General features: G+C 69.7%; 36 protein-coding genes and 1 pseudogene (1 of these 37 running past the window's edge). 20 read left to right on the top strand and 17 right to left on the bottom strand.

What is annotated here, in order from left to right:
• The 7 genes and pseudogenes from D9R14_RS15255 to lpdA all read left to right on the top strand — a co-directional run.
• Positions 1–308, top strand: a pseudogene (locus D9R14_RS15255) (succinate--CoA ligase subunit alpha); the annotation flags it as partial.
• 432 nt (positions 309–740) lie between these two features.
• Positions 741–3,695: a 2-oxoglutarate dehydrogenase E1 component gene (locus tag D9R14_RS15250; protein ID WP_121624193.1), complete on the top strand. Its 2,955-nt coding sequence runs from the start codon at positions 741–743 to the stop codon at positions 3,693–3,695.
• Between the two features lie 47 nt (positions 3,696–3,742).
• Positions 3,743–4,069: a YciI family protein gene (locus D9R14_RS15245; protein ID WP_121624192.1), complete on the top strand. Its 327-nt coding sequence runs from the start codon at positions 3,743–3,745 to the stop codon at positions 4,067–4,069.
• Between the two features lie 28 nt (positions 4,070–4,097).
• Complete coding sequence (gene odhB, locus D9R14_RS15240; RefSeq protein WP_121624191.1) at positions 4,098–5,315, top strand: 2-oxoglutarate dehydrogenase complex dihydrolipoyllysine-residue succinyltransferase; 1,218 nt, start codon at positions 4,098–4,100, stop codon at positions 5,313–5,315.
• Between the two features lie 14 nt (positions 5,316–5,329).
• On the top strand, positions 5,330–5,581 hold the full coding sequence (locus D9R14_RS15235) for a DUF4160 domain-containing protein (RefSeq protein ID WP_121624190.1): 252 nt from the start codon (positions 5,330–5,332) through the stop codon (positions 5,579–5,581).
• Complete coding sequence (locus D9R14_RS15230; RefSeq protein WP_121624189.1) at positions 5,578–5,871, top strand: DUF2442 domain-containing protein; 294 nt, start codon at positions 5,578–5,580, stop codon at positions 5,869–5,871. Before D9R14_RS15235 ends, D9R14_RS15230 begins: the two co-directional genes overlap by 4 nt.
• Positions 5,872–5,893: 22 nt before the next feature.
• Positions 5,894–7,297: a dihydrolipoyl dehydrogenase gene (lpdA, locus tag D9R14_RS15225; protein WP_121624188.1), complete on the top strand. Its 1,404-nt coding sequence runs from the start codon at positions 5,894–5,896 to the stop codon at positions 7,295–7,297.
• Positions 7,298–7,518: 221 nt separating this feature from the next.
• Here lpdA and D9R14_RS23505 read toward each other — a convergent pair whose 3' ends face one another.
• The 3 genes from D9R14_RS23505 to D9R14_RS15215 form a co-directional block, all read right to left on the bottom strand.
• The gene (locus D9R14_RS23505; protein WP_281042012.1) at positions 7,519–7,653 is read right to left on the bottom strand and encodes a hypothetical protein; all 135 of its coding nucleotides are present in this window, start codon (positions 7,651–7,653) and stop codon (positions 7,519–7,521) included.
• 156 nt (positions 7,654–7,809) lie between these two features.
• Complete coding sequence (locus D9R14_RS15220; RefSeq protein WP_121624187.1) at positions 7,810–8,241, bottom strand: VOC family protein; 432 nt, start codon at positions 8,239–8,241, stop codon at positions 7,810–7,812.
• Between the two features lie 72 nt (positions 8,242–8,313).
• Positions 8,314–9,291, bottom strand: a complete 978-nt coding sequence (locus tag D9R14_RS15215; protein ID WP_121624186.1) for a tyrosine recombinase XerC — start codon at positions 9,289–9,291, stop codon at positions 8,314–8,316.
• Between the two features lie 208 nt (positions 9,292–9,499).
• Here D9R14_RS15215 and D9R14_RS15210 point away from each other — a divergent pair, with 208 nt between their 5' ends.
• The 4 genes from D9R14_RS15210 to D9R14_RS15195 all read left to right on the top strand — a co-directional run bounded on the left by D9R14_RS15210 (position 9,500) and on the right by D9R14_RS15195 (position 12,883).
• Positions 9,500–10,570: an efflux RND transporter periplasmic adaptor subunit gene (locus D9R14_RS15210; protein WP_121624185.1), complete on the top strand. Its 1,071-nt coding sequence runs from the start codon at positions 9,500–9,502 to the stop codon at positions 10,568–10,570.
• Complete coding sequence (locus D9R14_RS15205; protein ID WP_121624184.1) at positions 10,567–11,814, top strand: ABC transporter permease; 1,248 nt, start codon at positions 10,567–10,569, stop codon at positions 11,812–11,814. The genes D9R14_RS15210 and D9R14_RS15205 overlap by 4 nt, the downstream gene beginning before the upstream one ends.
• Positions 11,811–12,506, top strand: coding sequence for an ABC transporter ATP-binding protein (locus D9R14_RS15200; RefSeq protein WP_121624183.1), 696 nt, complete (start codon positions 11,811–11,813; stop codon positions 12,504–12,506). Before D9R14_RS15205 ends, D9R14_RS15200 begins: the two co-directional genes overlap by 4 nt.
• A gap of 158 nt (positions 12,507–12,664) precedes the next feature.
• Positions 12,665–12,883: a YdcH family protein gene (locus D9R14_RS15195; RefSeq protein WP_121624182.1), complete on the top strand. Its 219-nt coding sequence runs from the start codon at positions 12,665–12,667 to the stop codon at positions 12,881–12,883.
• 213 nt (positions 12,884–13,096) lie between these two features.
• Here D9R14_RS15195 and D9R14_RS15190 read toward each other — a convergent pair whose 3' ends face one another.
• Together D9R14_RS15190 and D9R14_RS15185 are read right to left on the bottom strand one after the other, a co-directional pair.
• Positions 13,097–13,582 (bottom strand): peroxiredoxin, encoded by a 486-nt coding sequence (locus D9R14_RS15190; protein WP_121624181.1) that lies wholly within the window; start codon positions 13,580–13,582, stop codon positions 13,097–13,099.
• Positions 13,583–13,681: 99 nt separating this feature from the next.
• Complete coding sequence (locus D9R14_RS15185; RefSeq protein ID WP_170168628.1) at positions 13,682–14,464, bottom strand: protein-disulfide reductase DsbD domain-containing protein; 783 nt, start codon at positions 14,462–14,464, stop codon at positions 13,682–13,684.
• Positions 14,465–14,704: 240 nt separating this feature from the next.
• Between D9R14_RS15185 and D9R14_RS15180 the strand changes: the two genes are divergently transcribed.
• Positions 14,705–15,322: a YqgE/AlgH family protein gene (locus tag D9R14_RS15180; protein WP_121624179.1), complete on the top strand. Its 618-nt coding sequence runs from the start codon at positions 14,705–14,707 to the stop codon at positions 15,320–15,322.
• A gap of 45 nt (positions 15,323–15,367) precedes the next feature.
• On the opposite strand, the gene D9R14_RS15175 is transcribed toward D9R14_RS15180, so the two are convergent.
• Together D9R14_RS15175 and D9R14_RS15170 are read right to left on the bottom strand one after the other, a co-directional pair.
• Entirely contained in the window at positions 15,368–16,600 is a 1,233-nt protein-coding gene (locus D9R14_RS15175) for an ABC transporter substrate-binding protein (protein ID WP_121624207.1), read from the bottom strand.
• A 169-nt stretch (positions 16,601–16,769) separates the two neighbouring features.
• A complete protein-coding gene (locus tag D9R14_RS15170; RefSeq protein WP_121624178.1) occupies positions 16,770–18,065 on the bottom strand; it encodes a lytic murein transglycosylase in 1,296 nt (431 codons plus the stop codon).
• Between the two features lie 425 nt (positions 18,066–18,490).
• Between D9R14_RS15170 and galU the strand changes: the two genes are divergently transcribed.
• The 7 genes from galU to D9R14_RS15135 all read left to right on the top strand — a co-directional run bounded on the left by galU (position 18,491) and on the right by D9R14_RS15135 (position 26,562).
• A complete protein-coding gene (galU, locus tag D9R14_RS15165; protein ID WP_121624177.1) occupies positions 18,491–19,390 on the top strand; it encodes a UTP--glucose-1-phosphate uridylyltransferase GalU in 900 nt (299 codons plus the stop codon).
• 99 nt (positions 19,391–19,489) lie between these two features.
• On the top strand, positions 19,490–20,122 hold the full coding sequence (locus tag D9R14_RS15160; protein WP_121624176.1) for a DUF1007 family protein: 633 nt from the start codon (positions 19,490–19,492) through the stop codon (positions 20,120–20,122).
• Complete coding sequence (locus D9R14_RS15155) at positions 20,119–21,126, top strand: nickel/cobalt transporter (RefSeq protein WP_121624175.1); 1,008 nt, start codon at positions 20,119–20,121, stop codon at positions 21,124–21,126. Before D9R14_RS15160 ends, D9R14_RS15155 begins: the two co-directional genes overlap by 4 nt.
• A gap of 54 nt (positions 21,127–21,180) precedes the next feature.
• Positions 21,181–21,450 carry a type II toxin-antitoxin system TacA family antitoxin gene (locus D9R14_RS15150; protein WP_121624174.1) on the top strand — a complete coding sequence of 90 codons (270 nt, stop codon included), beginning with the start codon at positions 21,181–21,183 and terminating at the stop codon, positions 21,448–21,450.
• Positions 21,447–21,938, top strand: a complete 492-nt coding sequence (locus D9R14_RS15145; protein WP_121624173.1) for a GNAT family N-acetyltransferase — start codon at positions 21,447–21,449, stop codon at positions 21,936–21,938. Before D9R14_RS15150 ends, D9R14_RS15145 begins: the two co-directional genes overlap by 4 nt.
• Before the next feature lie 198 nt (positions 21,939–22,136).
• Positions 22,137–25,613 (top strand): indolepyruvate ferredoxin oxidoreductase family protein, encoded by a 3,477-nt coding sequence (locus D9R14_RS15140; protein ID WP_121624172.1) that lies wholly within the window; start codon positions 22,137–22,139, stop codon positions 25,611–25,613.
• Positions 25,614–25,806: 193 nt separating this feature from the next.
• Positions 25,807–26,562: a sulfite exporter TauE/SafE family protein gene (locus D9R14_RS15135; protein WP_245420820.1), complete on the top strand. Its 756-nt coding sequence runs from the start codon at positions 25,807–25,809 to the stop codon at positions 26,560–26,562.
• Between the two features lie 9 nt (positions 26,563–26,571).
• On the opposite strand, the gene D9R14_RS15130 is transcribed toward D9R14_RS15135, so the two are convergent.
• The 4 genes from D9R14_RS15130 to D9R14_RS15115 form a co-directional block, all read right to left on the bottom strand.
• A complete protein-coding gene (locus D9R14_RS15130) occupies positions 26,572–27,723 on the bottom strand; it encodes a patatin-like phospholipase family protein (protein ID WP_121624170.1) in 1,152 nt (383 codons plus the stop codon).
• A 71-nt stretch (positions 27,724–27,794) separates the two neighbouring features.
• Positions 27,795–28,541: an acetoacetate decarboxylase gene (locus tag D9R14_RS15125; protein ID WP_121624169.1), complete on the bottom strand. Its 747-nt coding sequence runs from the start codon at positions 28,539–28,541 to the stop codon at positions 27,795–27,797.
• Positions 28,542–28,642: 101 nt separating this feature from the next.
• Positions 28,643–29,632, bottom strand: a complete 990-nt coding sequence (locus D9R14_RS15120) for a WD40 repeat domain-containing protein (RefSeq protein WP_121624168.1) — start codon at positions 29,630–29,632, stop codon at positions 28,643–28,645.
• 102 nt (positions 29,633–29,734) lie between these two features.
• The gene (locus tag D9R14_RS15115; RefSeq protein WP_121624167.1) at positions 29,735–30,940 is read right to left on the bottom strand and encodes an ABC transporter substrate-binding protein; all 1,206 of its coding nucleotides are present in this window, start codon (positions 30,938–30,940) and stop codon (positions 29,735–29,737) included.
• Between the two features lie 177 nt (positions 30,941–31,117).
• On the opposite strand from D9R14_RS15115, the gene hrpB reads away from it, so the two are divergent.
• Positions 31,118–33,601: an ATP-dependent helicase HrpB gene (gene hrpB, locus D9R14_RS15110; protein ID WP_121624206.1), complete on the top strand. Its 2,484-nt coding sequence runs from the start codon at positions 31,118–31,120 to the stop codon at positions 33,599–33,601.
• A 3-nt stretch (positions 33,602–33,604) separates the two neighbouring features.
• Here the strand turns inward: hrpB and D9R14_RS15105 are convergent, their stop codons facing one another.
• The 6 genes from D9R14_RS15105 to D9R14_RS15080 all read right to left on the bottom strand — a co-directional run.
• Positions 33,605–34,672: a heme-dependent oxidative N-demethylase family protein gene (locus D9R14_RS15105; protein ID WP_121624166.1), complete on the bottom strand. Its 1,068-nt coding sequence runs from the start codon at positions 34,670–34,672 to the stop codon at positions 33,605–33,607.
• A gap of 79 nt (positions 34,673–34,751) precedes the next feature.
• The gene (locus tag D9R14_RS15100; RefSeq protein WP_121624165.1) at positions 34,752–35,708 is read right to left on the bottom strand and encodes a PDR/VanB family oxidoreductase; all 957 of its coding nucleotides are present in this window, start codon (positions 35,706–35,708) and stop codon (positions 34,752–34,754) included.
• Complete coding sequence (locus D9R14_RS15095; protein WP_121624164.1) at positions 35,705–36,292, bottom strand: dimethylamine monooxygenase subunit DmmA family protein; 588 nt, start codon at positions 36,290–36,292, stop codon at positions 35,705–35,707. The genes D9R14_RS15100 and D9R14_RS15095 overlap by 4 nt, the downstream gene beginning before the upstream one ends.
• Before the next feature lie 208 nt (positions 36,293–36,500).
• On the bottom strand, positions 36,501–38,804 hold the full coding sequence (locus tag D9R14_RS15090) for a trimethylamine N-oxide demethylase (RefSeq protein WP_121624163.1): 2,304 nt from the start codon (positions 38,802–38,804) through the stop codon (positions 36,501–36,503).
• Between the two features lie 3 nt (positions 38,805–38,807).
• On the bottom strand, positions 38,808–39,314 hold the full coding sequence (locus D9R14_RS15085) for a flavin reductase family protein (protein WP_121624162.1): 507 nt from the start codon (positions 39,312–39,314) through the stop codon (positions 38,808–38,810).
• 470 nt (positions 39,315–39,784) lie between these two features.
• Positions 39,785–40,557, bottom strand: partial view of an acyl-CoA dehydrogenase family protein gene (locus D9R14_RS15080; RefSeq protein WP_121624161.1) — the 3' portion only. The gene runs 631 nt beyond the window's last position; the window shows 773 of its 1,404 coding nt (coding positions 632–1,404); its start codon lies off the right edge, out of view; the stop codon is at positions 39,785–39,787.

Genomic DNA, 40,557 nt, shown 5'->3' with positions numbered 1-40,557 from the left:
AGATGTTCCTGGCCGACCCCGAGACGAAGTCGATCGTGATGATCGGCGAGATCGGCGGCTCGGCGGAGGAGGAGGCGGCGCAGTTCCTCGCCGACGAGGCGAAGCGGGGCCGCAAGAAGCCGATGGTCGGCTTCATCGCCGGCCGCACGGCGCCTCCCGGCCGCCGCATGGGCCATGCGGGCGCGATCATCTCCGGCGGCAAGGGCGGCGCCGAGGACAAGATCGCCGCCATGGAGGCCGCAGGCATCCGCGTGTCGCCCTCCCCGGCGCGGCTCGGCAAGACCCTGGTCGAGGTGCTCAAGGGCTGAGCCGTCACGGGAAGGGGTTCTCCCCCTTCCCGCCCACCCTCCTCATACCTCCTGTGCGTCGCGCGCAGAGGTGTGACGGAAGGGAAGCAGGTATGAAGAAAGTGCGATGGCCGTTGCGTTTCGCCGGCCACGCACCCATTTTCGCCGCAAAGCTCGGCGACGGCGTGGCCGGCAGGCGATCGTCCGCGACAGCGTCGAATTGGACGGCCGCTTGATGCCGGCGCCGGCTCGGCGCCGCAGGCGAAGGTTTCAAGGCACCGCTGCCGCAGGCCGCCACGAGCCCAGCAGCGGTGAAAGGGGCGTCCGGCTCCGGCCGGGTGCTCGTATTGTGGCATATGACGAGGCCATGGGGCCGCGCATCCCTGCGCGCCCGCCGGCAGGCGGGTTTGCGCAAGACCGGCGCGGCATCCACGACCATCCGGGAAGAAGCCCATGTCGCGCGCGGATCAGAACGACATTTTCCTCAACACCTCCTTCCTCTATGGCGCCAATGCCGCCTGGATCGAGGACCTCTACGCCCGCTACGAGACCGACCCGAACGCGGTTCCGGCGGAGTGGCAGGCCTTCTTCGCCGCGCTCAAGGACGATCCCGCCCAGGTGATCGAGAACGCCCGCGGCGCCTCCTGGAAGAAGCCGCACTGGCCGGTTCACGCCAATGGCGAGCTGGTCTCGGCCATGGACGGCCAGTGGATCGAGGTGGAGAAGGCCATCTCCGAGAAGGTGAAGGCCAAGGCGCAGACGACCGGGGTGGAGTTCTCGCCCACCGAGGTGCAGCAGGCGACCCGGGACTCCGTGAAGGCGCTGATGATGATCCGCGCCTATCGCATGCGCGGCCACCTGCACGCCAATCTCGACCCGCTCGGCCTCACCCCGCCGCGCGAGGCGCCGGAGCTCGACCCCGCGTCCTACGGCTTCTACGAGGCCGACCTCGACCGCAAGATCTTCATCGACCACGTGCTGGGCCTGGAATTCGCCACCGTGCGCGAGATGGTGGCGATCCTGCGCCGCACCTACTGCTCGTCGGTCGGCGTCGAATTCATGCACATCTCCTCGCCCGAGGAGAAGGCCTGGATCCAGGAGCGCATCGAGGGCCCGGACAAGGAGGTGTCGTTCACCCGCGAGGGCAAGCGCGCCATCCTCAACAAGCTGGTGGAGGCCGAGGGCTTCGAGAAGTATCTCGACGTCAAGTATACCGGCACCAAGCGCTTCGGCCTCGACGGCGGCGAGAGCCTGATCCCGGCGCTGGAGCAGATCATCAAGCGCGGCGGCAATCTCGGCGTGAAGGAGATCGTGTTCGGCATGGCCCATCGCGGCCGCCTGAACGTGCTCACCCAGGTGATGGGCAAGCCGCACCGGGCGCTGTTCCACGAGTTCAAGGGCGGCTCCTGGGCCCCCGACGAGGTGGAAGGCTCGGGCGACGTGAAGTACCACCTCGGCGCCTCGTCCGACCGCGAGTTCGACAACAACAGGGTCCACCTGTCGCTGACCGCCAACCCCTCGCACCTGGAGATCGTCGATCCCGTGGTGCTCGGCAAGTCGCGCGCCAAGCAGGACCAGATGCAGGACGCCGAGCGCGTGAAGGTGCTGCCGCTGCTGCTGCACGGCGACGCCGCCTTTGCCGGCCAGGGCGTGGTGGCCGAGTGCCTCGGTCTCAGCGGCCTGAAGGGCCACCGCACCGGCGGCTCGATCCACTTCATCATCAACAACCAGATCGGCTTCACCACCAATCCGCGCTACTCGCGCTCCTCGCCCTATCCGTCCGACGTGGCGAAGATGATCGAGGCGCCGATCTTCCACTGCAACGGCGACGACCCCGAGTCCGTGGTGTTCTGCGCCAAGGTGGCGACCGAGTTCCGCCAGCGCTTCCACAAGCCGGTGGTCATCGACATGTTCTGCTACCGGCGCTTCGGCCACAATGAGGGCGACGAGCCGGCCTTCACCCAGCCGAAGATGTACAAGGTGATCCGCCAGCACCCGAGCGTGCTCGAGCTCTATTCCAAGAAGCTCGAGGCCGAGGGCGTGGTGACCGCCGGCGAACTGGACACCATGCGCGGCGCCTGGCGCGACCGGCTGGAGGCGGAATACGAGGCCGGCCAAGCCTACAAGCCCAACAAGGCGGACTGGCTGGACGGACGCTGGGCCGGCTTCAAGGCGATCCAGGAGGACGACGATCCGCGCCGCGGCGACACCGGCGTCGCCAGCGACACCCTGAAGGCCATCGGCGCGAAGATCACCACCGTGCCGGAGGGCTTCAAGGTCCACCGCACGATCCAGCGCTTCCTCGACAACCGCAAGAAGGCGATCGAGGATGGCCAGGGCATCGACTGGGCCACCGGCGAGGCGCTCGCCTTCTGCACCCTGCTGACCGAGGGCCACCCGGTGCGCCTTTCCGGCCAGGACGTGGAGCGCGGCACCTTCTCGCAGCGCCACTCTGTGCTGCTCGACCAGGACACCGAGGCCCGCTACAAGCCGTTCAACCACCTGTCCGAAACCCAGTCCAAGTACGAGGTCATCAACTCGATGCTCTCGGAGGAGGCGGTGCTCGGCTTCGAGTACGGCTACACCCTGTCCGAGCCCAACACATTGGTGCTCTGGGAGGCGCAGTTCGGCGACTTCGCCAACGGCGCCCAGGTGGTGTTCGACCAGTTCATCTCCTCGGGCGAGCGCAAGTGGCTGCGCATGTCCGGCCTCGTCTGCCTGCTGCCGCACGGCTATGAGGGCCAGGGGCCGGAGCATTCCTCCGCGCGCCTCGAGCGCTTCCTCCAGCTGTGCGCCGAGGACAACATGCAGGTGGCGAACGTCACCACCCCGGCGAACTACTTCCACATCCTGCGCCGGCAGATGAAGCGCGAGTTCAGGAAGCCGCTCATCCTGATGACGCCGAAGTCGCTCCTGCGCCACAAGCGGGCGGTCTCGGCGCTGTCCGAAATGGCGGCCGGCACCTCGTTCCACCGCGTCCTGTGGGACGACGCCCAGTCGCACCCGGCCCCGGACGGCATCAAGCTGGTGGCCGACGACAAGATCCGCCGCGTCGTGCTGTCCTCCGGCAAGGTCTATTACGACCTGTTCGAGGAGCGCGAGAAGCGCGGGGTGGACGACGTCTACCTAATGCGCGTGGAACAGCTCTATCCGTTCCCGCTCAAGACGCTGGTGCAGGAGCTTTCGCGCTTCAAGAACGCCGAGGTGGTCTGGTGCCAGGAAGAGCCGAAGAACCAGGGCTCCTGGTCCTTTGTCCAGCCCTATCTGGAATGGGTGCTGGAGCAGGCCGGCGGCGTGTCGAAGCGCCCGCGCTATGCAGGGCGCCCGGCGTCCGCCGCCACCGCCACCGGGCTGATGTCGAAGCACCTGGCCCAGCTCAAGGCGTTCCTGGACGAGGCCCTGGCCTGATCGGGCCGGGACCGCAAGGAGAGGCGAAGACGAGGACGGAGGCACCTTTGGCCCATTACCTGCTCCGGCTGCGGCCGCCGCGCGCAAGCTTCCCGGAGGATGCGAGCGGCGCCGAGATGGAGGCGATGGGCGCCCATGGGGCCTACTGGCACCGCCTGGCAGAAGGCGGACCCGCTCTGGCGGTGGGTCCGGTGGCCGATCCCGCAGGCATCTGGGGGATGGCGCTGGTGGACGTGGAGGACGAAGGTCACGCGCAGGCGCTCGCCGACGCGGACCCGATCATCGCGGCGGGACTGGGCTTCGCCTATGAGGTGATGCCGGTTCCGTCTCTCATCCTGAACCGGGGCGCGGCCCCGGCAGGCGACGAACGTTGAGGGAGGTCCCCAAAAGGGGGCGAACAGAATGGCGACCGAGATCCGCGTGCCCACTTTGGGCGAGTCCGTTACCGAGGCCACCATCGGCAAGTGGTTCAAGAAGCCCGGCGAGGCCGTGAAGGCCGACGAACCGCTGGTGGAGCTCGAGACCGACAAGGTCACGGTCGAGGTGCCGGCCCCCTCTTCGGGCGTGCTGGCCGAGATCGTCGCCAAGGACGGTGAGACGGTGGGCGTCGGCGCGCTGCTCGGCTCCATCGGCGAAGGCGCCGGCGCGGCCGCCGCCCCCGCTGCGGCGCCCAAGGCAGAGGCGCCGAAGCCCGCGGCAGCGCCCGCACCGGCTGCCGCTCCCGCGGCCTCCGGCGCCAACGGCCCGGCCGTGGCGCGCATCGCCGCCGAGAGCGGCGTCTCCCCCGACGCCGTGACCGGCAGCGGCAAGGACGGCCGCGTCACCAAGGGCGACATGCTGGCCGCCATCGCCGCCGGCGTTCCCGCCGCGCCCGCCCCGGCGCCGGCCGCCGCGCGCGCGCCGTCCAGCGCCGACGACGCTGCCCGCGAGGAGCGGGTGAAGATGACCAAGCTGCGCCAGACCATCGCGCGGCGCCTGAAGGATGCGCAGAACACCGCCGCCATGCTCACCACGTTCAACGACGTGGACATGAGCGCGGTGATGGCCCTGCGCGGCCAGTTCAAGGATGCGTTCGAGAAGAAGCACGGCGTGAAGCTCGGCTTCATGGGCTTCTTCACCAAGGCTGTGATCGCGGCGCTGAAGGACATCCCGGCGGTGAACGCCGAGATCGACGGCCAGGATCTCGTCTACAAGAACTACTACAATATCGGCATCGCGGTGGGCACCGAGAAGGGCCTCGTGGTGCCCGTGGTGCGCGACGCGGACCTCATGTCCGTCGCCGAGATCGAGAAGCAGATCGCCGGCTACGGCCGCAAGGCGCGCGACGGCAAGCTCGGCATCGAGGACATGCAGGGCGGCACCTTCACCATCACCAATGGCGGCATCTACGGCTCGCTGATGTCTACCCCGATCCTCAATGCGCCGCAGTCGGGCATCCTCGGCATGCACCGCATCGAGGAGCGCCCGGTGGCCATCAAGGGCCAGGTGGTGATCCGCCCGATGATGTACCTCGCGCTCTCCTACGACCACCGCATCGTCGACGGCCGCGAGGCCGTGACCTTCCTGGTGCGCGTGAAGGAGACCCTGGAGGACCCCGCGCGGCTCGTGCTGGACCTGTGAGATAGGCTGAGGCAATGCCCACGGTGGCGGTGGTCGATGGGGTCAAGATAAAGTTCTATCCTAACGATCACCCGCCGCCGCATTTCCACGCCGAGTTTGGCGAACACCGCGCCAGCATCCATATTCAGACCTTGAAGCTGCTGAGGGGGCGCCTGCCGGAAAACAAGCGGCGCGCCGTCGTGGAGTGGGCCTCCGAACGAAAGGACCTGCTGACCGATACATTCGTGCGTGCGATCGAAAAGCTACCGTTGGAGCCTCTGCGATGAGTGAGCTACCCAGGATCGTGTCGGCCTCGCCGGTCATCTATGGCGTATTGAAGCTCGTCTTCACCGATGGCTACGAAGGTGTGGTCGATGTGCGGCCGATCCTCACAGACGGTGAGGTCTTCGAATATTTGCGACGCAATCCGAAGAACTTCGACGCTGTTTCTGTTTCGGAATACGGGCATTCCATCTTCTGGCTCGACGACAATGGGTACGAAATCGACTTCGGTGCCGACAGCCTGCGTCGGGATTGCGAAAAGCAGGCCGAAGTGCATCGGCTGATGGCAAGCTGAACCGCCAAGGAAATTCCCTGATATGTCCTACGATCTCATCGTCATCGGCACCGGCCCGGGCGGCTATGTGTGCGCCATCCGTGCGGCCCAGCTCGGCCTCAAGGTCGCGGTGGTGGAGAAGCGCGGCACCCATGGCGGCACCTGCCTGAACGTGGGCTGCATCCCCTCCAAGGCGCTGCTCTATGCCTCCGAGCTGTTCGAGGAAGCCGGCCACAAGTTCGGCGAGATGGGCATCGGCGTCCCGGCTCCCAAGCTCGATTTGCCCGCCATGCTGGCCTTCAAGGACCGCGGCGTGGACGGCAACGTGAAGGGTGTCGAGTTCCTGCTGAAGAAGAACAAGGTCGATGTCTACATGGGCGCCGGCAAAATCCTCGGCCCCGGCAAGGTGGAAGTCACCCTCAATGCCGACGGCAAGGTCGAGGTGCTGGAGACGAAGAACATCGTCATCGCCACCGGCTCCGACGTCGCGCCGCTGCCGGGCGTCGCCATCGACGAGGAGCGCATCGTCTCCTCCACCGGTGCGCTGAAGCTGCCCAAGGTGCCCGGCAAGCTCGTCGTGGTGGGCGCGGGCGTCATCGGCCTGGAGCTGGGCTCCGTGTGGCGCCGCCTCGGTGCGCAGGTGACGGTGGTGGAATTCCTCGACCGCATCCTGCCCGGCATGGATTCGGACGTGGCCAAGTCCTTCCAGCGCATCCTTGACAAGCAGGGCTTCACCTTCAAGCTCGGCACCAAGGTCACCGGCGTCGACACCAAGGGCAAGACGCTGAAGGTCACGGTGGAGCCTGCCGCGGGCGGTGCCGCCGAGGTGATCGAGGCGGACGTGGTGCTGGTCGCCATCGGCCGCATTCCCTACACCGCCGGCCTCGGGCTGGAGGAGGCGGGCGTTGCCAAGGATGCGCGCGGCCGCGTGGTCACCGACCACCACTTCGCCACCAACGTGCCCGGCATCTACGCCATCGGCGACGTGATCGTCGGCCCCATGCTCGCCCACAAGGCCGAGGACGAGGGTGTGGCGCTGGCGGAGCAGCTGGCCGGCAAGGCGGGCCACGTGAACTATGACGTGATCCCCGGCGTGGTCTACACCTTCCCGGAGGTCGCCTCGGTCGGCAAGACCGAGGACGAGCTGAAGGCCGCGGGCGTCGCCTACAAGGTCGGCAAGTTCCCCTTCACCGCCAATGGCCGCACCAAGGTGAACAACACCACGGACGGCTTCGTGAAGATCATCGCCGACGCCGCCACCGACAAGGTACTCGGCGCCCACATCATCGGCCCCGAGGCCGGCGAGATGATCCACGAATGCGCGGTGCTGATGGAGTTCGGCGGCTCGTCGGAAGACCTCGCCCGCACCTGCCATGCCCACCCGACCCGCTCGGAAGCGGTGAAGGAGGCGGCCATGGCGGTGGAGAAGCGCGCCATCCACATGTGAGCACGGCTCGGCTTCGGGCCGGGTCGAGGTGAAGAAGGACCTCCGGCCGCGGCCGTCGGAGCATGAGGTCAAAAAAAACCCTCCGGCGGAGGCCGGAGGGTATGGAGGTCAGATGAAGGTGCGCCTCGCCCCCGGGGGGCAGTACCTTCGGGGCGAAGGCGCGCCGTGATCCCAAAACGCGCGAGCGCCCCGGCGGTTCCCGCCGATCGCGCCGGCGTCGTTCAGCTGCCCTTGTGGGTGCTCTCGGCCTGGGCGCTCTTGTCCTGGGCGCTGGCACAGCCCGAGCCGCCTGCGAAGGCGGGGGCAGAGACGGAGACGGCGGCGAGGGCGCAAAGGGCAAAGGCAAGGCGCTTCATCGGCAGGTCCTCCTGTAACGGAAGGGCAAGCCTAACCCCGCCTGGCCGCCCCTGCGAAGCGTGCGGGACGCCGCGAGCGCCTCAATTCCAGGCATTCGGCGGCATTCTCACGCGGACGTGTAGCGATGCAGCGGGAGCGTGGCCATTGGCGCGCCCTCAGGCGCCGTAGGTGACGGCCTCGACGCGCCAGCCGTCCGGGTCCATCAGGAAGGCGGCGTAATAGCCCGGCCCGTAATGGGGCCTCAGGCCCGGCGCGCCATAGTCGGTACCGCCAGCGGCGAGCCCCGCGGCGTGGAACGCGTGCACCGCGGCCCGGTCGGGCGCGCAGAAGCAGACATGGGTGCCCGGCGGCGGCGCGAACACCGCATCGCGATACTGCACCCAGAACGGCGCCGCGCCCGGCACGCCCTCCGGCGCCGGCAGCGTGCCCGGCGGCCCCCAGCAGGCGGATGCGCCCTCCTCCTCGTCATAGTCCGCGACCCGCACGAGGCCGAGCGGCGCCAGCACGGCATCGTAGAACCGCACTGCGCGGCCAAGGTCGGCGCAGGTGAGCGACATGTGCTCGATGACGGGGCGGATGGCGCTCATGGTGTGTCCGCATGGATTGGAGGTTCAGTTTGCGGCGGCCGTCCCGGCGGAAGCAAGAGGCCTGCGTCCGCCTCACGCCCGCGGGTGCGCGGCCCTGTAGGCGGCCATGAGCGCCGCCTGGTCCACCTGGGTGTAGATCTGGGTGGTGGAGAGCGAGGCGTGGCCCAGCAATTCCTGGATCGAGCGCAGGTCGCCGCCGCGCGCCAGAAGGTGGGTCGCGAAGGAGTGGCGCAAGGCGTGGGGCGTCGCGCTCGCCGGCAGGCCGAGGGCACCGCGCATGCGCTCCACCGCGCCCTGGACGATGCGCGGCGACAGCTTGGCACCCTTGGCGCCGCGGAACAGCGGGCCCTCCGCCTCGAGCGCATAGGGGCAGAGCGCCACATAGTCCGCGATCGCCGCCCGCACCGGCGCGATCAACGGCACCATGCGCGCCTTGCCGCCCTTGCCGAGGATCGTGACCTGGTCCGCGCCGCCCGCGACCATCACTGGGGTGAGCGACAGCGCCTCGGAGATGCGCAGCCCCGCGCCGTAGAGCAGCGCGAGAACGGCGGCGTCGCGGGCGAGGACCCAGGGCTCGCGGTCCTCCCCCGCGCGGGTGGCCGGGTCGGCGAGCGCGCGGGCGGCGTCCACGCTCACGGGCTTCGGCAGGCTCTTGCCCACCTTGGGCGCGCGCACGGCCGCCAGCGCGCCGACCTTCCCCTCCCCTTCCCGCTCCAGATGCCGGGCGAAGGAGCGGGCGGCGGCGAGCAGGCGCACCAGGGTTCGCGGCGCCACCCCGTCGGCCCGGCGCGCCGCCAGGACCGCGCGCACATCGGCGGGCCTCAGCGCGGCCAGATCGCCAAGGCGCGGCGGCGCCCCGAGATGGTCCTTCAGGCGCAGCAGGACCAGGGAAAGGTCGCGGGCATAGGCCTCGCGCGTCTTGGGCGAAAGGCGCCGCTCGTGCGCCAGCCGGTCGAGCCAGGCGCGGGCGGCCCGCGCCACGTCCGGCGCAGCGGCCGCCATGAGCGCACCCTCCGCGCGGGCGGCCTTGTCCTGGTCGCTCATGGCCATGGTCCGCCTCCCGCACGTTACATCTCGTTGCAAACCGAAACATGCCTTCGCCGCCCTCTTCGATTAGCAAGCAAAGGCCTTCACAATCCCTGAAGGAGAATGCGGCCGAATTCCTCCATTGCGGGAGCGCAAGGACAGGACCCAGGTTCGGGCCACTCTCTGGCCGCCCGACCTAAGGACGGAACGCAATGCGGAGCCTCGCCACCCCATGAAATCCCGGACCTGGCTGCGCATCCTGCTGGTCCTTCTGCTCGCCGCGGCGGGCGTCGCGGCCTGGCGCTTCACGCATCTCGCCGAGGTGAAAGCGGTGGCGGTGCGCCGGGGGACGGCGGCGGAGATCGTCTATGCCACCGGCGTGGTGGAGCCGCGCCGCTGGGCCAAGGTGTCGACGCTGCAGCGCCAGCGCATCGTCTCGATCTGCGATTGCGAGGGGCAAAGGGTGAAGCAGGGCGACCTGCTGGCGCAGCTGGACGATTCGGTGGAGCAGGCGACGCTCGCCGAGATGGAGGCGCGCCGGGCGCGCCTCGAAGGCGACGTGGCCCGTGCAAAGAGCCTCATGGAGCGGCAGGTGGCGAGCCAGACCACCTATGAGCAGGTGCTCACGCAACTGCGCGAGTATGAGGCGCGGGTGGAGGCGCAGAAGCAGCGCATCGAGGAGCTGAAGCTGCGCGCGCCCATGGACGGCGTAATCCTGCGCAAGGACGGCGAAGTGGGCGAGGTGCTCGCCACCACCGGCGACACCACCCTGTTCTGGATCGGCGAGCCGCGGCCCCTGCGCATCGTCGCCGACGTGAACGAGGACGACATTCCGCGCGTGAAGGTGGGCCAGAAGGTGCTGCTGCGCAATGACGGCTACCCGGACCAATTGCTGGAGGGAACCGTCGCCGAGATCACCCCCAAGGGCGATCCGGTGAACAAGACCTTCCGCGTCTATCTTTCGCTGCCCGACGACACGCCCCTCGCCATCGGCATGAGCGTCGAGGCGAACATCGTCGTCGCCGAGCGCGACAACGTGCTGCTGGTGCCCGGCGAGGCGCTGATCGGCGATGCCGCCTTCCGCATCGAGGGGCGGCGCCTGGTCCGCACCGAGCTGAAGCTCGGCCTGCGCGGGACGCGCATGAGCGAGGTTCTGTCGGGCCTCAAGGAAGGCGACCTCGTGGCGAGCCCCGCCACCAGCGCCATGCGGAACGGCGAGCGCGTGCGCGTTCTCGGCGCGACGCTGCTCGACAAAGGCGCGGCCACCGGATCTGAGGGCGCACCGAAGGGGGCGGCGCCGTGAGCGCGCGCCTCGGCCTCGCCGTTTCCATCGCGCTCACCCATGTGCGCAGCCGGGCGCGGCAGACGCTGGTGGGCGTGCTCGGCGTCGCCACCGGCGTCGGCTTCTCGGTGATGATGGCGGCGCTGATGGAGGGCTCCCAGCGCGACTTCATCACCCAGCTCGTCGACGCGCTGCCGCATATCCTGGTGAGCGACGAGCGGCGCCATCCCTCGCCGCAGCCGGCCGAGGAGGCCTATGACGCGGCCGCCATCCAGGGCCTCACGACCAAGGCGATCCGGCCCGGCATCAAGAACCCGTTCGCCATGATGTCCGCCATATCGGGCTGGGTGGACGGGGCGGTGGCGCCCTCGGTGCAGGCCAAGGCGGTGGTGCGCTTCGCCGGGCGCGACCGCACCGCGAGCGTGATCGGCATCGATCCCAAGCGCGAGGGCGAGGTCTCCAAGCTGCCGACGCAGATCCGCCAGGGCACGCTCGCCGATCTCTACCGCGCCTCCAACGCCATCATCCTGGGCGACGGGCTGGCAGGCAAGATCGGCGCGCGGGTGGGCAACGTGGTGTCTGTGACGGGGGGCACCGGGCAGGTGCTTCTATGCACCGTCGTGGCCTTCTCCCACACCGGCGTCGCCTCCGCCGACGACAGCCAGGCCTATGTGCTGGTGAAGACGGCGCAGATTCTCGCCGGCCAGACCGGCCTCGTGAACGAGATCCGCGTGAAGGCGCAGGACGTGATGGCGGCGCGCGAGATCGCCGCCCGCATCGAGGCCGAGACCGGCTACAAGTCCGTGTCGTGGCAGGAGGCGCACGAGGACCTGCTCTCCGCCTTCGAGATCCGCAACCTCATCATGTACATGGTGGTAGGCGCGATCCTGCTGGTGGCCTCGTTCGGCACCTACAACATCATCTCCACCATCACCCACGAGAAGACGCGCGACATCGCCATCATGAAGTCTCTCGGCCTCACCGAGCGGCTGGTGCGCACCATCTTCGTGCTGGAGGGCCTGGTGATCGGGCTGATCGGCACCGCGCTCGGCTTCGCGCTCGGCCTCGGCCTCTCGCTCGCCATGGGCCAGGTGGCGATCAAGAGCCCGTTCATGGATGCGACCCACCTTCCCATCTATTATTCGCCGCTGCACTACGCGCTTGCCGGGGCGGTGGCCCTGAGCGCGTCCCTGGTCGCGGCCTATCTGCCGGCACGAAAGGCCGCCTCGCTCCAGCCGGTGGACATCATCCGGGGCGCCTCGTGAACGGCACGCCCCTGATCCGCGCGGAAAACCTCGGCCGCGTCATCACCGGCGAGGTGCCAGCGACTCTCATCACCGGCGCCGATCTTGCCGTTGCGCCAGGCACATTCCTGGCCATCACGGGACCGTCCGGGTCCGGCAAGTCGTCGCTGCTCTATCTGCTCGGCCTGCTGGACCTGCCCACCACCGGAGAGGTCTATGTGGAGGGCCGCGCCACCAGCCGCCTGCCGGAGGACGCGCGCGCGGCGATCCGCCTGGAAAAGCTGGGCTTCGTGTTCCAGTTCCACTTTCTCCTGCCGGAGTTCACGGCGCTGGAGAACGTGCTGCTGCCCATGCGCGCGCTTGGCCGGCTGACGGGCGCGGCCATGGAGGCGCGCGGGCTGGCGCTGCTCGGCTCGCTCGGCCTGGAGGCCCATGCGCGCAAGCGCCCGGACCAGCTCTCCGGCGGGCAGCGCCAGCGCGTCGCCATCGCCCGCGCACTCGCCAACGACCCTGCGGTGCTGCTCGCCGACGAGCCCACCGGCAATCTCGACACCCATTCCACCGAGCAGGTGTTCGCCATCCTGCGCCGGCTGGTGGACGCGGAGAAGCGGGCGGTGGTGATCGTCACCCACGACCTTGCTCTGGCGGCGCGGGCCGACCGCCAGGTGCGGGTGGTGGACGGACGCATCGTCGACGAGGCCGGCCAGGCCTGACCGACCCCGGACGAAGCGCCACCTTGCGGTGCGGCACGCCCGTGCCATAGTCAGGAAGACTTCCAGGCTAGGGCGCCGACCCGGCAGGCAAGGCCGGCGCGACGCATCGCCGATGGCAACAGGATGCGTCAAGGCGCCGCAGGGTGACGGATGGGGGCATGACGAGCCAGGACGATCGTGAGCAGGAGCGGGACCTCAAGGCCCTGCTGGAACGCCTCAGACAGGAGCATCGCGATCTCGACGCGGCGATCGAGGCCTTGACCGCGGTGGCGGGCTCGGACGTGCTCCAAGTGCAGCGGCTGAAGAAGCGCAAGCTGCAGCTCAAGGATCGCATCGGCCAGGTGGAGGACGAACTCTTCCCCGACATCATCGCCTGAGGATCGGCGCGCCAGCGCACCCTCTCCCGCGACCGCGCTCCCCCCGCGACGTCATGCCCCGGCTCGTCCGGGGCATCCACGCCAGCCCCATCCCGGGCGCCCGAGGGCCGCAACCGCGCTCCCCGCCGCTGGGTGGATCCCCCGGACAAGCCGGGGGATGACGGCGGGATGATAAGGCGTCTCGCGCAACCCGCCCCTGACGCGGAGCGCGCCTCAGAGCGCGCCGAGCATGGCGGCGGCGCTGGAGACGTCGGCCTTGGAGGGCACGTCCTCCACGTTCAGCACCTTCACCACGCCGTCCTCCACCAGCATGGAGAAGCGCTTGGAGCGCAGGCCGAGGCCGGCGGCCGAGCCGTCGAAGGTGAGGTCGAGGGCCTTGGCGAAGGTGGCATCGGCATCGGCGAGGAAGACGATCTTGCCGTCCGCCCCGCTCGCCTTCTCCCAGGCGCCCATGACGAAGGGATCGTTGACCGAAACCACGGCGATGGTGTCCACGCCCTTCGCCTTGATGGCCTCCGCCTCGGCGAGATAGCCCGGCAGGTGGTTCTTGTGGCAGGTGGGCGTGAAGGCGCCGGGCACCGCGAACAGCACGACCTTCTTGCCCTTGAAGACCTCGTCGCTGCTCTTCGGCACCGGGCCATCGGCCGTCATCAGGCGAAAGGTAGCGGAGGGAAGGGTATCACCGACCGAGATGGGCATGGAGCGCTCCGATGGATTGCGGCCCAGGTTCAGCCGCTGCGCGACAATACGTAGTTTTCCGGAGGAGGAAAGCGTCGACATCCGTTGCGTCAGTGACGCTCATCGGGTCGGGATCGTGTGCTCGACAGCGACCGCACGGGGCGCATCCACCAGCGTGAAGGTGAGCCGTGCGCCCTCGATGTCCGTGTTCGGGGGCAGACCGTCCACCGCGAGCACGAAGCGCGCCTTGCCGTCGGGCAGCGCGGTCTTCTGCGGCAGCGGCAGCGCCCAGCGCGGGTCCGGCCCTTCCACGAACAGGTCGGCCTTGGGGTTCTGGACGCGGGCCTCCACCACGAGTTCCGCCGGCGACTTGGACCGGTCGATGGAAACGGATGTCACCGCCGGCGCATCGGCGCCGGCCAGCGGCGCCGCCTGCGGCACCAGAGCGCGCGCCTGGGCGATGCGCGCGTCGGCGGCCGCCGCATCCTTGCCGTCGATCACCAGCGAGAATTCCGCCTGCGCCGGCAGGCACAGCGCCTCGCAGACGGCAAAGTCGAGCTTGAGGTGGAGCCGCGCCGGCGCCTTGGGATCGGCCAGCGTGACCGCCAGCGGGAACAGCACATTGCCCTTGTAGCCGATGGAATAGACGCCGGCCCCGTCGGCGAAGCGCCGCGGCGCGGGCCACGCCATCTCCACCCCGAGCACGTTATGGGACCCCGCCCACTCGATCTGAGGCGGCACGCCGGCATCGCCCGGATAGCGCCAATAGGTCTTCCAGTGTGGCGCCAGCCTGATCTCCAGGCCCGCCTGGGCGACGTCCCCGGTGATCGATCCCGAGATCAGCCGCACCTCTGCGCCCTGCACCGAAACCGGTGCGCTCTCGCCCGCTGCGGCCGAACGCACCAGCGCCGCCGCAAGCGCAAAGGCGAGCGCGGAAAGCCCGAAGCGGAGGGGACGAACGGCTGCCGACATCATGGCCAAGCGGGGTAGCGCCTTCCGGGGCCGCGTGCAAAGGGCCCGCGAGCACAAGGGCGTGACGGTGCGGGAAAAATCCCGTGCCGGAGCGGGTGCGCCCAGCCTCACGCGCGGTCGTGGCCGACGTGGCGCATTCCCAAATCGGGCGCGGCGCGGTAGCCTTCTGCGATGATCGATATCTCCAGGCTCGGACCGCCGGAAGGGGATCCGGACTTCCTCGACGGCCAGATGCTCATCGCCATGCCGGCCATGCGCGACGAGCAGTTCGCCCGCACGCTCATCTATCTGTGCGCCCACTCTGCGGAAGGGGCGATGGGGATCGTCGTCAATCAGCCGGCGAGCCACATCGACTTCGCCGAACTGCTGGTCCAGCTCGACGTGGTGCCCGCCTCCGACCGCATCCTGCTGCCGAAGCGCGCCGAGGGCATCAAGGTGCTGCGCGGCGGCCCGGTGGAGACCGGGCGCGGCTTCGTGCTGCATTCGGCGGACTATTTCATCGAGAATTCCACGCTGCCGATCGACGACGACATCTGCCTGACGGCCACGCTCGACATCCTCAAAGCCATCGCCGGCGGACACGGCCCGAAGAGCGCGGTCCTCGCGCTCGGCTATGCCGGCTGGGCGCCGGGCCAATTGGAGATGGAGATCCAGGCCAATGGCTGGCTCCATTGCGCCGCCGATTTCGACCTCGTGTTCGGCGGCGGCACGGATGCGAAATACGATCTCGCCCTGCGCAAGCTCGGCATCGACCCCGGCATGCTCTCGTCCGAGGCCGGACACGCCTGACGACGCACGGCGCGGGCTTGGCGGCCCGCGCCGTGGGGCGCCCGCTCAGTCGGCCGGGCGCAGCTTCGCGGCGTCGGCCTCCGGCGGCAGATAGAGCGCGCCGTCGCGGTACACCACGCCCTCCATGACACCCTTGCCGTCCTTCACCGCGATGGTGCCGACGAAGGCGCCGAGCGTCGACTGGTGGTCGCCGGCGCGGAAGGTGACGGTGCCGAACGGCGTGTCGACCCTAATCCCCTTGGCCGCCGCGACCAGCTTGTCGGTGTCGGTGGAGCCGGCCTTGGCGATGATCGCCGCCGCCGCCTTCATGGCCGAGTAGCCGACGATGGAGCCGAGGCGCGGATAGTCGGCGAACTTGGCCTGGTACGCCTTCAGGAACGTCTGGTGCGCGGGCGTGTCGATGACCTGCCAGGGATAGCCGGTGACGATCCAGCCCACCGGCGCCTCGTCCTTCATCGGGTCGAGATATTCCGGCTCGCCGGTGAGGAAGCTCACCACCGCGCGGTCCTTGAACAGGCCGCGCGTGGTGCCCTCGCGCACCAGCTTCGCGAGGTCGGGGCCGAACGTGACGTTGAGGATCGCGTCGGGCTTCGCCGCGGCGATGGCCTGCACCACCGGCCCGGCGTCGATCTTGCCCTGGGGCGGCCACTGCTCGGCCACCCACTCGATGTCCGGGCGCTTCTCGGAGAGCAGCTTCTTGAACACCGCCACCGCCGACTGGCCGTATTCGTAGTTCGGCGCGATAGAGGCCCAGCGCTTGGCCGGGAGCTTGGCCGCCTCCTCCGCCAGCATGGCCGCCTGCATGTAGTTGGAGGGGCGCAGGCGGAAGGTGTAGGCGTTGCCCTTGTCCCAGACGATGGCGTCGGTGAGCGGCTCGGCGGCGAGGAAGAAGACCTTCCTCTGCTTGGCGAAGTCGGAAACCGCGAGGCCCACATGCGAGAAGAAGGTGCCCATCAGCATGGCCACCTTGTCGGAGGCGACGAGCTCGTTGGCTGCGGTGATGGCATCGGCCGGCTTGCCGGCGTCGTCCTTGGAGATTACCTCCACCTTGCGGCCGAGCAGGCCGCCGGCGGCGTTCACCTCCTCCAGCGCCAGCTGCCAGCCCTTGCGGTAGGGCTCGGTGAAGGCGGGGATGGTGGAATAGGAATTGATCTCGCCAATGCGGATCGGCTCCTGCGCCGTCGCCGCGCCGGGCGCCAGCGCGGCGAGGAGGCCGAGCGCCCCGGCGGCGAGCAGCGCGCGGCGGGAGCGCGGGAACGGGGCAAGCGGAGCGGGCATCGGCATCTCTCCTTCGCGTCGCGGGCGCGGCTCGCCCCGCTGGGGTTTCCGAGACGCTAGAGAGAGGTGCCGGGCCGGGGTGTCAACGGGTTTCGCGCCGCCGGCGCCGCGCCCGCAACGGGGAGGCGCTGCCCGCCCGGCCCGTCAACCGCGCCTGCGCAGGGTGCGCTCAGCGCCGCAGGGCGTCGAGCAGCCTGGTGTTGGGATAGCCGTCCGCCCGCAGGCCGGCGCGCGCCTGGAACTGCTGGATCGCCACGCGGGTCTGGGTGCCGATGATGCCGTCGGGATTGCCGACGTCATAGCCCTTCTGGGTGAGGCGCTGCTGGATCTCCACCCGCTCGCCGCGCGAGAGGCCGCGGGCCTCCTTCGGCCAGGCCTGCGCGAAGCTGCCGCCGCCGCGCAGCCGGTCGGCCAGATGGCCGATGGCGAGGGCGTAGGCGTCGGCCGGGTTGTACTTGCGGATGACGTCGAAGTTCTCGACCATCAGGAAGCCGGGCCCGTCGCCGCCCGCCGGCAGCAGCAGGTAGGCCTCGTCGGCGCCGCGCGGGAAGGCCCGTCCGCCCGGGCGGGTGATGCCGAGGGACGCCCATTTCGCGATCGGCTGCTTCAGCTCGCGCCGCGCCAGGCGGTAGTCGAAGCCGTTCGGCAGCACCACCTCGTAGCCCCAGGTCTTGCCGAACTGCCAGCCATCCAGCTTCAGGTTGTTGGCGGTGGAGGCGATGATGTCGGGGATCGAGGTCACCACGTCGCGCTTGCCGTCGCCGTCGAAGTCGACCGCGAACTGCTGGAACGAGGTGGGCATGAACTGGGTCGGCCCGAACGCGCCGGCCCAGGAGCCGGTCAGGTGGTCGTTCGGCACGTCGCCGCTCTGAAGAATCTGGAGCGTCGCCAGGAACTCGCCGCGGAAATAGTCCTGCCGCCGGCCGATGCAGGCGAGCGTGGCGGTGGAGGTCAGCACCGAGCGCGAGCCGGTGCCCTTGGGATCGCCATAGGTGGATTCGATGCCCCAGATGGCCGCCACCGCATAGCGGTCGACGCCATAGGCCTTCTCCACCTGGTCGAAGATCGGCTTGTAGCGCTCCAGCACCTCCCGGCCCTTCTTCACCCGGAACTCGGTGACCAGCATGTTCACGTAGTCGCCGACGGGCTTGGAGAATTCCGGCTGGCTGTCGAGGAAGGTCATGATGCGCATGTCCGGCTGGAGCCGGCTGGTATAGCGCTCGAAGGTCTGGCGGCTGACGCCGCGCGCCTGCGCCTCCGGCCACATGCCGCGGATGCAGTTCGGGAAGTTCGCCTCGGCGCGGGCGATCACCTCCGGCGCCATGTCCGGATGCACGAAGCGGGTCTGGCCCGAGGGGTCGATGGAACCCGTGGTCTGCGCCTGGGCGGCGGCGGGTGTGATGAGGCAGGCTGCCGCGAGCGCCAGCATCACGCCGGTGGCGTTCAGGGGTGTTCTCGAAGCCATGGCTCTCTTCCTCTTCCGGCGCTCCGGCCGTCCCGAAGTCTCCCTGCGCGGACCGGCGGCGGCAATGCGCGCAACGGCCCAGCGGGACCTATGGGGGCGCAATATGGTTGCGCCGCGGTTAACGTAAGGCAAGATTTTGGGAGCCGCCGGCCCGACCCGCCCGGAGCGCGATCCGCTCAATGTTCGGCAGCGCGACGGCGTTCCCTCGCTGGCCGTAGGGCGACACCGCCCCTCCGACTCATCCACCACAGACACGTGCGCGGCTCGTCTTCGGCGTTGCGCCGACGCATAGAACGTGCTGCGCTGCACATAGACGCGCCCCCCCGGGGAACCTGCCTCGTCCCCAAGGCATTCCTTGCGGAACCCTCACGGTTTCGTGCTAGGCAATCGCCGCGCTCCGGAAAGAACAGGACGGACCCTCATACATGGCCAAGCCCATCCGCAAAGCGATCCTGCCCGTCGCCGGCCTCGGCACGCGCTTCCTGCCCGCCACCAAGGCGGTGCCGAAGGAGATGCTGACCGTCGTCGACCGCCCCGTGGTGCAGCACGTGGTGGACGAGGCGCGGGCGGCGGGCATCGAGCACATCGTGTTCGTCACGGGCCGCAACAAGGCTGTCATCGAGGACCATTTCGACCGCCAGTTCGAGCTGGAGCGCACGCTGGAAGAGCGCGGCAAGACCAAGGAGCTGGAACAGCTCGACCGCGACACGCCGAAGGCCGGCACCACCTCCTTCACCCGCCAGCAGCTCCCCCTCGGGCTCGGCCACGCCGTGTGGTGCGCGCGCGACATCATCGGCGACGAGCCGTTCGCGCTGCTGCTGCCGGACATGCTCCACATGGCCAAGCCCGGCAACGGCAACACCAAGGGCTGCCTCGGCTCCATGGTGGAAGCCTATGAGAAGACCGGCGGCAACATGATCGCGGTCTACGAGGTGCCGGACGACCAGACCCACCAGTACGGCATCGTCGGCAAGGGCGCCGAGGCCGCGCCGGGCGTGCACGCCATCGAGAAGATGGTGGAGAAGCCCAAGGCCGGCACCGCGCCGTCCAATCTCGCCATCTCCGGCCGCTACATCCTCCAGCCCGGCATCTTCGACCTGCTGGCGAGCCAGGAGACCGGCGCCGGCGGCGAGATCCAGCTCACCGATTCCATGCTGAAGCTGATGGAGCGCGAGCCGTTCTATGCCGTCACGTTCGACGGCGCGATCTATGACTGCGGCTCGAAGATCGGCTTCCTGATGGCGAATGTGGCCTACGCGCTCTCGCGCGAGGACATCGCCCCCGCCTTCGAGGCGGAGCTGCGCGGCATGCTCAACGCCGGCTGAGACCGGCCGGGACCGCCGCGTATCAGGTGCGCGCCGGCGCGCGCCGCCACCATTCCGCCGAAGTCGCGGGCGAGGCATGTGCAGCCCACCGGAGCCGCCATGCGCCTTCTGCGATTCGTGTTCTGCCTCGCATTCCTCCTCGCGCTCTCCGCGCGCGCCGAGGCGCACCCCCATGTGTGGGTGACGACGAAGACCGAGCTGGTGTTCGCCGACGGCAAGCTCACCGCCCTCAAGCAGGCCTGGACCTTCGACGACGCCTTCAGCGCCTTCGCGCTCCAGGGCATGGAGAAGCAGAAGGACGGGACCTATGGCGCCGACGTGCTGAAGCCGCTCGCCGAGGTGAACGTCACCTCGCTGAAGGAGTACGACTACTTCGTGAAGGGCAAGACGGCCACCGCGAAGATCGCCTTCAAGGACCCGGTTGACTACTACCTCACCTACGAGAACGAGACGCTGACGCTGCACTTCACTCTGCCGCTGAAGACGCCCATCGCCGCGAAGACCTTGAGCTTCGACATCTACGACCCCACCATCTTCGTCTCCTTCTCCTTCGCCGAGAAGGATGCCGTGTCGTCCGCTGGCGCCCCGCCCGGATGTACCGCCGAGGCGATCTCGCCGACGCCGGGATCGGGGCCGAGCACCACGCTCTCCGAGAGCTTCTTCACCAACCTGACGGCCGGCTCCGACTATGGCGCCCAGTTCGCGGACAAGATCAAGGTGAGCTGCCGGTGAGGCCTCGCCTCGGTCCGCTCGGGCGCGCGCTCCTCGTGGGCGCCGCGCTCGGCGGCGGCCTGTTGGTTCTCGCCGCGGCGGAGCCGGCCCTCGCCCAGGCGCTCGGCACCGGGCCGAAGACCTCGCCGTTCGGGATCGGTGCACCGGCCGCGGCGCCGCCCTCCGGCATCCCCGGCTTCATCCTCGCCAAGCAGGCGGAATTCTACCGCGCCCTGGTTCAGGCGGTGCGCGCCGCCAAGGCGGACGGGCACGCTTTCTGGCTGCTCGCCGGCCTGTCCTTCGCCTATGGTGTATTCCACGCGGCGGGGCCGGGCCACGGCAAGGCGGTCATCTCCTCCTATCTGCTGGCCGACGGCGGCACGCTCAGGCGCGGCGCGCTGCTCTCGCTCGCCGCCGGCATGGTGCAGGCGCTCGCCGCCATCCTGTTCGTCGGCATCCTGGCGCTGGTGCTGAACGCGACGGCGGTGAGCATGGCGCGCGCCATGAACGTGGTGGAGATCACCGCCTACGGCGCCATCGCCGCCTTCGGGCTCTATCTCGCGATCGTGAAGGGCCGCGCCTTCCTCGGCGCGCTCACCGGCCGGCCGGTGGGTCACGCGCACGGCGACGACTGCGGCTGCGAGGGCCATATGCCCGATCCCGCGCTGGTCGCGGCCACCGGAGCCGGCGGCCTCAAGCGGGCGGCGGTGGCGGTGCTCTCCGCCGGCGCGCGGCCGTGCTCGGGCGCCATCCTGGTGCTCACCTTCGCGCTCTCCCAGGGCGTGTTCATGAGCGGGGTGGCCGCCGCATTCGCCATGGGGCTCGGCACCGCGCTCACCGTGTCCGCCATCGCCGCGCTGGCGGTCTACTCCAAGCGCATCGCGGTGCGCATCGCCGCATCCGATGCCCGCTGGGCGGCGGCGGTGATGAGCGGCATCGAGCTCGCGGCGGCGCTGCTGGTGATGGCGTTCGGCCTCGGCCTGCTCACCGGCTACCTGGAGAGCGAGCGCCTGCTGCCGGGGTGACTGACGCAATGACAATGTCATTACGTTCTGCTAGAAGGCACGGGGAGGACGATCATGACATCCCCAGCCCGCGACGCCCTCAACATGCGCATCCGGCCCGATGACCGCAGCCTCATCGACTGGGCGGCCAAGGCACAGGGCAAGTCGCGCACGGACTTCATTCTGGAGGCGGCCCGCCGCGCCGCGGTGGACGTGCTGCTCGACCGCGCGCTGGTGCAGGTGGGGGACCAGGCCTACGCCGACTTCCTCGCGCGCCTGGACGCGCCGCCGGCACCCAGCGATCAGTTGAAGCGCACCATGCGGACCAAGGCCCAGTGGGAGTGACGCTGTCCGCGCCGGCCCCCATCCGGCCGGACCACGATGCGGCGTCGTTCGCCTGCGGCCAGCCCAGCCTCGACGACTGGCTGAGGCGGCGCGCCCTCGGCAACCAGCAGACCGGCGCATCGCGCACCTATGTGGTGGCGGACGGGAGCCGCATCGTCGCCTATTACGCCCTTGCGTCGGGCGCGCTCGCCTGCGCCGGCGCCACCGGCAGGATCCGGCGCAACATGCCGGAGCCGATCCCGATGGCGATCCTCGGCCGGCTGGCCATCGACACGCGCTACCAGGGCCGCGGCCTGGGCTGCGCGCTGTTCCGCGATGCCGCTCTGCGGGTGCTGTCCGCAGCCGACGCCATCGGCATCCGCGGGCTGATGGTGCACGCTCTCTCAGACGAGGCGGCGAGATTCTATCAAGCCATAGGCCTTGCCCCGTCGCCTTCGGAGCCGACGACGCTGATGGTCACACTGGAAGAGCTGAGAGCGGCGCTCTGACAGTGCCCGCTTTCCGGATGCTGCACCGCGCCCCCGCATGCCGCAATGCACCAAAATTCGTCACGCTTGGCTTTTGGGCAATTTCGTTTCGATTAGAGTTTGAACAACGAAATTGCCGGGTGCGACACTCCGTGCCAGCCTAGAACGGAAGACGGCTGCGGCGGTTTGTCCCGCGCTGGCCGCGCCCCGGAGGCGCCCATGGCTCTCAAGCCCGTATCGCTCGACGACAAGTACGACCTTTCGCAGGAGCGGGTGTTCGTCTCCGGCACCCAGGCGCTGGTGCGCCTCGCATTGATGCAGAAGGAGCGCGACCGCCGCGCCGGCCTCAACACGGCCGGCTACGTGACGGGCTACCGCGGCTCCCCGCTCGGCGGGCTCGACCAGCAGTTCGGCCGCGCAGACCGGCTTTTGAAGGCCAACGACATCAAGTTCCAGCCGGGCCTCAACGAGGATCTGGCGGCAACCGCCCTGTGGGGCTCCCAGCAGGCGGAGCTGCGCGGGGAAGGCCGCTTCGACGGCGTGTTCGGCCTCTGGTACGGCAAGGGGCCGGGCGTCGACCGCTCCGGCGACGTGTTCCGCCACGCCAACAATGCCGGCACGGCCAAGCATGGCGGCGTGATCGCGCTGATGGGCGACGATCACACCTGCGAGAGCTCCACCACCGCGCACCAGAGCGAGTTCCATTTCGTCGACGTGATGATCCCGGTGCTCAATCCCGCCGGCGTTCAGGAGATCATCGACTACGGCCTGCATGCCTGGGCGCTGTCGCGCTTCTCCGGCACCTGGGTCGGCCTCAAGGCGGTGAAGGACACCATCGAGAGCACCGGCATCGTCGACGGGCGCCTGGACCGGGTGTCGATCGTCACGCCGACCGACTTCGCCATGCCGCCCGGCGGCCTCAACATCCGCCTCGGCGACACCCCCATCGCGCAGGAGGAGCGGCTCCAGGAATTCAAGCGCGACGCCATCCTGCATTATCTGAGGGCCAACCGCCTCAACCGCTTCATCACCTCGGGCGGGGCGCGCCCGCGCATCGGCATCGCGACCGTCGGCAAGTCCTATCTCGACGTGCGCCTGGCGCTGGACGAGCTGGGCATCGACGAAGTGCGCGCCAACGACCTCGGCATCCGCATCTGGAAGGTGGCCTGCCCCTGGCCGCTGGAGACGCAGGGGCTCCAGGAATTCGCGCGCGGCCTCGACCTCATCATGGTGGTGGAGGAGAAGCGCTCCCTCATCGAGGTGCAGGTGCGCGAGGAGCTTTACGGCACCGCCAACCAGCCGGTCTGCATCGGCAAGAAGGACGAGCAGGGCCGCTGGATGTTCCCGGTGAAGGGCGCGCTCGACCCGAACGACATCGCCATCCAGCTCGGCCGCCGCCTTCTGGCCTATGGCGACATGCCGGACATCGCCCAGCGCGTCGGCGAGCTGGAGGAGGCGCAGCGCGTGCTCGCCGCCACCGGCGACGTGGCGAACCGCATCCCCTATTTCTGCTCCGGCTGCCCGCACAACACCTCCACCAAGGTGCCCGAGGGCATGCGCGCCTATGCCGGAATCGGCTGCCACTACATGGTGCAGTGGATGGACCGGGAGACCACCGGCTTCACCCAGATGGGCGGCGAGGGCGCCAACTGGATCGGCGAAGCGCCGTTCTCCAAGCGCGGCCATGTGTTCCAGAATCTCGGCGACGGCACCTACAACCATTCCGGCTACCTGGCGCTGCGCGCGTCGATCGCCTCGGGCGTGAACGTCACCTACAAGCTCCTGTTCAACGATGCCGTTGCCATGACCGGCGGGCAGCACCACGAGGGCGACCTCACCGTTCCGGTGATCGCGCGGCAGGTGGCGGCCGAGGGCGCGAAGCGCGTGGTCGTCGTGACCGACGAGCCGGACAAGTATCCGCCGAACACGCTGTGGCCCGGCGGGCTCACCATCCGCCACCGGGACGACCTCGACGAGGTCCAGCGCGAACTGGCGCAAATCCCGGGCGTGACGGTCCTGATCTACGACCAGACCTGCGCTTCCGAGAAGCGGCGCCGCCGCAAGCGCGGCGCCTTCCCGGACCCGGACAAGCGCGTCATCATCAACGAGCGCGTGTGCGAAGGCTGCGGCGACTGCGGCGTGAAGTCCAACTGCGTGTCGGTCCAGCCGCTGGCGACCGAGTGGGGCCGCAAGCGCGAGATCGACCAGTCGTCCTGCAACAAGGACTTCTCGTGCGTGAACGGCTTCTGCCCGTCCTTCGTCACGGTCCATGGCGCGAAGCCGAAGAAGGCGGCCGGCGCGGCGGCGGGCGGCGGCGAATGGGCGGCCCTGCCCGTTCCCGTTTTGCCGGAGATCGACGGCACCTACGGCATCATCGCCACCGGGGTGGGCGGCACCGGCGTCGTCACCATCGGCGCCATCATCGGCATGGCGGCGCACCTTGAGGGCAAGGCCTGCGGCATGATCGACATGGCCGGCCTCGCCCAGAAGGGCGGCGCGGTCTACAGCCACATCCGCCTTGCCAGGGACCCCGCCGACATCACCGCCATCCGGGTTCCCGCCCGCGGCGCCGACGTGGTGCTGGGCGGCGACATCGTCGTCGCCGGCACCAAGAAGGTGCTGGCCGCGGTGAAGCCGGGCAAGACGCTGGTGGTGGTCAACACCCACGAGGTGCTGCCGGGCGACTTCACCCGCAACGCGGACTATTCGCTGCCCACCGAGCGCATCAAGCGCACCATCTCCCAGGCGGCGGGGCCGGAGAACACCCACTTCATCGAGGCCAACCGCCTCGCCACCGCATTGTTCGGCAACTCGCTGGCGCAGAACATCTTCATGGTGGGCTACGCCTACCAGTTCGGCGCCCTGCCGGTGTCGGCCGAGGCGATCGAGCGCGCCATCGAGCTGAACGGCGAGGCGGTCGCCATGAACAAGGCCGCCTTCCTGTGGGGCCGCCGCGCGGCGTACGATCCGGCGCGGGTGGAGCAGCTTGCCGCGCCGAAGGGCGAGGGCTCGCCGGCGCGCCGCCTGTCGCAGGACCTCGACGAGGTGATCGCCCGCCGCGTCGCCGACCTCACGCTCTACCAGGACGCCGCCTATGCGGCGCGCTATCGCGCCTTGGTCGAGAAGGTGCGCGCCGCCGAGGCCGCGCGCGCGCCGGGCCGCTCCGGCCTTGCGGAGGCGGTCGCCCGGAACCTCTACAAGCTCATGGCCTACAAGGACGAGTACGAGGTCGCCCGGCTGTTCACCGATGGCGACTTCCTGCGCCAGGTGGACGGCGCCTTCGACGGCACGCTGCGCTTCGAGTTCCACATGGCGCCGCCGCTTCTCGCCCGCGCCAACCCCGCGACCGGGGAGCCGCGCAAGATGAGCTTCGGCCCCTGGATGCTGAAGGCGCTCGGCGTTCTGGCGAAGTTCAAGGGGCTGCGCGGCACCGCGCTCGACGTGTTCGGCTACAGCGCCGAGCGCCGCACCGAGCGCCGGCTGGTCGCCGACTATGAGCGCACCATCGGCACGCTGCTGCCCCGGCTCGACCTCGCCAACCATGCCGTGGCGGTGGCGATCGCCGCGATCCCGGAGAAGATCCGCGGCTACGGGCCGGTGAAGGAACGCCACCTCGCTGCCGCCAAGGCCGAGGAGGCGAGCCTCCTCGCGCGCTTCGACGCACCGGCGGCGCCCGCCGCAGTGGCGGCCGAGTAGGCGCACAGGCAGGGCCGGGGGCGATGAGCCCCCGCCCCTTCCCGGCGCGCGACGCGCGGCGCGGCCGCGCCGCTCCCATGAAGAAGAGTCATGGAGCCATAAGCTTTTATGACGCGTCCGGACGGTTGCGCGCCGCGCCGGGAAGGCGCAAGAAGAGGCTTCCTCCCCCGCTTTGCCCGCGATGATACCCAGCGTGATCCTCATCGGTTTTTTCGTGATGGTCCTCGCCGGCGCGGTGAAGGGCATGGTGGGCATGGGGATGCCCACGGTCGCCATCGGCCTGCTCACGCTGATCCTGCCGCCGCCGCAGGCCGTGGCGCTGCTCATCATTCCCGCCGCCTTCACCAATGTCTGGCAATACGCCACCGGGCCGGGCGCGCGCTCCACCGCGCGGCGCTTCGCCAGCATGATGACCGGCCTGACGGTGGGCACCTTCATCGGCGGCTTCGGCATCGGCGGGCTCGATTCGCCGTTCACCCTGCCGGCCATGGGCATCGTCGTGTGCTGCTACGGCCTGCTCGGCCTCGCCTCCGTCCACGTCCACCTGCCGGAGGGGTGGGAGGGGCCGCTCGCGCCGGTCGTCGGCCTCGCCACCGGCGTCATCAACGGCATGACCAGCATGGCGATGCTGCCGGCGGTGGTGTTCTTCAAGGCGCTGGGGCTCGGGCGGGACGACATGGTGCAGGCGCTGGGCCTGAACTTCATGGTGGCCTCTTTCGCGATGATGCCGATCCTGATGTGGCCCGGCAGTTCGGGCGCGCCGCTGCTGGACCCGTGGATCATCGGCGCCTCGATCGCGGCGCTGCTGCCGGCGGGGCTCGGGCTGAACCTCGGGCGGCGCCTGCGCATCATGGCCTCGCCCGAGCTGTTCTCGCGGATCTTCTTCGGCTTCCTCACGCTGCTCGGCCTCTACATGGCCGCGCGCGGCATCCTCAAGCTCACGGCCTGAGCGCCGCCGTCACTCCGACAGGCGGTGGATGTCGTGGACGACGATGCCGATGGAATCGTCCGGCTTCTTCAGCCATTCGCGGCGCGAGAGCGTCTTTAGCGTGTCCTCGTAGCCGGTCTGCCAGTGATCGCGCATGGAGGTGCCGGAGAATTCGTAGTCCTTGAATTCCCGCTCGTAGGTCTTCTCCTGATAGATCAGGTGGCAGATGTTGACCGGGCCGGAGGCGCCGTATTCGTCGATCAGCTGCTGGTCTTCCGGCGTGCGCAGCTGCTCGGGGATGCGCAGCAGCGATTCGTAGAGCTTGGCGCGCAACTCCTGGACCCGGCGGAACACGTCGGTCGTGTAGCGGGTGCGGCTCGAATAGGCGATGTCCTTCTGCCGCTCGGAGACGTCGAACATGTCGCGCGGCAGCGGCCCGCGGGCGCTGAACAGGTCCACCTGGAACACCAGCGCGCTCGGATGGTCCGGCTGGTCCAGCAGGAACTGGAGCGGGGTGTTGGAGACGACGCCGCCGTCCCAATAGTATTCGCCCTCGATCTTGATGGCCGGGAAGCCCGGCGGCAACGCGCCGGAGGCCATGATGTGCTCCGGCCCGATGGTGTGGATCTTGTTGTCGAAATAGATGAAATTGCCGGTGCGCACGTTCACCGCGCCGACCGAGAAGCGCTTCTCGCCGGAATTGATGATGTCGAAGTCCACCAGCTTCAGCAGCGTCTCGTGCAGCGGCGAGGTGTCGTAGAAGGAGGTGGCGCCGGTGGCGCCGGTGGGCAGCAGCCAGGGGTTGGGGAAGCGAGGGCGGAAGAAGCCCGGCTGGCCCTGCAGGATGGTCATGGACGCGCTGAACTGGTTGCGCATGGCGCGGAACACGTCGCCCTCCGGCGTCCAGGGCAGCACCTTGCGGCGGGAGATGGTCTCCCAGAATTCCCGAAGTCGCGGCAGCCGGTTCTCCGGCGTGTTGCCGGCGATGATGGCCGAGTTGATGGCGCCGATCGAAACGCCGGAAATCCAGTTCGGCTCGCAGCCGGTCTCCGACAGCGCCTCGTAGACCCCGGCCTGGTAGGCGCCGAGCGCGCCGCCGCCCTGGAACACGAGGGCGACGCGGTCATACTCGTTGATCATGTCGCAGAGGTCGGCGGGCAAGGCCTTGGCATGCGGGTTCATGTCGTCTCATCTCCGGGCGCGGCGTCGGGCGATGGCGGGATGGGCGGGCGCGCCGCGCATCCCGCGAGGGATCACTTGTCCTCGGCCAGATAGTCGTAGACCACCTCGCCCAGGCCGAGCGTCAGGTCGGCCTTGAGGTGCACCGCCGAGAGCACCTCCAGCACCGGCAGCTTCGCCACGTCGCAGATGGCGTGGGGGAACAGGCCGAGCGCCGCCGGGCCGGTCCAGCATTCCTTGAGGGTGATGTCTTCCAGATAGTAGCGGACCAGCTCGCAGATGCGCGGCTTGGCGTCCACGTCCGGGATGATCTTGATGAGGAAGCTCGGCGCCAGCAGCGAGGCGAGCACCTTATCCTTGTCGGCGGGCACGTGCTTGTAGCCCATGGTGGCGGAGGCGCAAAGCACGCTGCCATAGTTCAGGGTGCCGACCAGCGTGTCGGTCTCCACCTGGAACTTGGGGTTGGCGTACTTCTTCGGGAAGCCCCAGATCTCGCGGCCGCCGGCGATCGGCGCCTCGTCGTCGAGATACATGGAGTGCACATAGCCGCCGGCGACGCCGTCCAGCGTGACCGGGATCACCTGCCCGGTCTCGGTATAGTCGCCGAAGCCGGTGGAATCCGGCATGCGGATGAACTCGTACTTGACGATGGGCTCGCCGACCTTCAGCGGCTCCGGCACCACTTCCTCCAGCGCCGCGGGATCGGTGCGGTAGGTGATGATCATGAACTCGCGGTCGAAGAAGCGGTAGGGACCCCGCGGATAGGACGGGCTGACGAGCGGCATGGAATAGGCGGTGCGGCGGACGTCAGCGATCTTCATCGGCATGGCTCCCTGCTGGCCGCTTCGCAGATGCGAAGGCGCGTCACGTTAGCCTATGGCGCCAGACCGCGACAGGCCCGTGACTTAGCGAATGCGGGACATCAGAAGGCCAGCACGCCCGCCGCCCCGCTCTGGGTGGCATAGGCCACGGCGCCGCCCGCCGGGTGCCAGGCGATGGCGGCAAGCGGATCGGCGTCGGGTGCCCGCAGGAGGATTTCCGCGCTGTCCGAGATGCGCGCCATCAGCACCATGCCGTCCTCGTAGCCGGCGGCGATCACCGGGTCCTTCGGATGGCAGGCCACAACCAGCACCCGCGAGGAGGCCGACGGCGCGACCATGGTCGGCGCCTTGCCCATGGGGCCGTCCTTGGCCTGGAACGGCCACATCACCACCTCGCCCGAGCCGGAGGTGGCGAGCCACTTGCCGTCCGCCGTGAAGGCGAAGGACTTCACCCGCGAGGGGTAGCCGGTCATGCGCATGTGGGCGCCGTCCACCACGCGCCAGCCGTGCAGCGCCGGCTCCTGCATGGTGGAGACCAGGAAGCGCCCGTCCGGCGAGAAGGCGAGGCCGAGATGCGAGCCCTTCCAGCCCAGAAGCTCCGGCTTGGCCGAGGGCGCGTTGGGAAACCACAGCGTTGCCCCGCCATAATGGGCGATGGCGAGTCTCAGGCCCTTCGGCGCGAAGGCGAGGCCGCCCACGGTGGACGGCGCCTCGAAGCTCTTCGTCTCGCCTTTGGCGATCACGAATGCGGTCTTGCCGGCGGAATAAGCGAGCGTGCCGTCCGGGCCGAGCGCGATGCGGTCGATCCAGCGGCCGGTGTGGGATGCGATCTCGGTGACGCTGCCGTCCGCGCGTGTCTCAACCACCCGCCCGTCGTCGCCGCCGGTGATGAGGCGGGTGCCGTCCGCCACCGCGCACAGCACCGCGCCCTCATGCGCCGTCACCGCTTTGCCGCCGCCGACGCCCAGGAACACCTGCCCCTGTGCGCCCGCGAAGGCCGGCGTCGCGTCGAGGAAGGCGGCGGCGACGATCTCGGCGCCGAGGGCGAAGGTGGTGACCTTGTCGGTGAGGCTGGAAGGGGCAAGGGACATGAAACAGTGCCTCAGCGCGGCCCGAAGGCGGAAAAGGCTCTTAAGCCACCCCGCGCGCCGCGACGCAAGGCACGCGGGCGGGGGAGTGCCGCGCGCGGCCGATCAGTTCGCCGCCGCCTTCACCAGCGGGCAGCCGCCCTCGTTCAGCGGGCGGAACGCCTCGTCGCCGGGGATGACGCGGATCAGCTCCAGATAGTCCCAGGGATACTTCTGCTGATCGGGCGCCTTCACCTTCAGCAGATAGAGGTCGTGCACCATGCGGCCGTCCTCGCGGATGCGCCCGCCATGGGAGAAGAAGTCGTCCACCGGGGTCGCCTTCATCTGCGCCACCACCGTGCCGGTGTCGGCGGTGCCGGCCGCCTGGACCGCCTTGAGATAGTGCAGGATCGACGAATAGACGCCCGCCTGGCCCATGGTGGGCATGGCCTTGTGGCGTTGGTAGAAGCGCTTCGACCAGGCGCGGGTCTCGTCATTGAGGTCCCAGTAGAAGCCCTGCGTCAGGATCAGCCCCTTGGCGGTGGGCAGGCCGATGGCGTGGATGTCGGTGATGTGGAGATAGAGCCCGGCGAGCTTGATGCCCGACTGCGGGATGCCGAACTCGTTGGCCTGCTTGATGGCGTTCACCTGGTCCGCGCCCGAATTGGCGAAGGCGATGAGCTTGGCGCCCGCACCCTGGGCCTGGAGCAGGTAGGAGGAGAAGTCGGTGGAGCCCTGCGGGTGCTTCACCCGGCCCACCACCTTGCCGCCGCCCTTCTCCACCGCCTGGGCGGTGTCGCGCTCCAGCGCCGCGCCGAAGGCGTAGTCGGCGGTGATGAAGAACCACGGCCCGTCCTTCGCCAGCGAGGCGCCGGTGCCGGCGGCCAGCGCATAGGTGTCGTAGGTCCAGTGGATGCCGGTGGGGGCGCAGAACTTGCCGGTGAAATCGGACGACCCGCCGGTGGAGGCGAGCACCAACTTGTCCTTGCGCCGGCCGATCTCCTGCACCGCCAGCAGCACCGAGGAGGTGGGGATGTCGGCGATCACGTCGACGCCCTGCTCGTCGATCCAGCGGTTGACGATGGCCGAGCCCACGTCCGGCTTGTTCTGGTGGTCGCCGACGACGATCTCGATCGGCCGGCCGAGCACCTTGCCGCCGAAATCCTCCACCGCCATCTGCGCGGCGATCACCGAGCCGGGGCCGGCCATGTCGGCATAGATGCCGGACTGGTCGTTGAGGATGCCGATGCGCAGGGGCTTGCCGTCCGCCGCCGCGAGCGGACCGGAAAGGAGGAGCGCCGCGGCGAGGGCGGCGAACAGAGGACGGCGCATGATGCTCTCCGGATGGGTCAGGTCGCCTTCCCGATTATTCGACTATGTCGAGTGGTTCAATAGATAATACGTCTCATTATGAGATTTACATTAATTCACGGCATTTACGCGATATTCAGCCGCCCGCGTATCGCGCCACCCTCGCCCGCCGGGGCGATTGTGGTCTATGACACCGCCATGCCGCCCGCCTTCGCGCCGCTTCCCATCGATGCGGTCCTCGACAACCTGATGCGCACCCTCGCCGCCACGCCGGCGGCCGTGCTGGTGGCGCCGCCGGGCGCCGGCAAGACCACGCGGGTGCCGCTGGCCTTGCTCGACGCGCCCTGGGTGAGGGGCGGCAAGATCCTCGTCCTGGAGCCGCGCCGCCTCGCGGCGCGCGCCGCCGCCCACCGCATGGCGCAGACTTTGGGAGAGCGGGTCGGCGAGCGGGTCGGCTACCGGGTGCGGCTGCGCTCGGAGGTCTCCGCGCGCACCCGCATCGAGGTGGTGACCGAGGGCGTGTTCACCCGCATGGTGCTGGACGATCCGGAGCTTGCCGGCGTCGCGGCCGTGCTGTTCGACGAGTTCCACGAGCGCAGCCTCGACGCCGATCTCGGCCTCGCGCTGGCGCTGGACAGCCAGCGCGGGCTGCGCGACGACCTGCGCCTCCTCGCCATGTCCGCCACCCTCGACGGCGCGCGCGTCGCCGCGCTCATGGGCACCGAAGGCGCCCCGGCCCCGGTGATCGCAAGCGAAGGCCGCGCCTTTCCGGTTGCCACGCGCCATCTCGGCCGCGACCCGCGCGCGCGGATCGAGGGACAGATGGCGGAGGCGATCGTCCGCGCGCTCTCCGAGGAGCAGGGCTCGATCCTCGCCTTCCTGCCCGGCGCCGCCGAGATCCGCCGCACCCGCGACTTCCTGGCGGAGAAGGTGCGCGACCCTGCCGTCGACCTCGTGCCGCTGTTCGGCGCCATGGATGCGGCGGAGCAGGACCGGGCGCTGCTGCCCGCCCCCGCGGGCCGGCGCAAGGTGGTGCTCGCCACCTCCATCGCCGAGACCTCGCTCACCATCGAGGGGGTGCGCGTGGTGGTGGACAGCGGCCTTGCCCGCGTGCCGCGCTTCGAGCCGGACGTGGGGCTCACCACGCTCGTGACCGAGCGCGTCTCCCGCGCCGGCGCCGACCAGAGGCGCGGCCGCGCCGGGCGCACCGAGCCGGGCGTGTGCTTCCGGCTGTGGAGCGAGGGCGAGACGGCGAGCCTGAAGCCCTTCGCGACGCCGGAAATCCTCTCCGCCGACTTGACCGGCCTGGTGCTCGACCTCGCCCGCGCCGGGGTGCGCGAGCCGGCGAGCCTGCCCTTCCTCGACCCGCCGCCCGAACCGGCTGTGAAGGAGGCGAAGGCGCTCCTGGCTCTGCTCGGCGCGCTGGACGCGGAGGGCCGCGTCACGCCGCTGGGCGCGCGCATGGCGCGCCTGCCGCTGCCGCCGCGCCTCGCCCACATGGTGGTGATGGGGGCCGAAAGCGGCGCCGGGCGCCAGGCGGGCGAGATCGCCGCCGTGCTGACCGAGCGCGGGCTGGGCGGCGACGGCGTCGATCTGCTGCATCGGCTCGACGATTTCCGCCGCGACCGCTCGCGCCGCGCCGAGGATGCCCGCCGCCTCGCCCAGCGCTGGACCGAGGCGGCCAGGGGCGCGGCGGACGCGCGGCGCGCGGCGCCCTCCCCCGCCGCGCTGCTGGCACTCGCCTTCCCGGACCGCGTCGCCAAAGCGCGCGGCGACGGCACGCGCTTCCTGCTGCGCAACGGCCGGGCCGGGGCGGTGGACCCGGCGGCGGCGCTCGCGAAGGCGCCCTACCTCGCCGTCGCCGAGATGTCGGGCCGGGCGGATGCCGCGCGCATCCTGCTCGCCGCTGCACTCGCCGAGGACGAGATCGAGGCCCTGTTCGCGGCCGAGATCGGCGAGGGGCTGGAGGTGACGTTCGACGCCGGTGCCGCCGCGGTCCGCGCGCGGCAGACGCGCCGGCTCGGCGCGCTGACCCTGTCGTCGCGCCCGCGGCCCACGCCGCCCGATGCCGCAACCGCGCGCCTGCTGGCGGAAGGCGTCGCCGGCCTCGGCATCGCCCGCCTGCCCTTCTCCCCGTCGCTCGCCCAGTGGCGCGACCGCGTCGCCTTCCTGCGTGCCGCCGAGGGCGAGCCCTGGCCCGACCTTGCCGACGCCGCCCTCGCCGCCACGGCGGGCGACTGGCTGGCGCCCTTCATCGCGGGCCGCACGGCGCTCGCGGAGATCACCGCCTCCGACCTCGACGCGGCGCTGAAGGCGCTCCTGCCCTATGCGCTCGCGGCGCGCCTGGAGGCGGAGGCGCCGACCCATTTCACCGCCCCCACGGGCACCCGCCTGCCGGTGGACTATGCCGCCGAGGGCGGCCCGCAGGTGGAGGTGCGGGTGCAGGAATTGTTCGGGCTCACGACGCATCCCGCGCTCGCCGGCGGGCGCATTCCGCTGACCCTCGCTCTGCTCTCGCCGGCGCGCCGGCCGATCCAGGTCACCAAGGACCTGCCGCAATTCTGGCGCGGCTCGTGGCGCGACGTGCGCGCGGAGATGCGCGGGCGCTATCCCAAGCATCCCTGGCCCGAGGACCCGTCCCAGGCCGATCCCACCACCCGCGCCAAGCCGCGCGGCACCTGAGGCTCAGCGTGCCGCGTCGAGCGTGTCCGTGTCGGGCGCGATGCCCCGGGAGGTGGGGACGCCGTCGTCGAACGGGGCGAGATGATCGATCACCATCTGCCGGTAGCGCGGCAGGCCCTTGTAGCCGATAATGTCGGGGTGGAGGTCGCGCAGCACCCGGTGCAGGCGGCGGCGCCATTTCGGCACCCGCGCGATGTCCGCCACCGAGGTCAGGTAGCAGCGGATGCCGAACAGGATGGCATTGGAGCGCGGCAGGCGGAACAGGGTCTGCAATTCCACCCGCAGATGCACCTTCTCGGCCACGTTCTCGGGCGTCACGGTGGCCTTGTCCGGCCCCCAGACGGGGTAGTTCTCCGGCGAGGTGTCGAGCCGGGGATTGACCGTCATGGTCCAGTTGAGGCGCCGCACCGGCTGGCCGCATTGCAGGCGCATCAGGTATTTCAGCGCCCGGTCGAACACGCCCTTCTCGTGCGCCAGCGGCACCGGGCCGTGCCATTCGTGGAACGTCATGCCGATGTCGAACTCCAGCGACCAGTCGGCCTGGGTCGTCACCATGCCGCCGTCCACGAACAGGTTGTCCTCGCGCTGGTCCTGGAGCGTGAAATCGCCCTGCGCCTGGCGGGTGATGAATTCAAACGGCGGGCAGGGCAGCGTCTCCGCCTTGCCGAAGGTGAAGGACTGCTGCAGGCCGAGCGGGCGGTTCACCCAGGTCCACAGGTCGCCCGCCTTGGTGAGCGTGAAGTGCTCGGGATAATCCGCCGCGAGGCTCTCCATGATGAGCTCCAGCGTGTCCCACTCGGCCGCCATCATGTGCGGCAGAACCTGGCAGCGCTTGGGGTCCTCGGCGAGCACCTTCGCCCGCTCGCGGCACTCGGCCACATAGTGCTCGTCGATGTCGAACACCGCCTGGAACGCCGCCGTCGGCCCGCCTTTCACGTGGGGTTCGATGTTCACCGAGTACATGTATTCGTCTTCGGGGAACGGGAACGGAAAGCGCAGGATGTCTTCCGCCGTCTTGGCGTAGGTGAAGGTGTCGCGGAAGGTCTCGGACGGCTTGAACTGCAAGGTCATGGTCTCGTCCTTTGAATTGAGGCCGCCGAGCCGTTGCCCGGTGAACCCCTCCCCCGTGTGGGGAGGGGAGGTTCCCCACTTACAGATCAATCACCAGGCGCGGCCCGCGGGCGCGGGAGACGCAGGTCATGATGGCCGTGCCGGCGGCCTTCTCCTCCGCCGAGAGGAAGTCGTCGCGGTGCTCCACCTCGCCCTCGATGACGGGAGTGCGGCACTCGCCGCAGGCGCCGCCGCGGCACAGACAGGGCGCCGCGACGCCCGCCGCCTCCATGGCCTCCAGCAGCGACTGGGTCGCGCCGACCTCCACCTCGATGCCGGAGCGCTTCAGCACCGCCTTGAAGGGCAGGCCGCCCGAAGTGTCGCCGAAGCTCTCCTTGTGGATCTTGCCCTTGGGCCAGCCGAGCGCCAGAGCGGTGCCGCTCACGGCGTCCATAAGCGCGCGCGGCCCACACACATAAAGGTGCGTGCCGAGCGGCTGGCGCGCCAGCAGGCCGGCCATGTCGAAGGCGGCGCGCCCGCCGCCATGGACGCGGATCTCCGCGCCCGCCGCGAACGGGGCGAGCAGGCGCTCGAACACCGCCGCCTCGTCCGCCACGGAGAGCTGGTGCAGTTCGTAGCGGGCGCCGCGCGCCTTCAGCTCCGGCAGATGGGAGAGCAGCGGCGTGATGCCGATGCCGCCGCCGATGAGCAGGTGCTTCTTTGCCGTCGCCGCCACGGGGAACAGGCTGAGCGGAGGGGCCATCTCCAGCACGTCGCCGCGCGCCACCTTGTGGTGCAGGAAAGCCGAGCCGCCGCGCGACTGGGCCACCAGCCGGACGATGATGTCGTAGCGCGCCCGCTCGGCCGGCGGCGAGACCAGGGAATAGGCGTTCTTCATCACCCGCGCGCCGTCGCGCAAAGTGAGCATCACGTGGCCGCCCGCCGGCGGGGTCGAGAACAGGCCGCCATGGGCCGGCTCGAAGGAGAAGCGCTTGAGGCCGGGCGCCAGAGGCTCGATCTCGCGCACGCGCACGTCGCAGGTTGCGGCGGGGCTCATGCGTAAAGCTCCTCGGCCTCGGGCACCTCGCCGGGAACCTCGGCATCCACCTGAACGCCCATGAAGGCGGCGAGCCGGCGCGAGAAGTGGTCGCGCACGAACAGCGACGCGCCGCAGCCGGAGCAGGTGACGATGGAGGTGGAGACGTTCTCCGTCACCGCCCGGCAATGGACGCAGAAGATGCGCCGCGCCTGGGTGCCCACATGGGCGAACCCGGTTTCCTGGCGGCCGAGGCCGGCGGCCTGGGCGATGCCGAACACGTCCCACACAAACGGCTCGGTGCCGGCGCCATAGAGCCGCAGACCCATGCGCTCGCGGGCGAGCCGCTCCTGAAGCGCGCCGAGCAGATGCGGCACTGAGCGGAAGGTGCGCACCGCGCCCGCCGCCTCCTCCATCACCGGCGCGCCGGGAACGGCGCTGCGATGGGCCACGGTCCAGACCTCGAAGGCGGCGGGGCTCACCCCCTCCGCCAGCGCCCCGCCGGGAACCTCGGCGCCCTCCACCACCAGCAGATGGTGTCGCCCCGCCGGTTCGGGCGCGATGGGCTGGTATTTCGGCCGGCTCTTGATGCCCTGATCGCTCATCTCGGCTCGCTCATATGGGAACGGCGTCCGCCTCCCGTGATGCGCTCGGACCGGCGTGCCGGACATGGGTCTAATTTTCTTCACAAGAAAAATAGTTGTCAATGAGGAGATGGTCAGAAATCGCCATGCGGAGCTGGTAAATGATAGTCATCGCCCGCCGAATTCTTGGGCAGGCGCCGCGTTCTTCAGCACCCCATGGCGCTGGCCGTCAGGCCCTCACCCGGGTCTTCTGCGGGTCGAAATGCGGGAACGGCACGATGCGCGCGCCGATGCGCTTGCGCTGGCCGTCGAGCTTGCCGATTTCCACCTCGGCCCCCTCCGCCGCCGCCGACACGTCGAGCCGGGCGAGCGCGATCTGCGCCTTCAGGATCGGCGACTTGGCGGCGGACGTGACGACGCCCACCTGGGCACGCCCCACATGCACCGGATCGCCGTGGCCCACGTCCTCGTTGGAGGCGACGAGGAGCCCCACCAGCCTGCGGGCAGGATTGGCCTTGCGCCGGGCGAGCGCGGCCTTGCCGACGAAGTCCTCCTCCTTCGCCGCCACGGTGAAGCCGATGCCGGCCTCGAACGGGTCGGTCTGGTCGCAGAAGTCATAGCCCGCAAACACCAGGCCCGCTTCCACCCGCAGCATGTCGAGGGCGGCAAGGCCGAGCGGCTTCAGGCCTTTGGGCGCGCCCTCGGCCCACACCGCGTCCCACAGCGCCACCGCATCCTTCGGGTGGCACCACACCTCGAAGCCCAGCTCGCCGGTATAGCCGGTGCGCGACATCACCAGCGCCGGCCCCTGCGGCCCGCCGAGCCGGCCGACCGCGAAGCGGAACCACTTCAGTTCGGCGATGGCCGGCTGGGTCGGCCCGGTCCAGATCAGCGCCGAAAGAATCTCGCGGCTGAGCGGGCCCTGCACGGCGATGTTGTGGAGCTGGTCGGTGGAGGACTTCACGAACGCCTTCAGGCCCCAATCGGCGGCCTTGTCGCGCAGCCACTTGCCGGTGAACTCCTCGCCGCACACCACGCGGAAGTTCGCCGGGCCGAGGCGGAAGATGGTGGCGTCGTCCAGCATGCCGCCGCTGTCGTAGCAGAGCGCGGTATAGACCACCTGGCCGATGGTGAGCTTGCGGATGTCGCGGGTCGCCGTGCGCTGGAGCAGGACTTCCGCGTCCGGCCCCGTCACCTCGAACTTGCGCAGCGCCGACAGGTCCATCACCGCCGCCCTCTCGCGGCAGGCCCAGTATTCGGCGATCGGCCCCTCGCCGGTGAAGGCGGCGGGCAGCCAGAAGCCGCGATACTCCACGAAATTGCGGGTGAGAAGCGACGTGCGCGGATGGAAGGCGCTCTCGCGGGTCAGGCGCGGCTCGGCGTCGGGCGTCATGCGGAAGGCGATCCCCTTGGAGAAGTCCTCGCGCGCGTCATAGACGCGGACATGGATGTCGGTGGGCTCCCAGGCGTTGGCGGCGTCGATGTCGTCGGCGCATGACGACACCGCGCAGACGAGGTCGGTGAGCGCGCGCAGCAGCACATAGTCGCCCGCCTGCGACCACGGCTCGTCCATGGCGAGCGCGTTCGAGCCTTCGATCGCGGTGTTGTAGAAGAAGTTGATGGCCGGCCAGCCGCGCCGCTCGGCGATGCCGAAGGGCTTGAGCGCGGCATTGAAATTGTCCGAGCAGTTGGCGTGGCCCGGATAGCCCATGTCCTCGTAATATTTCGCCGAGCAGGCGAGCGCGAAGGTGTCGTGCCGGCCCACCGTGTCGCGCACCACCTCCACCAGCGCCATCTGGCGCGCGTCGAAATACTTCGAGTGCAGGCCGGGGCCGGGATAGGCCGCGCCCATCAGGGTGCGGGTGGTGGTGGCGTCGAGGCCGAATTCCTCGCCCGCCTCCAGTGCCTTCGCATCGAAGGCGAGGAAGTCCGAGCACTGGCGGCCGGCGACGTCGATGATCTGGATATAGTCGCCCGCCTTCACCGTGAGCGCGCGCGCCTCGGCCGCCGGCACCCTGAGATCAAGCTTCGGCTCGGCCAATGGCGCGGGCAGATCGTCGAACCCGGCGGCGCGGGCGATGGTGACCAGGAGGTCGGTGGGCGGCTCCTGCGCGTCCGGCGCCATGGGGCGGCCGGGGGCGGCCACCACCAGCAGCAGGTCGGCGCCGGCGGTGAGCGTAACGCTGCCGCCCGGCACCGGGCCGGCTGCAAGCGCGAGCCGCCCCTTCTGCGCGCCGGGGACGATGCCGTGGGCCGCCAGCAGGCGCGCCGCTGCGATGCCGCTCGCGCCCGCATCGGCGATCACCGCCGCCAGATCAGGCCCTGCTGTTGCGCCGGACAGGCCGAGCCGCGCGCCGGCCTCGCCCGTGCCGTCGAACGCGAAGACGCATGCGCTCTGGAGCCCTTCGGGATCGGTGATGGTGACGCCGTCGCCCGCCTTGAGCGCGAAGGCCTCGCACCCGCCGCCCCGCACCGTGTGGCGGCGCAGGGCACCGGGCGCGGGGGCGGAAGGGGGCGTGACGACGGCGTCCATGCGCTAGCCTTTCTCGGTGGCGAGCAGCCGGTAGCTGCCGCGGAAATAGAGCAGCGGGCTGCCCTCGTCCTCCACGTGGAGATGCACCACGCGGCCGACGAAGATGACGTGGTCGCCGCCGTCATAGTGCGCGTAGGGCACGCACTCGAAGGTGGCGAGGGTGGGCGTGAGCTTGGGGGCGCCGGTGACGCCCTTGACCCAGTCGACGCCGGCGAACTTGTCGGCGCCGGGGCGCGAGAAGCTGTTGGAGATGGCCTCCTGGCCCTCCAGCAGGATGTTCACCGCATAGGCCTCCACCTTCTCGAAGCGCGGCAGCGAGAGAAGGCCGCGCGCCATGGAGAACAGCACCAGCGGCGGGTCGAGGGAGACGGAGGAGAACGAGTTCACCGTCACCCCCATGGGGCCTTCCGCGTCATGGGCCGCCACCACGGCGATGCCGGTGGCGAAGCGGCCCAGGGCATTGCGCAATTCGCGCGGGTCGAAACGGGCGTCGAGATCAATGGCGGTCATGGCAATGGCTCTCTCGAATATGGATCCACGCCGCTATTGTAAGACAATTTCGCTCCGCCTGCATGACCCGCGCCGCACGCACCTTTCCGCCGTCGCCCTCCGGCTTGACCGGAGGGCCCATGTGCGGTCCGTCCCGCCACCCGCGAATGGATGCTCCGGTCAGGCCGGAGCATGACGGCTGTTTTGACCCAGACCGCGCCCTTTGCCCCCTCTCCCCTTGCGGGAGAGGGCAGGGTGAGGGGAGTCAGTGTCCTGCGGGATATGGGACGCCCCACGCGGCGCGGACCCCTCTCCCGCCTCGCTCCGCTCGGCACCCTCTCCCACAAGGGGAGAGGGGAACCGCGCTTCCGCTCTTTTACCGTCGCCCTCCGGCCTGACCGGAGGGCCCATGGCCCCACGACCCGGAACTCTGCGCTGGATGCTCCGATCGGGCCGGAGCATGACGGCTGTTTTGACCCAGACCGCGCCCCTCACGCCACCTTGGCCGGCTCGACCTCCGCCAGCAGCTTCTCGGCGAAGGCGCGCTTCTCGGCGTCGTCCATCTTCTTGATCTCGTTGTTGAGCACCCGGTGGTTGATGGACTTGTTCCAGTAGTCCAGCACCTCGAAGCCCAGGAGCGAGGCCTTGCCGACGAACTGGCGCAGCACCTCGTTGGTGGGGCCCATCACCCAGCCGGCCTTGCCGTCGCGCAGATAGCGCTCGATCTGGAGCGCCGGGCGGAAGCCGGTGCCGCCGGTGGCGTGGAGCATCTTGTCCACCACGTGGGCGACGTTCTTCGCCGCCTCGAACTTCACCTGCCACAGCCAGTGGAGCAGGGAGGACCGGGGCAGGGCGTCGATGTCGGTGTGGATCGACCAGTCGCAATTGTTGGTCACCGAATCCAGCGCCTGCGCCATCTGGAAGTCGAAGGCGCGGCAGGCGTTGGTGTCCATGATCGCCTCGCCCACATAGTCCTGGATCGTGGGGTAGTCGGCGACGCGCATGCCAACATCGTTGTGGGTCTTGCGGGTGGTGTGGCGCTTGGCGATGTCGATCACCGCCAGCGAGATGCCGTTCCAGCAGGCCGACGAGCAGGTGAGGAAGAACGGGTCCACCACCTCGTCATTGGACTTCGCGCCATCGCCCACCGGGCCGACCAGGGCCTCCTTCGGCAGGATCGCATTCTCCACCACGATGGGGCCGGACTGGTTGCCGCGCAGGCCGAGGCCGTCCCACTCGGAGGGATTGGCCTTCACCGCGTCCT

It is taken from the genome of Xanthobacter tagetidis (assembly GCF_003667445.1).
Taxonomy (GTDB): Bacteria; Pseudomonadota; Alphaproteobacteria; order Rhizobiales; family Xanthobacteraceae; genus Xanthobacter; species Xanthobacter tagetidis.
This window is presented reverse-complemented; position numbering and strand designations above follow the sequence as displayed.

Excerpts from the sequence above, each read along its gene's own strand:
- D9R14_RS15130 (WP_121624170.1), bottom strand. The coding sequence starts at position 27,723 with ATGAACCCGCATGCCAAGGCCTTGCCCGCCGACCTCTGCGACATGATC.
- D9R14_RS15160 (WP_121624176.1), top strand. The coding sequence starts at position 19,490 with ATGCGCCTTCTGCGATTCGTGTTCTGCCTCGCATTCCTCCTCGCGCTC.
- D9R14_RS15235 (WP_121624190.1), top strand. The coding sequence starts at position 5,330 with ATGCCCACGGTGGCGGTGGTCGATGGGGTCAAGATAAAGTTCTATCCT.
- odhB (WP_121624191.1), top strand. The coding sequence starts at position 4,098 with ATGGCGACCGAGATCCGCGTGCCCACTTTGGGCGAGTCCGTTACCGAG.
- lpdA (WP_121624188.1), top strand. The coding sequence starts at position 5,894 with ATGTCCTACGATCTCATCGTCATCGGCACCGGCCCGGGCGGCTATGTG.
- D9R14_RS15190 (WP_121624181.1), bottom strand. The coding sequence starts at position 13,582 with ATGCCCATCTCGGTCGGTGATACCCTTCCCTCCGCTACCTTTCGCCTG.
- hrpB (WP_121624206.1), top strand. The coding sequence starts at position 31,118 with ATGCCGCCCGCCTTCGCGCCGCTTCCCATCGATGCGGTCCTCGACAAC.
- D9R14_RS23505 (WP_281042012.1), bottom strand. The coding sequence starts at position 7,653 with ATGAAGCGCCTTGCCTTTGCCCTTTGCGCCCTCGCCGCCGTCTCCGTC.
- D9R14_RS15100 (WP_121624165.1), bottom strand. The coding sequence starts at position 35,708 with ATGAGCCCCGCCGCAACCTGCGACGTGCGCGTGCGCGAGATCGAGCCT.
- D9R14_RS15120 (WP_121624168.1), bottom strand. The coding sequence starts at position 29,632 with ATGTCCCTTGCCCCTTCCAGCCTCACCGACAAGGTCACCACCTTCGCC.
- galU (WP_121624177.1), top strand. The coding sequence starts at position 18,491 with ATGGCCAAGCCCATCCGCAAAGCGATCCTGCCCGTCGCCGGCCTCGGC.
- D9R14_RS15230 (WP_121624189.1), top strand. The coding sequence starts at position 5,578 with ATGAGTGAGCTACCCAGGATCGTGTCGGCCTCGCCGGTCATCTATGGC.
- D9R14_RS15105 (WP_121624166.1), bottom strand. The coding sequence starts at position 34,672 with ATGACCTTGCAGTTCAAGCCGTCCGAGACCTTCCGCGACACCTTCACC.
- D9R14_RS15170 (WP_121624178.1), bottom strand. The coding sequence starts at position 18,065 with ATGGCTTCGAGAACACCCCTGAACGCCACCGGCGTGATGCTGGCGCTC.
- D9R14_RS15175 (WP_121624207.1), bottom strand. The coding sequence starts at position 16,600 with ATGCCCGCTCCGCTTGCCCCGTTCCCGCGCTCCCGCCGCGCGCTGCTC.
- D9R14_RS15140 (WP_121624172.1), top strand. The coding sequence starts at position 22,137 with ATGGCTCTCAAGCCCGTATCGCTCGACGACAAGTACGACCTTTCGCAG.
- D9R14_RS15180 (WP_121624179.1), top strand. The coding sequence starts at position 14,705 with ATGATCGATATCTCCAGGCTCGGACCGCCGGAAGGGGATCCGGACTTC.
- D9R14_RS15125 (WP_121624169.1), bottom strand. The coding sequence starts at position 28,541 with ATGAAGATCGCTGACGTCCGCCGCACCGCCTATTCCATGCCGCTCGTC.
- D9R14_RS15095 (WP_121624164.1), bottom strand. The coding sequence starts at position 36,292 with ATGAGCGATCAGGGCATCAAGAGCCGGCCGAAATACCAGCCCATCGCG.
- D9R14_RS15250 (WP_121624193.1), top strand. The coding sequence starts at position 741 with ATGTCGCGCGCGGATCAGAACGACATTTTCCTCAACACCTCCTTCCTC.
- D9R14_RS15215 (WP_121624186.1), bottom strand. The coding sequence starts at position 9,291 with ATGGCCATGAGCGACCAGGACAAGGCCGCCCGCGCGGAGGGTGCGCTC.
- D9R14_RS15085 (WP_121624162.1), bottom strand. The coding sequence starts at position 39,314 with ATGACCGCCATTGATCTCGACGCCCGTTTCGACCCGCGCGAATTGCGC.
- D9R14_RS15195 (WP_121624182.1), top strand. The coding sequence starts at position 12,665 with ATGACGAGCCAGGACGATCGTGAGCAGGAGCGGGACCTCAAGGCCCTG.
- D9R14_RS15220 (WP_121624187.1), bottom strand. The coding sequence starts at position 8,241 with ATGAGCGCCATCCGCCCCGTCATCGAGCACATGTCGCTCACCTGCGCC.
- D9R14_RS15210 (WP_121624185.1), top strand. The coding sequence starts at position 9,500 with ATGAAATCCCGGACCTGGCTGCGCATCCTGCTGGTCCTTCTGCTCGCC.
- D9R14_RS15150 (WP_121624174.1), top strand. The coding sequence starts at position 21,181 with ATGACATCCCCAGCCCGCGACGCCCTCAACATGCGCATCCGGCCCGAT.
- D9R14_RS15090 (WP_121624163.1), bottom strand. The coding sequence starts at position 38,804 with ATGGACGCCGTCGTCACGCCCCCTTCCGCCCCCGCGCCCGGTGCCCTG.
- D9R14_RS15115 (WP_121624167.1), bottom strand. The coding sequence starts at position 30,940 with ATGCGCCGTCCTCTGTTCGCCGCCCTCGCCGCGGCGCTCCTCCTTTCC.